Below are 56290 nucleotides of genomic sequence, written 5' to 3'. Positions count from 1 at the left end.
GGCCGCCCTGCGGCTCCCGCAGGGCCGGGTCCGGATGGGTGGTCATGACGTCTCCTTGTTGCGCTCGCCGCCCGTGCGGCGGGTGAGCCGACCGATGATCACGGCCACCATCACGCCGGCGCTCCCACCAGGTGCTTGAGCACCGAGGTGAAGAAGCCGAGGCCGTCCAGGGACGGGCCGGTGAGCGCCTCCACCGCGTGCTCGGGGTGCGGCATGATGCCGACCACGTTGCCGGCCTCGTTGGTGATCGCGGCGATGTCGCGCAGCGATCCGTTGGGGTTGCCGCCGACGTAGCGGGCGACGACGCGGCCCTCGCCCTCCAGCCGGTCGAGCGTCGCGGCGTCCGCGACGTAGCAGCCCTCGCCGTTCTTGACCGGGACGAGCACCTCCTGGCCCGGCTGGAACGCGTTGGTCCAGGCGGTGCCGGTGGCCTCGATCCGCAGGACCTGGTCCCGGTTGCGGAAGTGCAGGTGCTGGTTGCGGGTGAGCGCGCCGGGCAGCAGGTGCGCCTCGCAGAGGATCTGGAAGCCGTTGCAGATGCCGAGGACCGGCAGGCCACCTCGCGCGGCCTGGACGATCGTCTCCATCACCGGGGCGAACCGGGCGATGGCGCCGCAGCGCAGGTAGTCACCGTAGGAGAAGCCGCCGGGCAGGACGACGGCGTCCACCCCGTGCAGGTCCGGGTCGCCGTGCCAGAGCCGGACCGCCTCGGCGCCGGCGATCCGCACGGCGCGGGCCGCGTCCCCGTCGTCGAGCGAGCCGGGGAAGGTCACCACACCGACCCGGGCGGTCACGACTGCGCGCCCGCGGTCTCGTCGGTGTTTACCACGCGGACGGTGAAGTCCTCGATGACCGGGTTGGCCAGCAGCTTGTCGGCGATCTCGCGGGCCCGGTCCAGGTCCGGTTCGCCGGTGAACTCGATCTCGATCCGCCTGCCGATCCGAACCGAGGCGACGTCGCTGACGCCGAGCCGGGGCAGCGCGTTCGCGACGGCCTGGCCCTGCGGATCGAGGATCTCGGGCTTGAGCATGACGTCGACTACGACGCGAGGCACGGGGCACTCCTGACTGTGTACGCAGTTGGGTGCCGGCCCACTATCGGGCGAGCGCAGCCAGCCTACCTGGCAGATACCGCCCGGCCCGAACCGGCCGGGGGCAGTTCCGGCAGTGCCGGGCGGGACCGGCGACGCCGGCCGGGCACCGTTGCCCGTTCGTTGCTGCGTCGATGCGAATTCGTTGCGCTCGGTGCCTGTGGGTGACCCTCCGCACCCCCCTCTACCAGGCATTCTGCTGCGAAACGCCCCAGCTTGGACAGGTATCCGACAGCACGTCGACGCGACACGCGGCGGACGTCACGCCATCGGCGTTTTTCGATTCATCTCTTGTGACACCGCGAGGCACGCCCGTAGCATGCATCGTCAGATGTCGATGCACCCGATCGATGTCTCTCGCCGGCTCCCCCGTCCGGCGGGTGTCATTCTGCCCGGCAACCCCGGGCGTCGCGCAGAAGGAGCCCCGACATGCGCCTCCGTCCCCTGCTCGCCGTGCTGACCACCGCGCTGGCCGGTGTCCTGGCCACCGCCTCCGGCGCCGCCGCCGCGCCGGCCGGCCCGCAGCCGATCATCGGTGGCGGCACCGTCTCGTCCGCGCCCTGGGCCGCCGCCGTCTTCAGCAACGGCTCGTTCACCTGCTCCGGCAGCGTGATCGCGCCCCAGTGGGTGCTCACCGCCCGGCACTGCGTCAGCGGCACCATGTCCGTGCGGGTCGGCAGCGTCTACTACGCCTCGGGTGGCGTCACCCGCACCGTGAGCGCCTCCTACACCCGCTACGACCTGGCCCTGCTGCGCCTGTCCAGCACGGTCAGCACCTCCGCCGTCTCGCTCGCCAGCAGCAACCCGCCGGTCGGCTCCACGAACACCATCTACGGCTGGGGCATGACCTGCTACAGCGGTTGCGGCGCGTCGCCCCAGCTCAAGACCGCGAGCGTACGGGTGACCAGCACCAGCGTCACCGACGCGTACGGCGGCCAGGCGATCCGGAGCACCCGGGTCAACGGCAACGCCTGGCGGGGCGACTCGGGTGGCCCGCAGTTCTACAACGGCCAGCAGGTCGGCGTGGCCTCCACCGCCGACGGCCAGAGCATCCAGAACTACGGCAGTGTCGCGTACAACCGGTCCTGGATCGCCTCGACGGCCGGTGTCTGACGGTTGATGCCGATGCGGCGCGGATCGGCCGGGAGCAGCCCGGCCGTCCGCGCCGCGTCGTTTTTCAGCATGCGATCAGCTGAACACGGCTCCCGAACCACCCGGCCGAGGGCTGACAGCATCGGAAACGTGCTGGTCGTGACGACGGATCAACTGCCTGGCTACGAGATCCGCCAGATCCTCGGCGAAGTGGTCTCGTCGATGGCGAGGACCCGCAACCCGTACCGCGAGGGGGTCAAGAACCTGCGCGGTGGCGCATACGACCCGCTGGCGCCGGACAACCTGACCCGGTGGCGTACCGACTCGGTGGCCCGGCTCGGCGAGGAGGCCCGCCGCCTCGGCGCGAACGCGGTGATCGGCATGCGCTTCGACAGCCGCGACTGCGGCGAGATGTGGATGGAGATCTGCGCGTACGGCACGGCGGTGATCGTCGCGCCCAAGATGCCGGACGTCATGCCGCCGGACCAGCCGGCGATCGCGGCCGAGACCGCCCACGACCCGGAGATCGCCTCCGCCCCGGGCGGCATCGCCGAACCGGCCAGCGCCCCCAACCTGAGTTCCGCAGCCGAAACCCCCACCGGCCCCTGACCCCTCGCTTTGCGGCGTCGATCATGAAGTTGACGGCAGGAATGATCTCCCTGAGTGCCGCCAACTTCATGATCGCCGGGGAAAGGGCCTGGGTCAGAGGATGGGGGGTGGGGAGTAGGTCGCGGCCTGGGGGTGGGACTCGACCACACCGGTGATCCTCTCGGTCACGCGGTTGACCTGGTCGGCGGCGGCGCCAACGAAGGCGTTGCGGTCGGCCACCAGGGTGTCGATCTCGGCCCGGGTCAGGCCCAGTCGGCCGTCGGCGGCCAGGCGGTCGAACAGGTCGTTCTCCGCCGCGCCCTGCTCCCGCATGGCCAGCGCCACGGCGACCGCGTGCTCCTTGATCACCTCGTGCGCGACCTCCCGGCCGACACCCCGGCGTACGGCTGCCACCAGGATCTTCGTCGTGGCGAGGAACGGCAGGAAGCGCTCCAGCTCCCGGTTGATCACCGCCGGGTACGGGCCGAACTCGTCCAGCACGGTGAGGAACGTCTGGAACAGCCCGTCGGCGGCGAAGAAGGCGTCCGGCAACGCGACCCGGCGTACCACCGAGCAGGAGACGTCGCCCTCGTTCCACTGGTCACCGGCCAGCTCACCGACCATCGACAGGTAACCCCTGATGATCACCGCGAAGCCGTTCACCCGCTCCGACGAGCGCGTGTTCATCTTGTGCGGCATGGCGCTGGACCCGACCTGGCCCGGCTTGAAGCCCTCGGTGACCAGCTCCTGGCCCACCATCAGCCGGATCGTGGTGGCCAGCGACGACGGCGCGGCGGCCACCTGGGCCAGCGCGGAGAGCACGTCGAAGTCCAGCGAACGCGGGTAGACCTGGCCGACGCTGTCCAGCACCCGGCTGAAGCCCAGGTGCCCGGCGACCCGGCGCTCCAGCTCGGCCACCTTCCCGGCGTCGCCGTCGAACAGGTCGAGCTGGTCGGCGGCGGTACCCACCGGCCCCTTGATCCCGCGCAGCGGGTAGCGGCCGATCAGGTCCTCCAGCCGCTCGTACGCGATCAGCAGCTCCTCCGCGGCGGACGCGAAGCGCTTGCCGAGCGTGGTGGCCTGCGCGGCGACGTTGTGCGACCGGCCGGTCATCACCAGCGCCGAGTACTCGCCCGCGTGCCAGCCCAGCCGGGCCAGCGTGGCGACCACCCGGTCCCGGATCAGCTCCAGTGAGGCACGGATCTGGAGCTGCTCGACGTTCTCGGTGAGGTCCCGGGAGGTCATCCCCTTGTGCACGTGCTCGTGCCCGGCGAGCGCGCTGAACTCCTCGATCCGGGCCTTCACGTCGTGCCGGGTGACCCGCTCCCGCGCCGCGATCGAGGCCAGGTCGACGTCGTCGACCACCCGCTCGTACGCCTCGACCACGCCGTCCGGCACCGGCACGCCGAGATCACGCTGGGCCTTGAGCACCGCCAGCCAGAGCCGGCGCTCCATCCGGACCTTCTCCTCCGGCGACCAGAGGGCGACCAGTTCGGGCGAGGCGTACCGGTTGGCGAGCACGTTCGGGATCGTCGTCACGGCCCTCATTCTCGCGTACGGGCTCGCGCCGCCACCGGTCGGCCCGCTGGTGGCGGACGCCCTGGACCGGTCCGGCCCGGGGCGTCCGTCTTATCCGGTCAGGGCAACAGGTTGATCAGATCCGGGTGACCGGCAAGCGCCGTGACCTGCTCCAGAGTGAGCGGCGGGGTCGCGCCACCCTTGACGCCCTTCGGCCAGCGACGCCCGAAGTCTCCGTCCGTCGGCATGTCCGAGGCGCCTCCGGTGTTGGGCCGGTTGTCGATCACCACCTCGACCGTGCCGCGGTCGGGTCGCTGGACGAACACGCTGTAGACCACCGACCCGGCCGGACGGGAGACGATCGTGACGACCCGGTTCCCGTCCGGGCGGGTCGACTCGGTGCACTCGCCGTCATGCGCGTGCGCCCGGTGCGTCGCGGGCGGGAGCGCCCCGACCGTGGCGCAGCTCAGCACCAGGGCCGCGCGGCGCTCCACGATGATCTCCCCGTCGCCGGCCAGCCCGCCTCGCTGCACCATGAAGTTGTACGACAGCGAAGTTGGGCCGTTTAGCCCGAGGCCCCCTTGCTGGAAGGGCAGCAGGTAAATCATCCCGTCCGGTGAGATGGCGTCGAGCGCGGCCATGGGCGCATCCGACGTAGCGCCGTGATTCTCCCACCCGCGGGAATCGAAGGTCTGCGCAGTGGCGGTTCCCGCCGGTGGCCGGGGGGCCAGGACGAGCGACGGCTCCCGTGCAATCTCGATCGTCTGTTCCATCGAGAGCGCCGGCTTGTCCTGCGTGAGATGGAGGCGGACCAGCGTGCCGTCCGGGCGAAGCGACTCGATCAGGTAGCTGTTGCTTCCCGTCGGCCGTGCCGAGTCGGGGCGCGAGCCGAAACCGGTGAGCATCCGCCGGGCTCGCAGGCGCTCGCCACCAGGGAACTCGGTCACCGTGCAGTAGCGGGCGGCGAGCGCGGCGGTCGGGCAGGGCGGCGCGAGCGACCAGGCGAGCTCGCCGTCGCGCACCAACTGAAGGGTGACCTGCGCGGCCCGCTTTCCGACCCGAAACGTGGCGGCATACAGCACCGGTACGTCGACGTTCAGCCGGCCCTTGGGCTCGAATCCGACCGGGGTCGGGCTGCTCTCCCCGCCCCATCTGGTCAGCCACGTGAAGTCGGATGCCTGCCGGCGCAGGGCGCTGGTCAGAGCAGCGTCGAGACGCGCCGCGTCCGCGGCGGTGCCCGCGACAGTGGTCACGGTGGAAATGGCCGTCGGTGTGGGGGACGGCTCCGGCGCGAGAACGACGGCCCGGTCGACCACGACCGGGATCAGTTGCACGACGGCGACCGGGAGCTTGTCCTCGGCAGTGACGGTCCTGAGGCTCAGGTTCAGAAACGTGCCGTCCCGACGCAGTGCTGTCACACCAGCGCTCTCTGTCCGGCTCGACATCTGATCCCGGAGCTGCGGAGGTACCTCCTGCTCCCAGACCGACCGGTGGTACCTGATCTTCTCGCCGTCCGGACCCGTCTGCTCGCCGCACTCGACGGCGTTCTTGGAACATCCGCGAGCCGCCTCGGCCTGCCAGCTCTTCGCGCCGTCAGGAGTGATCTGCAGGCTCGCGACCAGGTCCACCCCGTCCGCCCGGAAGCTGCCGTTTCCCCGGTAACCGAGGGAGCCGGGGCCCATCACGTTGGAAGCCCACGCGGGGGTGTCGATCACCGGCCCGTCCTTGACCGCCCAGGCCAAGCGCGGCACCGCGCGGGTCAACGCCGCGATCACCGCGGCGTCGATCCGGTCCAGGTCCTGATCGCTGCCGGGAATCGTCGTGACGGCCGGTGCCGGCTTGGCCGGCTGGGCATGCGGCTTGCCGATGAGCGTCGTGGTGCCGACCAGCACTGCCGCCACCACCGCGGCAACAGCCGTCATGCCGCCCCCGATCCGCAGCCGCCGGGCCCGGCGCTGTCCGCTGATCACCCGGTCGACATCCACCGTGGAGACCGGCGGCTCGCCGATCAGGTCGTCGAACAACTGCCGGTACGTCATGACAGCTCCCCTCGGGTCGACGGGATGCCGCCCAGCAGCAGGCGCAACGCCTCCAGGCCGCGTGCGGACTGGCTCTTCACAGTGCCGGTACTGATACCCATGACGTCGGCGGTCTCCTCCACCGACAGGTCGCAGTAGTAGCGCAGCACCAGCACGGCGCGCCGCCGGGGCGGTAGCTGGCCGAGCAGGGCGAGCAGCATGTCGCGTTCGGCGAGCGTGGGCTCCGGCAGGATCATGTCGGCGGTCTCCGGCACCGTATCGGTGCTGTGCTCGCGCCGCCAGGGCCGCCGCCGCTCGTCCAGCCAGGCGTTTGTGAGCATTCCGCGCACGTACGCGTCGATGTTCTCCACGGCGCGGACCCGGCGCCAGTGCCGGTAGAGCTTGCCGATCGTGATGGAGACCAAGTCGTCGGCGGTGTGCCACTCGCGGCAGAGGAGGTACGCGGTGCGGCGCAACGACTCCAGCCGGGCGGTGACGAACTGCCGGTACTCGTCTTCCTCGGCCCGGTTCACGTCCCGGAGCCTCTCGTACGCCTCATGCCCAGGTGACGCGGCTGAGCCGCCCTCGGGTTGCTCCGGGCGCCGACGGGAACGTGGAGCAGGGCTGCGGCCGGGACCGCAGCCCTGCCGGAGGCTGTCAGCGCTCCAGGATGGCTGTCACGCCCTGCCCACCGGCCGCGCAGATGGAGATCAGGCCGCGCCCGCTCCCCTTCTGATCAAGCAGCTTGGCGAGCGTGGCGACGATCCGGCCGCCGGTGGCGGCGAACGGGTGGCCGGCCGCCAGCGAGGAGCCGTTGACGTTGAGCTTCTCCCGGTCGATCGAGCCGAGCGGCGCGTCCAGGCCGAGGCGCTCCTTGCAGAACTCCGGCGACTCCCAGGCGGCGAGGGTGGCCAGCACCTGGGAGGCGAACGCCTCGTGGATCTCGTAGAAGTCGAAGTCCTGGAGGCTGAGCCCGGCCCGGGCCAGCATCCGGGGCACCGCGTACGTGGGGGCCATCAGCAGCCCCTCGTCGCCGTGCACGAAGTCGACGGCGGCGGTCTCGGACCAGGAGAACCAGGCGAGCACCGGCAGGTTGTGCGCCTTGGCCCACTCCTCGGACGCGAGCAGGACGGTCGACGCGCCGTCGGTGAGCGGCGAGGAGTTGCCGGCGGTCATGGTGGCCCGCTCGGCGTCCGCGCCGGAGGCGCCGAAGACCGGCTTGAGCGAGCCGAGCTTCTCCAGGCGGGTGTCCGGGCGCAGGTTCTGGTCGCGGGTCAGCCCCAGGTAGGGGGTCATCAGGTCGTCGAAGAACCCCTTGTCGTACGCGGCGGCGAGCCGCTGGTGCGAGCGCAGCGCGAGTTCGTCCTGCGCGGTCCGGTCGACGTTCCAGCGCAGCGCCGTCCGGGCCGCGTGCTCACCCATGGACAGTCCGGTACGCGGCTCGGCGTTGCGCGGGATCTCCGGCTTGAACGGCTGGTGCGGGCGCAGCTTCGCCGCGATCTTGAGCCGTTCGCCGAGCGTACGGGCGGAGTTGAGCTGGAGCAGGGTGCGCCGCATGTCCTCGTTGACGGCGAGTGGCGCGTCCGAGGTGGTGTCGACGCCACCGGCGATGCCGACCTCGATCTGCCCGAGGGCGATCTTGTTGGCGACCAGGATGGCGGCTTCCAGTCCGGTGCCGCAGGCCTGCTGGATGTCGTACGCGGGGGTGTGCGGGTCGAGCCGGGAGCCGAGCACCACCTCACGGGTGAGGTTGAAGTCGCGGGAGTGCTTGAGCACCGCGCCGGCCACCACTTCGCCGACCCGCTCGCCGGCCAGCCCGAACCGGGCGACCAGCCCGTCGAGCGCCGCGCCGAGCATGTCGGCGTTCGACGCGTGCGCGTAGCGCGAGTTGGACCGGGCGAAGGGGATGCGGTTGCCCCCGATGACCGCGACCCGCCGGACACTCTGCACGATCGGCCTCCCTCGAAACTGTTGCCCGAACCCTACTCGCCAGTAGGCTACGCCTATGACCGACAGGTACGCGAGCTTCGTCCAGACGGGGGCCGGTCGCGCGCTGGTCAAGCGCCTCGGGCTGCCCGATCCGCCTCGACTGCGCCGGCACACGCCGGGCGACCCGCTCGTTCCCGGGCCGGTCCTGCTCGGCTCCTCGACCGGCGGCCGGATCGCCGAGCCGACCGGCAAGATCCTGACCGCCGCCGGGGTCGAGCTGGCCGATCCGGTCGCCGCCCACGACGCCGACCGCCGCTTCGCGGCCCTGGTGTACGACGCCAGCGGCATCACCGACTCCACCGGGCTGCGCCAGCTCTACGACTTCTTCCACCCGCAGGCCCGCTCGCTGGTGCCGAGCGGCCGGGTGATCGTGCTGGGCACTCCTCCGGCCGAGTGCGGCTCCCCTCGGGAGGCTACCGCCCAGCGCGCGCTGGAGGGCCTGACCCGCAGCATCGGCAAGGAGTTCGGCCGGGGCGTCACGGCCCAACTGGTCTACGTGACACGCGAGGGTGACGCCGGTACCCCGGTGAGCCTGGAGTCCACGCTCCGGTTCCTGCTCTCCGGCCGCTCCGCGTACGTCTCGGGCCAGGTGATCCGAGTCGGCGCCGGCACCGCCGTCGCGCCGGCCGACTGGGGCCGGCCGCTGGACGGGCAGGTGGTGCTGGTGACCGGCGCGGCCCGGGGCATCGGCGCGGCGCTGGCGAAGGTGCTGGCCCGCGACGGCGCGCAGGTGGTGGCGCTGGACATCCCGGCGGCCGGGGACGAGCTGGCCGCCGTCGCCAACGACATCGGCGGCAGCGCGGTGCAGCTCGACCTGACCGCGCCGGATGCGCCGACCCGGCTGGCGGAGCACCTGGCGTCCCGGCACGGGCGGGTCGACGTGGTGGTGCACAACGCGGGCATCACCCGGGACAAGACGCTGGGCCGGATGGACGCCGACCGGTGGGACTCGGTGATCGACGTGAACCTGTCCAGCCAGGAGCGGATCAACGACGTACTGCTGGAACGCGACCTGATCCCGGCCGGCGGCCGGATCGTGTCGGTCTCGTCGATCGCCGGGATCGCCGGCAACCGGGGGCAGACCAACTACGCGACCAGCAAGGCCGGTGTGATCGGCCTGGTCGACTCGCTCTCCCCGGTGCTGCGCGAGCGCGGGATCAGTCTGAACGCGGTGGCGCCGGGCTTCATCGAGACGCGGCTGACCGCGCGTATCCCGTTGACCATCCGCGAGGCGGGACGGCGGATGAACAGCATGGCGCAGGGCGGCCTGCCGGTGGACGTGGCCGAGACGATCGGCTGGCTCTCCTGGCCGGCGAGCGGCGCGGTCAGCGGCAACGTGGTCCGGGTCTGCGGCCAGAGCCTCCTGGGGGCGTGATGGCACCCCGTGACCACGAGGACGACGACCTGACCCTGCACGACCTGATCGAGGGCCCCACCCGCGACCTCACGGCCGCCCGAGCCGCCGCCCTGGCCCGCACCAACGCCGCCGCCCGCCCCACCTCCGACGATCATGAAGTTGACGGCACTTCTGGAGATCCACAAGGCAGCCAACCTCATGATCGACGGGGTGAAGGAGCGGTGGGGCGGCGGCGGATGGAGTTGGACGGGCTGCCTGCCAGTGGGGCGCTTTATCGGCGGGCGTTACTCGGGGTGGTGCCTGGGGTTGGGGGGCGGCGCGGGAGTGACGTGCCGGGGCTGGAACTCGCCGTTGGCGGGGTCTCGGTGGATCAGCGGCACCTGGCGGACTACGACCGGGTGTGCGGGTTCCGGCTGACCGACCGGCTGCCGGCGACGTACCTGCACGTGCTCGGGTTCCCGCTGTCGCTGCGGCTGATGACGAGCCCCGGCTTCCCGATCCCGCTCACCGGCGTGGTGCACGTGGCCAACCGGATCACCGTGCACCGGCCGGTCGAGGTCGGCGAGCGCGTCGACTTCCACACGTACGCGGAGAACCTGCGCCCGCACGACCGGGGCCGCCAGCTCGACGTGGTGCTGGTCGGCTCGATCGGCGGCGAGGAGGTGTGGCGCGGCGTGTCCACGTACCTCGGGAAGGAGCGCGCGTCCGGCGGCGGCCCGCGGCGCGACCGGGCTGACCGCCCGGAACCGCCGGCCTTCTCCGCGCAGTGGCGGGTGATGCCCCGCGTGGGTACTGACTACGCGCGCGTCTCCGGCGACCACAACCCGATCCACACCTCGAAGCTGGGCGCGCGGCTGTTCGGCTTCCCGCGCCCGATCGCGCACGGCATGTGGAGCAAGGCCCGCTGCCTGGCCGCGCTGGAACCCCGGCTACCAGAGGCGTACACGGTGGACGTGGCGTTCAAGCTGCCGGTGCCGCTGCCGTCGACGGTGGCGTTCAGCGCCTCGCCGAACGGCGCGGGCTGGGACTTCGCGCTGCACAGCGCCCGGGACGGGAGGCCGCACCTGACCGGTTCGGTGCGCTGAGGAAAAGAGGGGACTTGCCGTCCCCTCTTTTCGGCGCTAAGTTGTTCTCAGAGTGAGTTGTTCTCAACCTGAGAGAGTGAGTGACCGTGAACGAGCAGGACTTCCTCGCCGGGTACGACCCGCGGGACTACCCGGCGGTCGCGGTCACCGTCGACGTGGTCGCGCTGACCATCCGCGAGGGCGCGCTGCACCTGCTGCTGATCCGCCGCGGCGCGCCGCCCTACGCGGGGCACTGGGCGCTGCCCGGCGGCTTCGTCCAGCCGGACGAGGACCTGACCGCCGGCGCCCGGCGCGAGCTGGCCGAGGAGACCGGCCTCGGCGGTGAGCGGCTGCGCCGGGTGCACCTGGAACAGCTCGGCAGCTACGGCGCGCCCGACCGCGACCCGCGCATGCGGGTGGTCTCGGTCGCGCACCTGGCGTTCGCCCCCGACCTGCCCGACCCGGTCGCCGACACCGACGCCGACGAGGCGATCTGGCTGCCGGTCACCGCGCTGACCAGCCGGCAGCTCGCCTTCGACCACGGCCGGATCATCGACGACGGCTTGGAGCGCGCCCGTTCCAAGCTGGAGTACACGCCGCTGGCCACCCGCTTCCTCGCCCCCGAGTTCACGATCACCGAGCTGCGGGAGGTCTACGAGACGGTCTGGGGGCACCCGCTGCACGCCGGCAACTTCCACCGCAAGGTGCTCTCGGTGCCCGGCTTCGTGGAGAGCACCGGCGCCAGCACCGAGCGCGGCGGCGCGCGCGGCGGCCCCCGGGCCAAGCTCTACCGCGCCGGAGACGCCCGGCTGCTGCACCCGGCGCTGCTGCGCCCCGCCCGGGAGGAGACGGTGCGGTGAGGACCGAAGAGGCGATCCGGCTGGTCACTGCCGCGCGTACCGACGCCGACCTGTTCGGCGCCGACGAGCCGGCCCGCCGCTACCGCGAGCTGGTCGGCGCGCTGCACCCCGACCGGCTGGGCGCGGCCGACCCCGGCGTACGCGCCGCCGCCGCCGAAGCACTCGTCACCGTCACCACCCGGTGGCGCACCCCGGCCCCCGCGTACACCGGCGACGTCGCCACCCTGCACGAACGCAAGGAAGGGCCCCCTGTTAACGCCTCCGGTAGAGGAGGGGCCCCTTCTTATCACCTGGCCAAGGTGGCCCGGCACCCCGGCGACAACGACCTGATGGCCCGCGAGGCGCGCGCGTTGCGCCGCATCGCCGAGCGCGGCGACGCCAGACACCTCGCGTACGTGCCGAAGCTCGTCGACTCCTACCCGGCGCGTGACCCGTCGACCGGCGTGCAGCGGCAGGTCAACGAGCTGGTGACCGTACCCGGGCTGCGCAGCCTGGACGACGTGCGCCGCGCGTACCCGGACGGGCTGGACCCGCGCGACGCGGCCTGGATGTGGCGGCGGCTGCTCGTGGCGCTCGGCCTGGCCCACCGCGCGGGCGTGGTGCACGGCGCGGTGCTGCCCCGGCACGTGCTGATCGAGCCGGACGCGCACGGCCTGGTGCTCGTCGACTGGTGCTTCTCGGCCGAGCCGGGCGGGCTCGTGCCGGCGCTGGTGCCCGGCCACGAGGACTGGTATCCGCCGGAGGTCGCCGCGAAGCGGCAGTGCGGCCCCGGCACCGACATCGCGCTGGCCGCCCGCTGCATGACCTGGCTGATGGGCGACCGCGCGCCCCGCGAGCTGCGCGCCTTCGCCGACGGCTGCCAGGGCGCCGCGCTCGCCACCCGGCCCGACGACGCCTGGCGGCTGCTGCGCGAACTGGACGAGGTGCTGCACCGGCTGTACGGGCCGCGCACCTTCCGACCCTTCACCCTCAACCCGTAGGGAGGCTGCCATGGGCAGTGGAATCTGGTCCACCGACGTGTACGACGCCGCCGACCGCTACCGGCGCCGCACCGGCAAGAGCGCGTTCTCGTACAGCGACAGCGGCGCGCGCAAGGTGCACCCGGCGCTCGACCCGCGCGACGCGCTGCGGGAGAGCCGCGACTCGGCCGAGCACCCGCAGTCGACGCCGATCGCCGTGCTGTTCGACGTCACCGGCTCGATGGGGCACGTGCCCCGGGTGCTGCAGAGCAAGCTGCCGCAGCTGCTGGGCCTGCTGCTGCGCCAGGGGTACGCGAGCGACCCGCAGGTCATGTTCGGCGCGATCGGCGACGCCACCTGCGACCGGGTGCCGTTGCAGATCGGGCAGTTCGAGTCCGACAACCGGATGGACGACGACCTCGGCCGGATCGTGCTGGAGGGCGGCGGAGGCGGCCAGATGATGGAGTCGTACGAGCTGGCGCTGTACTTCATGGCCCGGCACACGGCCACCGACAGCTGGGACAAGCGCGGCCGGCGCGGCTACCTGTTCATCATCGGCGACGAGCTGGCGTACGCGGGGGTGAAGCGCGCGGAGGTGGCCCGGCTGATCGGCGACGACCTGAGCGAGGACGTGCCGGTCCGGCAGATCGTGGACGAGGTGACCGCGCGCTGGGACACCTACTACCTGCTGCCCGCCGGCAGCCACTACGCGGGCAACCGCAAGGTGCTGGACTTCTGGCGCGGCCTGCTCGGGCAGAACGCGGTCGAGCTGGACGACCTGGACGCGGTCTGCGAGACGATCGCGCTCACCGTCGGCCTCGGCGAGCAGGCCATCGACCTGGACGCCGGGCTGCGCGACCTGGACCGGGCCGGCTCCACCGCCACCCGGACCGTCTCGAAGGCGCTCGCCCGGCTCGGCTCGGGACGCCGCGCGGTGGCGACGCTGCCGTTCAGCCCGGCCGACGGCGGAAGCGGGGTCACCCGGCTGTGAACCACGTGATGGTGGTCGACCTCGGCTACGGCGACGCCGGCAAGGGCACAGTGGTGGACCTGCTCTGCGCCACCCGGCAGGTGCACACGGTGATCCGGTTCAACGGGGGCGCGCAGGCGGCGCACAACGTCGTCCTGCGCGACGGGCGGCACCACACGTTCGCGCAGTTCGGCGCCGGGACGTTCCGTCCGGGCGTACGGACGCACCTGGCGCGGCACGTGGTGGTGGACCCGCTGGCGCTCGCCGCCGAGGCCGACCACCTCGCGTCGGTCGGCGTTCCAGACGCGCTCGACCGTCTGACTGTGGACGGGGAGGCGCTGCTCGCCACCCCGTACCACCGGGCCGCCAACCGCGCCCGGGAGATCGCCCGGGGAGCCGACCGGCACGGCTCCTGCGGGCTCGGGGTGGGCGAGGCGGTCGCGTACGGCCTCGCCCACCCCGACGAGGCACCCCGGGTGGCGGACTGCCGCCGCCCGGCGGTGCTGCGCCGGCGGCTGACCGCGCTGCGGGACCGGCTCACCGCCGAGCTGGGCCCGCTGGACGCGCCGCCGGTCCAGGACTGCCTGCCCGCGTACGCGGCCTTCGCGCGCCGGGTGGCGATCGTCGACCGGACCTGGCTGGCATCCGCGCTGCGCGAGGGCACCTGCGTGTTCGAGGGCGCGCAGGGGGTGCTGCTGGACGAGTGGCACGGCTTCCACCCGTACACGACGTGGAGCACCACGACGTTCGCCAACGCCGAGACGCTGCTCGCCGAGGCGGGCCTGGCCGGGACCGCGCAGCGGCTCGGCGTGCTGCGCACGACCACCACGCGGCACGGTCCCGGGCCGCTGGTCACCGAGGACGCGGCGCTGCCGTTCCGCGACCGGCACAACGGGACGAACCCCTGGCAGGGCCGCTTCCGGTTCGGGCACTTCGACGCGGTCGCCCACCGGTACGCGCTGGAGGTCGCCGGCGGGGTGGACGGGCTGGCGCTGACCCACCTCGACCTGGCCGGGTCCGAGCTGCGGATCTGCCGCCGGTACGAGGGCCTGGACCGGCTCGTCCCCGGCCCGGCCGGTGACCTGGACCGGCAGGCGGCGCTCACCGGGCGGCTGATGCGGGCCCGGCCGGTGCTGGACTCGGCGCCCGCCGACTGGGCGGGGGCGGTCTCGGAGGCGCTGGGCGCGCCGGTGGTGCTCACGTCGCGCGGGCCCACGGCCGAGGAGAAGGAAGGGCCCCTTGTTAACGCCTTTTGTATGGGAAGGGCCCCTGCTTAACACCGCACCACCGAGCATGGGTGCATGGGGGACGCGCTCGACCTGCTGCACCACACGGTGACCTCACCGTGGGCGTACCTGGTGATCATCGCGGTCACCGCCGTCGACGCGTTCTTCCCGGCGGTGCCCGGCGAGACCGTGGTGATCACCGCCGGGGTCTTCGCGGCGGGCGGCGAGCCGGACCTGGCGCTGGTGATCGTGACCGCCGCGTTCGGCGCGCTCGTCGGCGATCACGTCTCCTACGCGATCGGGCGCGGCGGCGGCGCGCACCGGCTGGCCCGCTTCCCGGCGGACAGCAGGCGGCGGGCCGGCTCCGAGTGGGCCCGCCGGGCCGTCGACAGGCGCGGCGGGATGATCCTGACCACCGCCCGGTACGTTCCCGGCGGCCGCACCGCCGTCACGCTGACCATGGGCGCGGTCCGCTATCCGGTGCGGATGTTCCTGCTGTACGACGCGCTGGCCTGCGCGACCTGGGGGATCTACTGCACGCTGCTCGGCTACTTCGGCGGCCTGGCGTTCGAGCACAACCCCGTCTCCGGGCTCCTCGCCGGGGTCGCCATCTCGCTCGCGGTCACCGGGCTGTTCGAGGCCGCCCGCTGGGGCCGGCGGCGGGCACACCGGCGAGCCGCCGCGCGCCGCGACTGTTAAGTGAGTGTTTGAGATTTGGGGTGCGGCGGCGTGTCGGGTTGAGGTGAGGGAAGGCCCTCGGTAGGTCCGGTGGTGTCGAGCCAACCGTTTCCATACCGAGGGCCTTCTGATGACGTTGTACCCGATCACTGTCACGCCGTCCGCGTCGCCCCGCCGTTATCCGTCGCAGCGGGTGCGGCGGGAACGGGAACGGGCGGTGCGGCGGCGGTATCCCAGTGATCTGACCGATGCGCAGTGGGCGTTGATCGCGCCGCTGGTCACGCCGGTGTCGGTCGGTCGGCGGGGGCGGCCGCCGTCGCATCCGATGCGGGCAATCGTCACGGCGATCTTGTATGTGGCCTGCACCGGTTGTCCGTGGCGGGCCCTGCCGCGGGAGTTCCCGCCCCCGGGGACGGTGTACTGGTGGTTCGCTCGATGGCGCGATGACCACACGTTGATGCGTCTGCACGACCGGTTGCGGGAGCAGTGCCGTACCGCCGCCGGACGGCACGCGCATCCCAGCGCCGGAGCGATCGATTCTCAGTCGGTGCGCGCCGCGGACACCGTGCCCCGACACAGCCGCGGTTTCGACGTCGCGAAGAAGGTCAACGGCCGTAAACGCCACATCGTCGTGGACACCATGGGCCTACTCCTGGCCGTCATGATCACCGGCGCGCACGTCAACGACCGCACCATCGCCCGTGACCTGCTCTGGCGCACCCGGCTGTTCCACCCCCGCCTACGCCTGCTCTGGGCAGACGGCGGCTACATCGGCACCCTGAGCACCTGGGCCCGCCACGCCCTCGACCTCACCGTGCACCTGGTCCACAAACTCCCCGGACAACACACCTTCGTCGTGCTGCCCCGCCGCTGGGTCGTCGAACGCACCTTCGCCTGGATCAGCAAGAAACGCCGCTGCGTCCGCGACTACGAACACCTACCCACAAGCCACGCCGCCTTCGTCACCTGGGCCATGATCCACGTCATGGTCACCCGCCTGGCCCGACACACGAAACCGGCCCAGGCAACCCACACCTGAGCCGGAATCTCAAACACTCACTAAAAAGGGGCCCTTCCACTACCGGAGGCGTTAAGAGGGGGCCCTTCCTTACACAGCGCCGGGGTGCCAGGTGGCGCCGCGCAACAGCTGGTCGGCGCCGAGCCAGGCCACGTTCATCATCCGGGTCGCGGTCTTGCCGGCATCGGCCTCCGGGTGGTCGGCCAGCCAGTCGGCGAGCGACTCGGAGGCGCCGACGAGCGCGTACGAGACCACCTCCAGGTCGGTGGCGCCGACCTCCCGTCCGGCGGCGCGCAGCGCGTGGTCGAGCATCCCGGCCACCACCTCGACCAGCCGTCCCCGCATGGCGGCGAGTTCGGCGGCGAACGGCTGCGAGCCGCGGGCCTGCCGGTAGAGCACGGCCCAGCCGTCCCGGTGCGCGCCGACGAAGCCGAAGAACGCGCGCAGCCCGCGCCAGAGCCGCTCGTCGGCGGGCAGGTCGGGGGCGGCGGCGCCGGCGATGGCCTCCATCATCCGGGTGCTCTCGCGGTGCAGGCAGGCGATGAAGAGTTCTTCCTTGGTGCCGAGGTAGGCGTAGACCATCGGTTTGGAGATGCCGGCGTCGTCGGCGATCTCGTCCATGCTGGCGGCGTGGAAGCCGCGACGGGAGAACACCTTCACCGCCGCGTCGAGCATCTGCTGCTCGCGTACGGCTCGGGGGAGGCGCTTGAAGGTCGGCGTGCTGGACACTCTTGCGAGCATACCTACCCGTGCGTAGGGTTACGCCAGAGTAACCAAGCTGGCCCCGCCCGAGAGGTGCATTTCCTGATGACTGACTTCGACCCGGCCAACTTCGCGAACGTCGGCCCCAAGGAGTTCGCGCAGCTGGTCAAGTCCACGCCGGACGCCAAGATCGCCGAGATCATGTCCGGCGAGTCGCGCGGCAAGATCCTCAGCGAGGTCTTCAACCGGATGCCCACGCTGTTCCGCGCCGACCGCGCCGGTGCCACCAACGCGGTCATCCACTGGAACATCACCGGCCGCCCGGACGGTGGCACCGACACGTACGAGATCGTCATCGAGAACGGCGCCTGCACCGTCTCGGAGACCGCCACCCGCGACCCGAAGCTGAGCCTCACCATGGGCCCGGTCGAGTTCCTGAAGATCGTCTCCGGTGGCGCCAACCCGGTGATGATGTTCATGACCGGCAAGCTGAAGGCCAAGGGCGACCTGGGCCTGGCTGCCAACATCGCCAACCTGTTCGACATCCCCAAGGCCTGACATGGCCGAGTTCTCGCTCGACCTGAACGAGGAACAGCGGGATCTACGCGACTGGGTGCACGGCTTCGCAGCCGAGGTCGTGCGCCCGGCCGCGGCCGAGTGGGACGCCCGGGAGGAGACCCCGTGGCCGATCATCCAGGAGGCGGCGAAGGTCGGCCTGTACGGCTTCGAGTTCCTCGCCACCTGCTGGGCCGACCCCACCGGCCTCTCCCTGCCGATCGCCAGCGAGGAACTCTTCTGGGGTGACGCCGGCATCGGCCTGAGCATCTTCGGCACCTCGCTCGCGGTCGCCGCGATCTACGGCGCCGGCACCCCCGACCAGCTCGTCGAATGGGTGCCGCAGTGCTTCGGCGACGTCGACTCCCCGGCCGTCGCCGCGTTCTGCACGAGCGAGCCGGAAGCCGGCTCCGACGTCGGATCGATGCGTACCCGCGCCGTCTACGACGAGGCCACCGACGAGTGGGTGCTCAACGGGCAGAAGGCGTACGCCACGAACGGCGGCATCGCCGGCGTGCACGTGGTCACCGCCTCGATCGACCCCGAGCTGGGCTCGCGCGGGCAGGCCGCGTTCGTCGTACCCCCGGGCACCTCTGGTCTGACCGCCACCCGCAAGCTGCGCAAGCTCGGGCTGCGCGCCTCGCACACCGCGGACGTCTTCCTCGACGACGTCCGGGTGCCGGGCCGCTGCCTGCTCGGCGGCAAGGACGCGCTCGACGAGCGTCTGGCCCGCGCCCGGTCCGGGCAGCGCGCCTCCGGCCAGGCGGCGATGCGGACGTTCGAGCTGTCCCGTCCGACAGTCGGCGCGCAGGCGCTCGGCGTGGCCCGCGCCGCCTACGAGTACGCCCTGGACTACGCCAAGGAACGGGTCCAGTTCGGACGGCCGATCATCACCAACCAGGCGGTCGCGTTCGCGCTCGCCGACATGAAGATGGAGATCGACGCCGCCCGGCTCCTGGTCTGGCGCGCCTCCTGGATGGGCCGCAACAACCGGCCGTTCGCCGCCGGTGAGGGCTCGATGTCCAAGCTCAAGGCCGGTGAGGTGGCCGTCTCGGTGACCGACAAGGCGGTCCAGCTCCTCGGCGGCGCGGGTTTCCTGCGCGACCACCCGGTCGAGCGGTGGTACCGCGACGCCAAGATCTACACCATCTTCGAGGGCACCTCCGAAATCCAGCGGCTGGTCATCTCCCGGGCCATCTCCGGCATGCAGATCCGCTGACCGCCGGCGGCACGCCGCCCGGCCCGTGACGACAGGCAGCGCCGTCGCGGGCCGGGCGCCCCCGCCTGGCCGACCCGACCCGCGATCGGGCGCAAGATCACGCAAAACCGGACGGCCGATCCGTCCGGAGCCTGGTCGACGAACCACGAACGCGAAGGAGTTGCGCCTTGGACCTGCCGTTCATCGCCGCCACGCTGACCCGCCGTGGACTACTCACCCCGGGCCGTCCGATCCGGGTCGTCTCGCAGCTCAACGCGCTGCGCCGGTGGGGCTGGAGCCTCGCCGGGGAGCTGCGCCAGGCCGCCGCCCGCGACCCCGGCCGCGTCGCGGTGGTCGACGAGCGCGGCGCCACCATGACGTACCAGGAACTGCTGGAGCGCTCCGAACGGCTGGCCCGCTCCCTCCGGTCCCACCTCGGCGTCCAGGCCGGCGACCGGGTCGGCGTGCTCTGCCGCAACCACCACGGCCTGATCGAGGCGATAGTCGCCGCGATGCTGCTCGGCGCGGACGCCGTCCTGGTAAACACCGGCCTGTCCGCGGCTCAGCTGGGCACCGTGGCCGAGGAACAGGGCCTGCGCGTCCTGGTCCACGACGGCGAGTTCAACGACCGCGTCCTCGGCCTCCCCGCCGAGGTGCACCGGGTCGACGAGCGGCGGCACGAGGAGCTGATCGCCGCCGCGGTCCCCGGCGAACAGCTCCAGCCGCCCGAGCGGGACGGCCGCACCATAGTGCTGACCTCCGGCACCACCGGCGCGCCCAAGGGCGCCCGCCGCCCCACCCCGCACGGCTTCGGCCCGCTGGTGTCCATCATCGACCGCATCCCGCTGCACGCGCGGAACACCACCATGATCGCCGCGCCGATCTTCCACACCTGGGGGTACGCCGCCCTCCAGGTCTCGTTCGCGCTGCGCGCCACAGTCGTGCTGCACCGCCGATTCGACCCCGCCGCCACGCTGACCGCGCTCGTCGCCCAGCGGTGCGACGCGATGTTCGCCGTACCGGTGATGCTGCAACGACTCATGGAGGTCGAGCCGCCGCTGCCCCGGCCCCCGCTCAAGGTGGTCGCGGTCAGCGGATCCGCCCTGCCCGGCAACCTGGCCACCGCCTTCATGGACCGCTACGGCGACGTGCTGTACAACCTCTACGGCTCGACCGAGGTCTCCTGGGCCTCCATCGCCGGCCCACGCGAACTGCGCGCCGCGCCCACCACCGCGGGCCGGCCGCCGCACGGCACCCGGCTGGCGATCCTGGACGAGAACGGCCGCCCCGTCCGGGACGGCGAGGTCGGGCGGATCTTCGTGGGCAACGAGATGCTCTTCGAGGGCTACACCTCGGGCGTCGGGCGGGAGAGCCGCGACGGCCTGCTGGACACCGGCGACCTCGGCCGGCTCGACGCCGACGGCCTGCTCTTCGTGGACGGCCGGGCGGACGACATGATCGTCTCCGGCGGCGAGAACGTGTTCCCGTCCGAGGTGGAGGACCTGATCGCCCGGCTGCCGCAGGTCCGCGAGGTAGCGGTGATCGGCGTCCCGGACCCCGACTACGGCCAGCGGCTGGCCGCGTTCGTGGCGCTGCGGCCGGGCGAGACCCTCGACCCGGAGGCGGTTCGCGAGTACGTCCGGCGGTACCTGGCCCGCTTCTCCGTGCCCCGGGACGTGGTGTTCGTCAAGTACCTGCCGCGCAACGCCACCGGCAAGGTGCTGAGCCGGGAGTTGCGCCGCTACTTCGACTGACGGACGGCGCCCCGCGAGCCGGTCCCGCCGCGGGGCGCCGTCCGTCAGCCGGGAATCGTGATCCGGCCCTCCACCGCACCCGCCGCGATGTCGGTGCGGTGGTGGGAGCCGGCCAGCTCGACCTCACGTACCAACTCGTAGGCGGCGTCGCGCGCGGAGGCCAGGTCGGGGCCGGTGGCCGTACCGCAGAGGACCCGGCCGCCCGCGGAGCGCAACGTGCCGTCGGCGTCGCGGCGGGTCCCGGCGTGGATGATCCCGGCGCGGTCCGCGCCGGTGATCACGTCACCGGTACGCGGGCCCGCCGGGTAGCCCTCGGCCGCCACCACGACTGTCACCGCCGCGCCGTCGCGCCACCGCAGCGGCGGGTGCGCGCCGAGCGTGCCGGTGGCGGCGGCGTGCAGCAGCCCGCCCAGCGGCGTCTCCAGCAGGGCGAGCACCACCTGGGTCTCCGGGTCGCCGAAACGCGCGTTGAACTCGATCACACGCGGACCGGACGGGGTGATCGCCAGGCCCACGTAGAGCAGGCCGGCGAACGGGGTGCCCCGGCGGCGCAGCTCCGCCAGCGTCGGGTGCACCACGTCGCGCATCACGTCGTCCACCAGGTTCGGCGGCGCCCACGGCAGCGGCGCGTACGCGCCCATCCCGCCCGTGTTCGGGCCGGTGTCGCCGTCGCCGACGCGCTTGAAGTCCTGCGCGGGCAGCAGCGGCACCGCCGCCTCGCCGTCGGTGACCACGAACAGGGAGACCTCGGGGCCGGACAGGTATTCCTCGATCACCACCCGGCCGCACTCCGCGGCGTGCCGCTCGGCGGCGGCCCGGTCGTCGGTGACCACCACGCCCTTGCCGGCGGCCAGTCCGTCGTCCTTCACCACGTACGGCGCGCCGAACTCGTCCAGCGCCCGCGCCACGGCCGCCGCGTCCTCGCAGGTGTACGCGCGGGCGGTCGGCACACCGGCCGCGGTCATCACGTCCTTCGCGAACGTCTTCGAGCCCTCCAGCCGGGCCGCCTGCGCACTCGGGCCGAACACCGCGATGCCCTTGGCGCGTACCGCGTCGGCGACGCCCGCCACCAGCGGCGCCTCCGGGCCGATGACCACCAGGTCCGCCGCGACCTCGACGGCGAGGGCCGCCACGGCCGCCGGGTCGGTGGGTGTCACCTCCCGAAGCGAGGCGACCTCGCCGATCCCCGGATTCCCCGGCGCTGCGACGAGCGCCTCGACAGCCGGATCCCCGGCGAGTCCGAGCGCGAGAGCGTGCTCCCGCCCACCACCACCCACAAGAAGTACGCGCACGACCCCGCATCCTACTGACCACCCCACCCCACCCCGTTGATCATGAAGTTGGCGGCAGGATGTGAGATCGAAATCGCCGTCAACTTCATGATCGATCCCCGCTCCTCGCGGCCAGTGCCGCGCGGACGACCTGGGGGATGTAGTCGGGGCGGAGGGTGTCGGGCCAGGTGAATCTGAGGACGGTCCAGCCGGCGTTGGTCAGGCGGTTCTGCCGCTGCCGGTCGTCGAAGAGCGCACCGGGCGTGGAGTGCGGATCTCTCCCGTCCGCCTCGGCGATCACCCGGGCCGCCCGCCAGCCCATGTCACCGATGCCGAGCAGGTAACCATCGGCGTCGCGCACCTCGATCTGGAGCGCGTCGGGCGGGACGCCGCCGTCGACGCACCGCAACCGGGTACGCGTCTCCAGCGGAGACTGGGCGCCGCCGTTCGCCTCGGCCAGATGGCGCCGCGCGTTCACCACACCCCTCCGGCCCGCGATCAGTGCGGGGATGGCGCCGAACTCGCCCTCGTCGATCACTCCCTGGTTGAGCGCCGAGTCGAGCAGGGCTACCGCGTAGTAGCGGCGCACCCGGAGGACGAGTCCCGCGAGCGTGTGCGTGGGAGTTGTCACCGGAATGCCGTCGACAGTCGTCAGCGCCTGCTCGGGATGCTCGAACTGGTGCAACGTCACGGCAGGATCCCTGACGCGGGCCGGCCGGGCGGCCCGACCCGGCAGCGCGACGTGAATCGCACCCGTTCTCGGCAGCCCCGCGATCCCGTGCAGCTCGGCGGCCGTCCCGAGAACGGCGTGCGCCGCCGGGCCCAGCGACAGGACCGCCGCCCGGATCCGCCGACGCCGTTCCACGCAGTCGGGGCCGGAGCGCTCGACGGCGTAGGTCGCACGAGCCAGCCGCCGCCACCGGCGCGAGGTCAGGAGATTGTCGATCTCGTGCCTGCTGTAGCCGGCCCGGAGCGCCTGCACACGGGTGACAACGCCGCCCTGGTCACGCGCGATCTGCCGGATCACCCAAGCCCGTTCCACCCACCGAGCGTCCCCGCGCACCCCACCCACGCGAAGCCCCTGTGGACAACCCACCCCACCCTGTGGATAACCCACCCCCTCGCCCTCGCCCTCGCCCCGTTGATCATGAAGTTAGCGGCGATGTGGATCTACAAAACAGCCGCTAACTTCATGATCAACGGAGTGGTGCAAAGGGCGTTTAGGGGAGGAGGGGGTGGCGGAGGACGTTTTCCTCTCGGCCCGGGCCCACACCCACCACGCTCACCCGGGTGCCGGTCAGCTCCTCGATGCGGGCGATGTAGCGCCTCGCGTTCTCCGGGAGCTCGTCCTCGGTGCGCGCCTTGGTGATGTCCTCCCACCAGCCGTCGTGCTCTTCGTAGATCGGCGTGGCGTGGTGGAAGTCGGTCTGCGTCATCGGCATGTCGTCGAAGCGCTCGCCGTTGATCTCGTACCCGACGCAGATCGGCACCTTCGCCAGACCGGTCAGCACGTCCAGCTTCGTGACCACGAGGTCGGTGACGCCGTTGAGGCGGCACGCGTACCGGGCCACCACCGCGTCGAACCAGCCGCAGCGGCGCTCCCGGCCGGTGGTGGTGCCGTACTCGTGGCCGACCTTGCGCAGGTGCTGCCCGTTGTCGTCGAACAGCTCGGTCGGGAACGGGCCGGAGCCCACCCGCGTCGTGTACGCCTTGCTCACCGCGATGACCTTGGTGATCGCGGTCGGCGGGATGCCCGCGCCCACGCACGCCCCGCCGGCCGTCGGGTTCGACGAGGTGACGAACGGGTAGGTGCCGTGGTCCATGTCGAGCATGGTGGCCTGGGCGCCCTCCAGCAGCACGGTCTCGCCGCGGTCGAGCGCGTCCCAGAGCATCACCCGGGTCTCGGCGATGTACGGGCGCAGCCGCTCGGCGTACTGGAGGTACTCCTCGACCGTCTCCTCGACGTCGATCGCCTTGCGGTTGTAGACCTTGAACAGCAGCTGGTTCTTCTCGCGGAGCGCCAGCTCCAGCTTCTTGCGCAGGATGCCCGGGTCGAGCAGGTCCTGCAGGCGGATGCCCATCCGGGCGACCTTGTCGCCGTACGCGGGGCCGATGCCCCGGCCGGTGGTGCCGATGCGGGCGCTGCCGAGGTAGCGCTCGACCACCCGGTCCAGCGCCCGGTGATGCGGCATGATCAGGTGCGCGTCGCCGGAGATGCGCAGGCGGGACACGTCCACGCCGCGCTCGGCGAGCCCGTCGATCTCCTGCAGCAGCACCTTCGGGTCGACCACCACGCCGTTGCCGATCACGATCATCGCGCTCGGTGACAGCGCACCGGACGGCATCAGGTGCAGCGCGTACTTCTGGCCGTCCGGCGTGATCACCGTGTGGCCTGCGTTGTTGCCGCCGGAGTAGCGCACGACGTAGTCGACCCGCTCACCCAGCAGGTCGGTAACCTTGCCCTTGCCCTCGTCGCCCCACTGGGCGCCGAGCAGCACGATCGCTGGCATCTCTTCCGCCTCCAGAAGGCTCGGGTGCCAGGTGGCGACCGGTCTGCGAGCCCGGGGTGTCAGGCTAACAAGTAGTGACGGCGGGACCAGCAGGGGTTGGTCGAGAAGCAGGAGGCTCCTTCGTGTACGACGTGGTGCTGCTCACCCTCGGCTCGGAGCGGGACGCTCCCGGTGGTGGCTGCGGCAGCGGCGGCGCCTGCTGCGGCGGCGCGGACGACACCGCCGCCGAGAGCGGCGAGGAGCGCTGCGAGACGCCGCGCGTACCGGTGCTGGCCTGCGCGGACGAGCTGACCGCCCGGGGTGCCCGGGTGACCACGGTGACCGCCCGGTCGGACGCCGAGATCGACGAGGTGCTGGCCCGGCTCGACGGCCCACCGCGCCCCGACGGCCTCACCTGGCCGGACCCCGACGGCAAGACCCGGCTGATCGTCGCCACGGCCAGTGACGGTCAGTTGCGCGCCGTCCTGCGCCGGCTGGTGCGCCGGTACGCTCCGCCGCCGAGCCGCCGCCCCGCGGACCTGGCCGACAACCGGACGGTGCCCGACCTGCCCCCGGTCGGCGTACTCCCGCTCGATCCGGCCCGGTCCGGGACGGCGCGTGACCTGGCCGCGCAGCTCGGGCTGCCCCGGGATCCGGCCGGGGTGGCCGCGGCGGTGCTGGACGGCACGGCCCGGCGGCTGGACCTGCTGCGCAACGACGGCGGCTCGGTGACGCTCGACGGCGCGCTGCTCGGCGCCGCCGACGACGCCGGCCGGCCGCTGCACTGGCGGGCCCGGGTCGAGGTCGACGGCACGGTGCTCAGCGACGGCGCCGAGCCGATCACCGCGTGCGCGATCGGCAACGCGGGCGGGTACGCGCGCCTCGGCGAGGTGGACCTGCTGGGCGGGCCGGACCCGGCCGACGGACGGGTGACGGTCGGCGTCGCCGTACCAGTGGTGACCCGGTCGGCGTTGGGCCGGAAGAAGGTCCGCCTGGAGGTACGGCGGGCGCGGGGACGTGCGGTGGCGGTGGTGCCCCGCGACGAGAAGGTGCCCTTCCTCGACGACGGCGTCGAGGGCGAGCTGAGCCGCAAGCGCTCCTGGTGGACCGAGCCGGGCGCCTGGGCGGTCTGGACGGGCTGACCTCGGTCGATCCCCGTCCGGCTCGCGCCGCTGGCCGTACCGCCTATCCTCGGCGGAAGGAATGGGGAGGAACCGTGGTGCACGACAACGACGACCGGGCCCACGTGCCGGGTCGAGGGCAGGTGCCGGAGCGGGACGTCGAGCCGCTCTGGCCGCCGGAGGAGACCGACGGCGTGGTCACCGCCCCGCCCTGGGCGGCCGTGCCCTGGCCGCTTCCGCCGGCCGACGCCCCCACGCCGTCGACGTCGGACGTCCCGGTGCCACCGGCGCCCGCGGTCGACCTGGACCTGCCGTTCACGCTCGACCAGCCGCCTGCCGGCGCGACGCCGGCCCAGCCGGGCTCACCGGTCACGGCCGCCACGCCTCCCGCGTCGCAGGCAGCGCCCGGCCCGGATCCGGCCGCCGCATATCCCTCGTTGCAGGGCGCGCCCGCTCCCGACCCGGCCGCCACGCGGACACTGCCGGACCCAGCTGACACGCAGACGGCAGCCGACCCGGAGGACACGCGGACAACGGCACGCTCGGCCGACGCGCGGACGACGGCCGACGCGGACGGCGAGGGTGCCGGCAACGGCCGGGCCGTGTCTCCGTGGGCCCAGCCGCCGCAGCGAACCACTGCCGACTCCGCACCGGACCTCGTTCCCGCTGACGGCGACACGCCGGGGTCCGGCACCGACCCGGCGCGGGCCGTCCACGCCGACGGCGCCGTCTCCGGCCGGGCCTCGGTCGCCGGCACTGCGCTCCCGCCGCCCGACACCGCCCCGGTGACCGGCCGGGCGCAGGTCACCGGAGCGTCGTCGCCGGGCACGGGTGAGCCGGCGCCGGAGCCGCCGCGCCTCGGGCCGTTCCCACCGTCGCCGGGCGTGCCGGCGCCGCCGTCGCCCTACGGCAACGGCTACCCGCAGGCCGGCTATCCCCAGGCCGGCTACCCCCAGGCCGGCTACCAGCCGCAACCCGGCCAGCCCGGCTGGTACCCGCCGCCCGGCTGGACGCCACAGCCCGGCCCGCCCCAGACCGGCTCGACCCAGACCAGTCCGGCGCAAGCCAGTCCGGCGCAGGCCAGTCCGGCGCAGGCGGGCGCGACGCCCAACGGCCCGGCGCACAACGGCCCGGCGCAGACCGGGCCGGCGCAGACCGGCGCCCCGGTGCCACCGCACGTGCCCGCCCCGCCGGTGTCCGGCCCGGCCGCGCCCCAGCCACCACAGCAACCGGCGTACCCGGAGCAGGGCTGGACGCCGCAGCAGGCGGTACCCCCGACCGCCGAGGACTTCGCCCGCCGCCGCCAGGCCCGGCCGGTCGACCCGGTGGCCACCATGGGCGTACGCGCGGTGGTCAACAAGATCGGGCTGGTCCGGCTCGCGCCCGGGCGGCACGAGCAGGAGGTGAAGCGCGACATCGAGATGGTCCGCCGCAACTTCGGCGGGCTGCGCCAGGTGACTGTGGTCAACCCGAAGGGCGGCGCCGGCAAGACGGTGGCGATCCTGCTGCTCGCCATGACGTTCGGCCAGAAGCGCGGCGGATACGTGCTGGCCTGGGACAACAACGAGACCCAGGGCACCCTCGGCATGCGGGCGCAGCAGGACTTCCACGCCCGTACGGTGCGCGACATGCTGCGCGACCTGGCGCAGTTCCAGGGGCCGCACGGCCGGGTCGGCGACCTGTCGCAGTACGTCCGCTCGCAGGGCGAGGGCATGTTCGACGTGCTCGCCTCGGACGAGTCGGCGACCGGCGGCGAGATGCTCACCGCCGCCGCGTTCGCGGAGATCCGCGAGGTGGTCAGCCGCTTCTACAAGCTGATCTTCGTGGACACCGGGAACAACGTCCGGGCGCAGAACTGGCAGGCCGCGATGGACGCCACCGACCAGCTCGTGGTGACCATGTCGGCCCGGAACGACTCGGCCGAGACCGCCGCCCGGATGCTCGACCACCTGGAGCAGAGCGGCCGGCAGCGGCTGGTCCGGCAGGCGGTGACAGTGGTGTCGATGCCGCCGTCGCGCAAGGAGATCGACCTGCCCGCGATCCAGGCCCACTTCGCGGCGCGGACCCGGGCGGTGCTGCTGGCGCCGTACGAGCGGCTCATCGACACCGGCGAGCCGCTGCGGTACGGGCAGCTCTCCTCCGCCACCCGGGACGCCTGGCTGAAGATCGCCGCGTCGGTGGCGGAAGGGCTGTAGAACGGGCGCGACGGCCGGTACCCGGGTGGGGACCGGCCGTCGCGGCAGTGGTCAGTCGCCGGAGAGCGCGTCTCCGGCGGCCGGGTCGCAGTCACGGAGGAACTGGGCGCACCGGGCCGCCTCGTCCGCCTCGCCGATCTCGCCCGCCGCGCGGGACAGCACGTAGAGGCAGCGCAGGAAGCCCTGGTTGGGCGCGTGCGACCAGGGCACCGGGCCGTGGCCCTTCCAGCCGCTGCGGCGCAGCTGGTCGAGGCCCCGGTGGTAGCCGGTGCGGGCGTACGCGTACGCCGTGACGACCTGGCCCGCGGCGAGCGCGCGGCCGGCCAGCGCGGCCCAGGCCGCACTGTAGGTCGGGAAGCGGGCCGCGACCTCGGCGTACGCCTCGTCGGTGCCCTGCTCGGCCGCCGCCGCCAGCGCGGCGTCGGCCTCCTCGTGGGCCGGGAGCAGGGTGGCCGGTGGCTCAGGCAACAGGTTCTGCATCGCCCCATTCAACCCGCTTCGCCATCGGGTACGCGAGGGGCCTCGCCCGTACGGTTGGCTGAACGGCTGAGGGTTTCGTCACGCCTGCGGCGGGAGCACACGTACCCGCGGCCCATGCCGCCGACGTGGTTCTTGCACTACAAATACAGATCCGGAGCCTCCCCAGGACCCGGTTACGCAGGAGCCCGGCGGCGTGCCCGCCGGGCTCCTGTCGTTCCCGCCCCCGGTTTCGGCACTTGCCGTGCGGAGGCAGGATGACGGGGTGCCGACCCCACCACCCGCGGACGTCATCGAGCCGCACGCGCCCCACGTCAACGAGATCGAGACCCGCACCGCGTTCGAGCAGCGGCTGGCCGGGGGGACCCTGGCCGGGCTGACCGTGCAGGGCCTCCGCCTCGACCTCGACCCGGTCCCCGACCTGCGCCACGTCGACGTCACCGGCACGCTCTTCGTGGGCTGCCGGTTCGCCGGCCGCGAGGTGGGCGCGGACCTGGTCCGGCGGGGCGCCAACGTGGTCCCGCCGTTCTCCGGGCTGCCCTACCCGACCCAGCCGTCGCACCTCTACACCGCCGACGAGCTGGCCGCCGGGTTCGCCGAGAGCGGGTTCGCCGGGATGTACGACACCCGGGTGTACGCGCACTTCCGGGCGCACGGCGGCGCGCTGCCGGACGTACGCGAGGCGCTCGGGCAGCGACTGCACGACCACGGTGTGGACAACGCGCTGGCCGACGCCACCCGGTCGTGGCTGGCCGCGCACGGCCCGCAGTCCGTGGTGGGCGTGATGGGCGGGCACGCGGTGCCGCGCGGCAGCGTCGCGTACCGGATGGCGGCGGTGCTGGGCTGGGAGCTGGCGCGGGCCGACCGCCTGGTGGTGACCGGCGGCGGTCCGGGCGTGATGGAGGCGGCGAACCTCGGCGCGTTCCTCGCTGCGTGGCCGGCCGAGGAGCTGTCCGCCGCGATCGACACGCTCGCCGTCGCACCGGACTTCACCGACCACGAGCGGTACACGGCGGCGGCGCTGGCGGTGCGCAAGCGGTACGCGGACGGCCCGTCGCTGCCGTCGCCCCGTCCGTCGGCGCCCGGCACCGAGTGGGCCCGGTCCGGCGGGCTGGCCATCCCCACCTGGCTGTACGGCCACGAGCCGGCGAACCTGTTCGCGGGCCGGATCGCGAAGTACTTCTCCAACGCCATCCGGGAGGACACGATCCTGCGGCTGGCCCGGGGCGGGATCGTGTTCGCACCAGGCAAGGCCGGCACCGTGCAGGAGGTGTTCCAGGCGGCCACCAAGACGTTCTACGGCACCGACGGGGCGAGCGGGGCGTACGTGTTCCTGGACCGCGCGTACTGGACCACCAAGCTGCCGGTGGAGTCGCTGCTGCGGCCGCTGTTCGCCGCGTCCCCGTTCGGCGACCTGTCGCACACGATCCACCTGACCGACGACGTACGCGACGCCGTCCGCCTGCTGGTGCAGTGAAAGGAAGGGCCCCTTTTTAACGCCTCCGGTAGAGGAAGGGCCCCTTGTTAACGCACGGCGTTAACAAGGGGCCCTTCCTTACAAGCGGAGGGTCACTTCATGGTGGTGCCGGTGGAGCGCAGGTGCTCGCAGGCCTCGACCACGCGGGCGGCCATGCCGGCCTCGGCGGCCTTGCCCCAGACGCGCGGGTCGTACATCTTCTTGTTGCCGACCTCGCCGTCGACCTTCAGCACGCCGTCGTAGTTGCGGAACATGTGGTCCGCGACCGGGCGGGTGAAGGTGTACTGGGTGTCGGTGTCGATGTTCATCTTCACCACGCCGTAGTCCAGCGCCTCCCGGATCTCCGAGAGCAGCGAGCCGGAGCCGCCGTGGAAGACCAGGCTGAGCGGCTTGTCCTTGCCGTACTTGGCGCCGACCGCGTCCTGGATCTGCTTGAGCACCTCGGGGCGCAGCTTGACGTTGCCCGGCTTGTAGACGCCGTGCACGTTGCCGAAGGTCAGCGCCGCCATGTAGCGGCCCTTCTCGCCCAGGCCGAGCGCGTCGACCATGGCCAGGCCGTCCTCGACGGTGGTGTAGAGCTTGTCGTTGATGGCGTTCTCGACGCCGTCCTCCTCGCCGCCGACGACGCCGACCTCGATCTCCAGGACGATCTTGCCCTTGGCGGCCTCGGTGAGGAGCTGCTCGGCGATCTCCAGGTTCTCCGCCACCGGCACGGCCGAGCCGTCCCACATGTGCGACTGGAACAGCGGCTCCTGGCCGGCCTTGACGCGCTCCTGCGAGATGGCCATCAGCGGCCGGACGAACTTGTCCAGCTTGTCCTTCGGGCAGTGGTCGGTGTGCAGCGCGATGTTCACCGGGTACTTCTTGGCGACCTCGTGGGCGTACGCGGCGAACGCCACCGCGCCGGTCACCATGTCCTTCACGGACGGGCCGGACAGGTACTCCGCGCCGCCGGTGGAGACCTGGATGATGCCGTCGCTCTCCGCGTCGGCGAAGCCCTTGAGCGCCGCGTTCAGCGTCTGCGAGGAGGTCACGTTGATCGCGGGGTACGCGTACCGGCCGGCCTTGGCCCGGTCCAGCATCTCCGCGTAAGCCTCAGGGGAAGCGATGGGCATGTCGAACGCTCCTTACTTACCGCTCTCGGCCGTGCAGGCCGCTGTCTTCCATGGGCGCGACCGTTCCGGTCGCTCACGTCCACGGGTGCGCCGGACCGCGCTGTCCACCGCGGGCAGTATCCCGTAGGAGCGCGCACGGGGCACAACCGGCCCGGGCGCTGCTCACCGATTCTCCAGCCGGTCCGGCACGACGACGCTGATCAGCCAGCTCACCACCGCCACCACGATGGCGCCCCAGAAGGCGGCCCAGAACCCGTCCACGTGGAACGGGAGCTTCAGCAGACCGGCGATCCAGTCGGTCAGCATGAACAGCAGCGCGTTCACCACCAGCGCGAACAGGCCGAGCGTGAGCAGGTAGAACACACAGCCGAACACCTTGATGAGCGGCTTGAGCACCGCGTTCACGACACCGAAGACCAGCGCCACCACGATCAGGGTGAGCACGTTGTTGCCGGTGTTACGGCCGCTCACCTCCACCCCGGGCACGATCAGCGTCGCGATCCACAACGCGACCGCCGTGATCGCCAGTCGGATCAGAAAGCCCATGGCAACCATCCTGGCACCGGCCGCGCGCCGGGAGCGGGACAATCGCCGACTCCGCGTTCCGCCCGCCGCCGGGCGGCGGCCCGGACCAGCCCGTACGGTGGTGGGGACGATGCCCGCACGGAGACAGGGAGGGACGATGGGTCAGCCCGACGAGGACTTCGCGCCCAGTGACCACCTCGCCCCGGAGGAGCGGGACCTGGAGGCCGAGCCGGCCGACGCGGTCGAGCAGGCCACCACGGTGACCGACGACAGCGACGGCGAGCCGCACCGCGGCCTGGAGGTCGACGACTGGGACGCCATGGAGCAGGCCCGCGTGGTCACCGCCGACGAGGACGACTACCGCTGATCCGGCGCCCGGGTCACCGCAGGGCGGTGACCCGGGCCGGATGGGCGGCGGCCCATTCCCCCAGCCGGTCGGCCCGCAGCGCGTCCAGGAACCCCGGGGCGAGTTCGGGGTCCGCCTCGTACCCGCGACCGTCCCACTCGGCGAGCACCGGGAAGGCGACCGCGACCGGCTCGGCGGCGCCGGCCCGGGCGGTCGCGCCCACCAGCGCCGGCAACGACAGGTCACCGGCGTCGACAGTGACGGCCGGGCCGATCCGGATGAGCAGCCGGTTGAGTTGCGCCGGATCGGTCGCCGTTCCCCGCTCACGCATCTGGCGGAGCAGGCCGGCGGCGTAGCGGGCCGCGTTGCGGTCGCGGTCCAGTCCGCCGTCGCGCAGGCCGTACCGCTGCCGCAGCAGGTCCACCGCCGCCGCGCCGTCGAGCCGCTGGCATCCGGCGGGAAAGCGCCGCTCGGTGTGCACCGAGCGGACCGGCTCTGGCAGGCAGACCGGCACGCCGCCGACCGCGTCGGTCAGGTCACGTGCCCCGGGGTACGTGAGCACCGCGCCGGCGTCGACGCGTACCCCGGTCAGCCGGGCGACCGCCTGACGGGTCGCCCGGTAGCCGGCCGCCAGGTCGGTGCCCGAACCGGTGGCGCGGGAGAAGGTCGCGTTGAGTTTCTCCGTTCCGCCCGGCGCCGGCACCAGCAGGTCACGCGGGAGCGACACCAGGTAGAGCCGGCTCCGGTCGGCCGGCACGTGCACCAGCAGCACCGAGTCGGCACGGCGGCTGCCGGCCGACTGGTCGACGCCGAGCAGCAGCAGGTTCAGCGCGCCGCCGGGCTCCGGCTCCGGCGTGGCGAGCAGGGGCGCCGCCGTGGGCGCCGGTGGCCGGGGCGCCATGGCGGTGAAGCCGACCAACGCGACGGCGGCGACCGCCAGCGCCGTGCCGGCCAGGCGTACGCGCCGACGGCGCCGACGGCGGGTGATCACCGCCCGGTCGACTGCGGCCCGGACCGGGCCGACGGGCGGGGTCGACTCCTCGAGGCGGGCGAACGCGGCCCGCAGCTCGTCCTCGATCATCAGGAGACCTCCACGAGTTCGGCTCGGAGGGTGGCCAGCGCGCGCGAGATGCTGGACCGGACGGTGCCCACGGCGCAGCCGAGGATCTCGGCTATCTCCCCGTCCGGCAGGTCCTCGTAGTAGCGCAGCACCAGCGCGGCGCGCTGCCGCCGGGGCAGTCGGGACAGCCAGGAGCGGACCTGGTCCCGGTCGACTGCGGACTGGGCGTGGTCGGCGGACGCGGGCACCGAGTCGTCGACGTCGCCGCGCAGCAGCACGCGCCGGGCCCACGAGCCGCGCCGCCAGTCGATGAACTGGTTGGTGAGCATGCGTCGCACGTATCGCTCCGGGGCGTCGCTGCGAGCCACCCGCCGCCAGTGCAGCTGCACCCGGACCATGGTGTCCTGCACCAGGTCCTGGGCCTGGTGCGGGTCTCCGGTCAGCATGACCGCGTACCGCAGCAGGGCGCCCAACCGCGCGTCGGCGAACTCCTCGTACGTCACTGCACCTCCCGGTGTCCGTTTGAAGGACGGTCCCGGGCGGCTGGAACATTGCGGCGGCGACGATCATCCGTTCGGTCAATATTCATCATCTGGGACAACGCGATCCCTTAAGGAATCTTTAAGCTCCGTGGGCTCCACCTGATCACCCCCACGGGAGGACCCTCCACATGCTCAGCAACTCCAGCCGGCGTCTGCTCGCCGGGTTGGGCGTCGCAGGCGCGTTCGTCGCCGCCTCCGCCACACCCGGCTTCGCGGCTGACCCCAAGGTCAAGCTCGGCGTCTACTTCAGCGACACGACGATCGCCGCCGACTCGGACGGCAAGATCGACTACAGCATCATCCGCAGTTCGACCTCGGTCGTGCTGCACGACCTCACCGTCCGCTACGACCTCACCGGCCTCGCCGGCAAGGTGACCGTCGGCGAGGAGGAGAACACCGGTACGGACTGCACCTCGCCGTCGGCGAACGTGCTCGTGTGCACGACGCCCTGGGAGGTGGAGCTCGACGAGTGGGGTCTGTCCGGCGTCTTCCCGGTGCAGATCAAGCCCACCGGCAAGGCCCAGGACGGCGACACCGGCACGCTCAAGGTGACGCTGTCGGCGAACGGCGTCGACAGCGTCTCGCACGAGGCCAAGGTGCGCGTCGGTGAGGGCGTCGACCTGGCCGCCGGCCCGGAGACCACGGTGTCGGCCGCTCCGGGCAAGGGCTTCACCGCGCCGCTGAAGGTGACGAACGTCGGCGAGACCACCGCCAAGGGCGCCGCCGTCGTCTTCTACAACGACTACGGCATGAACGCCGCCAAGCACTACAGCAACTGCACGTACGTCGGTGACGAGCTGCGCACCTGCCGGTTCGACGAGGAGCTCCCCGGCGGCAGCACGTTCGGCGCGACGCTGCCGTACGCGCTCGGCGCGGACACCATGGCGCCCGGCAACCGGTACGGCGAGATCATCTGGATGACGCCGGACGAGTTCGAGGACTTCGAGAACTACCTCGGCAACTACGACGTGACCATCGGCAAGCCGGGCACCGACGGCAAGCTGACGCTGGCCGAGGCCGCCGGCCGCGCCGCCGCGCGGGGTTTCCAGGCCGACCCGCGGCCGGAGAACAACGCCTCGTACCTGCAGGTGAAGGTCACCGGCAACAACAGCACCGACCTGGAGGCGCTCGGCGCGTCGGTCACCGGCAAGGCGGGCGCGACCGTCAAGGCGACGGTGGGGCTGCGCAACAACGGCCCGGCCACGCTCGACTACAGCCGCTCCGGCAGCTCGGTCACGTACCTGACCTTCGACGTGCCGAAGGGCACCACCACGACCGCCGTGCCGGAGAACTGCTTCCCGGTGAAGGGCGACGAGTGGGGTGAGCCGGGCAAGCCGGGCGCGCGTCACTACCGCTGCTACTTCGACTCGTTCCTGAAGGCCGGGGACACCGTGAAGCTGGACTTCGGCCTGAAGATCGACAAGGTGATCGCCAACGACACCGGCCTCGTGAAGATCAACGTGCCGTGCGAGTGCGACGGCGGCTTCTACCGTGACCTGAAGCCGGCCAACGACACCGCCAAGGTCGTCGTCAACGCGGCGCCGGGTGGCGGCGACGGTGGCCAGGGCGGCGGTGACGGCGGCACGCTGCCGATCACCGGTTCCTCCACCGGCCTGATCGCCGGCCTCGGTGCGCTGCTGCTCGCCGCCGGCGCGGTCGGCTACGTGCTGACCCGCCGCCGCAAGACCCGCTTCGTAGCCTGACCCGAAGCGCCCCAGGTGCCCCGTCGACCCACCGGTCGGCGGGGCACCACCACATAGAAGCCGAACACCAAGCCCCAAGCGGTACACCCGTCGACGAAGCCGGACCACGTCAGGTTTCCGGGGAGCCCGGCCCGCGCAGGGATCAAGCCTGACCGCCCGGAGCGGGTCGGGCTCCCCGGAAACCCCCACGACCCGGAGCCCCGGAAACCCCCACGACAAAAACCAGAAAACAACGAGATCATCGACAAGTGCTGCTGACCCTGACCACGACCCACCGCCCCGCGACCGACCTCGGCCACCTCCTGGTGAAGCATCCGGACCGCGTGCAGACCTTCGATCTGCCCGCCGGCGCCGCGCATGTGTTCTACCCGGAGGCGGACGAGGCGCGCTGCACGGCGGCGCTGCTGGTCGAGGTCGATCCACTCAGGCTGGGCGGGGGCCGGAAGAACCGCGCGCCGGAGGGCTTCGCGCTCGGGCAGTACGTCAACGACCGCCCGTACGCCGCCTCCAGCCTGCTCTCGTCGGCGCTGTCGAAGGTGTTCCGCTCCGCGCTGCGGGGCGAGTCGCGTGACCGTCCCGAACTGGCCGCGACCGCGATCCCGCTGACCGTACGGGTGCCGGTGCTGCGCTGCCGGGGCGGCGCGGAGCTGGCGGTACGGATCTTCGCCCCGCTGGGCTGGACCGTTACTGCCACCCCGATCCCGCTCGACGAGACGTACCCGGAGTGGGGTGACAGCCGCTACGTCGACCTGACGCTGACCGGCACGCTGCGGCTCGCGGACGCCCTCAACCACCTGTACGTGCTGCTGCCGGTGCTCGACGACGCGAAGCACTACTGGGTGGCGCCGGACGAGGTGGACAAGCTGCTGCGCGCGGGCGCCGGCTGGCTGGCCGGTCATCCGGAGCGGGCCCTGATCACGCGGCGCTACCTGGCGCACCGGCGGGCGCTCGCGGGCGTGGCGATGGCCCGCCTGACCGAGCTGCGCCTGGCCGACGAGCCGCCCGCCGACGACAGCATCGACCCCGCGCCCGGGGAGGCGCCGGTGGTGGAGGACGTCCGCCGCGCCTCGCTGGCGGTACGGCGACGCGAGGCGGTGCTCGCCGCGCTGCGGGACAGCGGTGCGAGCCGGGTGCTGGATCTGGGCTGCGGTGGCGGCGCGCTGCTGACCGCGCTCGTCGCCGACCGGCGCTTCACCGAGGTGGTGGGCGTCGACGTGTCCGACCGGTCGCTGGCCATGGCGGCCCGGCGGCTGCGCCTGGACCGGCTGCCGGAGCGGCAGCGGGACCGGATCCGGCTGTGGCAGTCGGCGCTGACCTACCGCGACGACCGGCTCCGGGGATACGACGCGGCGGTGCTGATGGAGGTCGTGGAGCACCTCGATCCGCCGCGCCTGCCCGCGCTGGAGGACGCGGTGTTCGGTCACGCCCGGCCGGGCACGGTGGTGGTGACCACCCCGAACATCGAGTACAACGTCCGCTACGAGGGGCTCGGGCCGGGCCGGTTCCGGCACGCGGACCACCGGTTCGAGTGGACCCGGGCCGAGTTCGCGGCCTGGGTGGATCAGGTGGCGGCGGCGCACGGCTACACGGCTGTCGTCGGCGGTGTCGGCGACGACGACCCGGAGGTGGGCGCGCCGACCCAGATGGCGGTGCTCACCCGCGCCGACCGCAACGAGAACACCAGCGACGACCGGAAGGAGGCGACGAACCGATGACCGTCCTGGACATCCCCGAGCTGGCACTGGTGGCACTCGTCGGCGTCTCCGGCTCCGGCAAGTCCACGTTCGCACGGCGGCACTTCGCGCCCAGCCAGGTGCTCTCCTCGGACACGTTCCGCGGCCTGGTGGCCGACGACGAGAACGACCAGTCCGCGTCCGCCGACGCGTTCGACGCGCTGCACCACGTCGCCGCCATCCGGCTGCGCCGCGGCCTGCTGACAGTGGTCGACGCGACGAACCTCCAGCCGCACGCCCGCGCCGGGCTGATCCGGGTCGCCCGGGAGCACGACGTGCTGCCGGTGGCGATCGTGCTGGACGTGCCGGAGGCGGTGGCCTGGGAGCGTACCGAGGCGCGCGCCGACCGCACGCACGGCCGGCAGGTGCTCAACCGGATGCGCCGCGACCTGCGGCAGTCGTACGGGCGGCTGGCCCGCGAGGGCTTCCGCAAGGTGCACGTGCTGCGCGGCGTGGAGGAGATCGACGCCGCGGAGATCCGCTACGAGAAGCTGTTCAACGACCGGCGCGAGCTGACCGGCCCGTTCGACGTGATCGGGGACGTGCACGGCTGCCGTACCGAGCTGGAGGCGCTGCTGTCCCGGCTCGGCTACGTGCTGCGACGCGACGACGCGGGCCGCCCGGTGGACGCGGAGCACCCGTCGGGGCGTACCGCGGTGTTCGTCGGTGACCTGGTGGACCGCGGCCCGGACTCCCCCGGCGTGCTCCGCCTGGTGATGGGCATGGTGGCGGCCGGCCACGCGATCTGCGTGCCGGGCAACCACGAGCAGAAGCTGCAGCGCAAGCTGCGCGGCCGGGACGTCCGGCTGACCCACGGTCTGGCCGAGACGATGGAGCAGCTCGCCGCGGAGCCGCCGGAGTTCGTCGCCGAGGTGGAGACGTTCATCGACGGCCTGGTCAGCCACTTCGTGCTCGACGGCGGCCGGCTGGTGGTGGCGCACGCCGGGCTGAAGGAGGCGTACCACGGGCGGGCGTCCGGCCGGGTGCGGTCGTTCGCGCTCTACGGCGAGACCACCGGCGAGACCGACGAGTACGGCCTGCCGGTGCGCTACCCGTGGGCGCGCGACTACCGGGGCTCGGCGATGGTCGTGTACGGGCACACGCCGACGCCCGAGCCGGAGTGGGTGAACAACACCATCTGCCTGGACACCGGTTGCGTGTTCGGCGGAAAGCTGACCGCGCTGCGCTACCCGGAGAAGGAGCTGGTCGCCGTACCGGCGGTGAAGGAGTGGTACGCCCCGGCCCGGCCGCTGGTCCCGGTCGCGCCCGCGCGGCCGGACACCGTGCTGGACCTGGCCGACGTGACCGGGCGACGCCACGTCACCCACGCGTACGGGTCGCTCACCGTGCCGGCCGAGAACGCCGCCGCCGCGCTGGAGGTGATGAGCCGCTTCGCTGTCGACCCGGGCCGGCTGGTGTGGCTGCCGCCGACCATGGCGCCCTGCTCCACGTCGACTGTCGAGGGGTTCCTGGAGCACCCGGCCGAGGCGTTCGCCGACTACCGGGCGGCCGGTGTCGACCGGGTGGTCTGCGAGGAGAAGCACATGGGCTCGCGGGCGGTGGTGCTCGTGGAGCGGGAGCCGGGCCGGTTCGGCGGTGGGGTGGTGCACACCCGTACCGGTAGGCCGTTCTTCGGCCCGCCGCTCGACGGCGAGCTGCTGGCCCGGGTGCGCGCCGCGGTCACCACCGCCGGTCTCTGGGCCGAGCTGGGCGCCGACTGGCTGCTGCTCGACGCCGAGCTGCTGCCCTGGTCGGCGAAGGCGAGCGGGCTGATCCGCGAGCAGTACGCCGGGGTGGGCGCGGCCGGGCGGGCGGCGCTGCCGCCGGTGCTCGCCGCGCTGGACTCGGCCGCCGCGCGCGGGCTGCCGGTGGACGGGCTGCGTGACCGGATGGCCGAGCGGGCCGCCGAGGTGACCGCCTACTCGGCGGCCTACCGGGCGTACGTCCGGCCGACCGACGGGTTGCGCGGGGTGACGCTGGCACCGTTCGCGGTGCTGGCCGGGGCCGGGGTGAGCTACGCCGACCGCGACCACGGCTGGCACCTGGCGCTGGCCGACCGGCTCTGCGCCGCCGACCCGGAGTTCTTCACACCCACCCGGCGGCGGGTGGTGGACCTGTCCGACGAGTCGGCGGTGGCGGACGCGACGCAGTGGTGGCTGGCGCTCACCGCGGCCGGCGGCGAGGGCATGGTGGTCAAGCCGTACGCGGGCCTGGCCGCCCGTGGTCCGAAGGGCCCGCTGCTGCAGCCGGGGATCAAGTGCCGGGGCCGCGAGTACCTGCGGATCATCTACGGTCCCGGTTACACGGACGCACGTCAGCTCGCCGCGTTGCGCCGGCGCTCGCTGGGTCGCAAGCGCGGGCTCGCGCTGCGCGAGCACGGCCTCGGCCTGGCCGCGCTGGACGCGCTGTCCGAGGACGCGCCGCTCTGGCGCCGCCACGAGCTGGTGTTCGCGATCCTCGCCTGCGAGTCCGAGCCCGTCGATCCCCGCCTCTGACGAGGACGCCCGGTCCGGCCGAAATGCCGGACCGGGCCGGGGTACCCTGTGTGGCCGTGGACACAGCAGAGAAGACACGGATGTTCTCCGAGAGCGTGGCGCTGAACCCGCTCGATCCGAAGGACCTCATCCACACCTTCGGCATGATCGGCGTCTGGGTCATTCTCTTCGCCGAGACCGGGCTGCTGGTCGGCTTCTTCTTCCCGGGCGACTCGCTGTTGTTCCTGGCCGGGGTGGCCGCTTCCCCGGTGGCCGACGCCATCTTCGGCGACGGCACCCGCCTGTCCCTGGCCGGGCTGCTGATCGGCGGGCCGCTCTGCGCCATCGTCGGGGCGCAGCTCGGACACTGGCTCGGCGCCCGGTACGGCCGCCGCATGTTCGACAAGCCCAACTCCCGTCTGTTCAAGCGGGAGTACGTGGAGAAGGCCGAGTACTACTTCCAGAAGTTCGGGCCGGCGAAGGCGGTGGTGCTGGCCCGGTTCATCCCGATCGTGCGGACGTTCCTCAACCCGGTGGCCGGGGTGCTCGGCATGTCGGCCCGCCAGTTCTTCGTGTGGAACGTGGTGGGCGCGGTCCTCTGGGTCGACGGCATCCTGCTGATCGGCTACCTGCTGGCCCGGCAGATCTACGACGCCATCGGCGACAAGATCGACAGGTACATCCTGCCGGTGGTCGCGCTGATCATCGTGATCTCGGTGCTGCCGATCTTCTTCGAGTTCCTGCGGGACCGGCGTGCGCGCAAGCGCGGCGAGGCGGTCGCGGTGATCACCGCGGCGACCGTGGCCGGCACCGTGGAGGCGGCTCGCGAGGGCATCGAGGAGCACCGGCCGGGCCACGGAGACGGCGGGCAGCACCGCCGCTGAGCACGGTTCAGACACCGACGGCCGGCCCTCGGGCGAGGACCGGCCTTCGGCATGACTGATCGAACCGGGTCACACGAACGGCCGCAGCCGTCATCGTGCGCTGATGGCGCCACCCCTCGCACGCCACCGGGCACCCGGCCGGGACGACCCTCTACGGGCCGGCCCGAAAGGTTTCAGCGAGCCTTCTTGGTGGCCCGCTTCCGCGGCGGGGTGAGCAGATCCGCGATCGTGGCGATCGCGGACGGCACCAGCCGGTAGTACGCCCAGACCCCGCGCTTCTCCCGCTCCAGCAAGCCGGCCTCGGTGAGGATTCGCAGGTGGTGGCTGACCGTCGGCTGCGAGAGGCCGAGCGGCGCGGTGAGGTCACACACGCACGCCTCCCCCTCGGGAGCCGACTGGATCAGGCTGAGCAGCCGCAGCCGTGCGGGGTCCGCGAGGGCCTTGAGGACCCCCGCAAGCCGCTCGGCGTCGGCGCGTTCGATCGGCTCGCCGGCAAGCGGCGAGATCTGAGGCATGGTCATTTCAGCCAACGCAGTTCCCACGTATTCCATCCTTCCACCAGCAGCATCGATCCGCCTGCATATCAGCAGATCCGAATCGGCAGACTTTTACGCCACAAGGCCGAGGTCAGCCAACGTATAGGCCGCCCGATAGGGCAATCCGGCGGCTCGCACCGCGTCGCCGGCGCCTCGATCAACAATAACCGCCACACCCACCACTTCGGCCCCCGCCTCGCGTAATGCCTCGACCGCCGTCAAAACACTTCCGCCAGTGGTGGAGGTGTCCTCAACCGCCAGGACCCGGCGACCGGCCACGTCCGGACCTTCGATCCGGCGCTGGAGGCCGTGCGCCTTGCCCTCCTTACGGACCACGAACGCGTCCACCGCGCCGTCGGTGCCGGCCGAGGCGTGCAACATGGCGGCGGCCACCGGATCGGCGCCCAGGGTCAGCCCACCAACCGCGTCGTACGCCCAGTCGGCGGTCAGATCGAGCATGACCCGACCGATCAACGGAGCCGCTTCGTGATGGAGCGTGACCCGGCGCAGATCCACGTACCAGTCCGCCTCGCGGCCCGACGAGAGCACCACCCGGCCGTGGACCACAGCCAGGTCACTGATGAATTTGCGCAGGTCGTCGCGGTCGCCCATGGCCCAAGAGAGTACTTCGCAAGTCTGAGAGCCGTGCTCGGGGTCCGCCCTGGTCAACCCAGTGGGCGACCGATGGGTGGCGATGAGCGGCTACGCTGCGCGACCGTCCATCGAGGTCGGCCGCCGACCGGCCCCGCCGCCGCTCAGCCGCGTCGCCGGTCGACCGCGCCCCGGGTGTCCCGGCGGAAGCCCCGCAGCAGGCGCTTCGGGGCGTACCGCAGCCCGGCGACCGCCACCTTGTACTTCCAGTCCGGGACACTCACGAACTTGCCTTTATGCAGGTCACGGAGCCCTTCGGCGACCACATCGTCGGCACGCAGCCAGGCCCAGGCGGGCAGGCGCGACATGTCGATGCCGACCCGCTCGTGGATGCCGGTGCGGGTGTAGCCGGGGCAGAGCGCCATCACCCGTACGCCGAGCGGCGCGACGGACTGGCCGATCGACTCGCTGAAATTCGTCACCCACGCCTTGCTGGCCGAGTACGTGGATCCCGGCATGGGGACACCGAAGCCCGCAACGGAAGAGACATTTATCACTGCCCCTTGCCCTCGTTCGATCATCGGGCCGAGCGCGGCGTGGGTCAGACGCAGCACCGCGAGCACGTTGAGCCGTACCAGCCGCGCCTCGTCGGCCACCGGCGACCGGACGAACGAGGTGTTCAAGCTGATCCCCGCGTTGTTCACCAGCAGGTCGACCGGTGGGCCGTCGGCAAGCCGGCGCTCGACCGTCGCACAACCGTCCTCGGTGGACAGATCGGCCGCGATCGTCTCCGCGTCGCCGCCGTGCCGGCCGGTCAGCTCGGTCGCGAGCGCGTCGAGCCGGGTGGCGTCCCGGGCCACCAGGACGAGGTCCCAGCCGTCGGCGGCGAGCCGCCGGGCGAACGCCTCGCCGATGCCGAGGCTGGCGCCGGTGACCAGGGCACGGCGCCGGGAGGGGTGGGTGTCACCGGTCATGGGCGGTCCTCGGGAGGCGGCGGTGCGGCCCACGGCGACGCGGGCGGGGCGGACGCGGGCGGGGCGGGCGGCGGTCCCCAGGGCGTCGGCCCGGAGACGGGCGCGCCGGACACGGTGGCGCCGTACCCGGACGGCCGCGCCGGTCCGGTGCCGCTGCGCAGGAACGCGCCGGCCGACGGCAACGTGAGCAGCGCGGCGACCACCAGATAGCCGAGGATCTGCGCCACCGACACCACCGCGTTCACCGGGATCCACCACCCCGGGTAGGCGTCCCCGACCAGCCAGAGCAGGTCGGCGGTGATCCGGTCCTCGGGGCCGAGTTGCAACGGGGCGGCCCGCTGGCCGACCAGCAACGCCAGCCCGCAACAGCCGCAGAGCAGGCCGGTGCCGGCGACGACCCAGGTTCCCACGCGGGCCCCGGACCGGCCGGCGAGCAGGCCGAGCGCCAGCCCGACCAGCAGCAGCGCGGCCAGCACGCCGAGCACGGCGGCGAGGTAGGTCGAGGCGCGCAGCAGCCCGGCCACCTGGTCGATGTCGCCGCCGCTCGCGCCGGTCTCGTCCGCCGCGGCGGCCCGGAACCGGTCCACCGTGCCGCCGGTGACGGCGAGGTTCGCCACCGCGTACGCCACGGCGCCGACCGCCATCGCCAGCAGCACCGCCACCGCGGCGAGGACGGCGCCCGGCCGGCGGGGGGCGGCCCGATCGGGGTACGACACGACTGATCCCTCCGGTAGGCGTCGGATGCAACCTACTCGGAGGGATCGTCGGCGTCGCCTCAATCCGGACGTCAACTTCCGGGTGGCGGCTCCGGGTCGCGGCGCTCGCCCGGCTGACCGGCCGGCCCGGCCGGCGGCTGACCGGCCGACGGCGGCGGACCGCCCGGCGTGGACGGCGGCGGGGTGCCGGGAGCCGGCGGGTACGCCGGGTCGCCGGTCGGGCCCGGGTACGACGGGTACGACGGGTACGACGGGTCACCCGCGTGCCCCGGGGCCGCCGGGTACGCGCCGCCCGGTACCGGCGGCTCCCAGCCGGCCTTGGGCTTGCGGAAGAACTCGTTCGCCTTCGGCAGCGCCAGCAGGATCAGCGCGGCCAGCAGGGCGAGCAGCGCCACCAGGCCCAGCAGCAGGTTGACCGGGGTGTACCAGGACGGCAGAGCGTCGTCGAGCCGGCGCTGGATCTCGTCCGGGCTGGGCATGTCACCCGTGGCGGTGCCGCCGGTCATGCCACCGGTGAGGCCGGTGAGCAGCCCGCCGCCGGTGCAGCAGAGCAGGATGCCGCCCAGCACCCAGGTGGTGATCCGGGAGGCGTTCTTGCCCCTGTTGTTCAGCAGCGCGAGCACGACGAGCCCGGCCGCGATCAGCAGCGACACGATCGCCGTGACGATGCTGAACACGTACGCGATGTCGGCGGCCCCCTCGGCCGAGGAGCCCGCGTACGCGTCGGTAAGGACGTCGCGGACGGTGCCCGCGACGGTCAGCGCCACGATCAGGTTCACCACCTGGATCGCGGCGACGAGAATGAGCAGCCAGCTGGAAAGCGTCACCACACTGGGACGCGCGCGGGGCGCGGTGCCCGGAGCATCGGCCATGATTCTCCCTTTCCTGGATCAGGTGACCACCGTAGCGATCTCGCACCAGGTCAGCATGTCGGAACGGCTCACCGGTCCGCGGCGCGGCGCAGCCGGCGGTGCTCGGCGGTGACCACACCGAGCAGCGCCAGGTCGAGCGCGACCGCGGAGACCGCGCCGAACTGGTTGACGGTGAAGTTGAAGACCTGCCCGAACAGCAGGTCGACCAGGAGCGCCAGCTTGAACAGCCGGAACGCCTCGGCCCGGTCGCGGCGCAGCAGCCAGGCGGCCCACAGGCCGAGCACGGCCGTGATCAGCGCGCTGGCGCTGACACCGAGGATCGCACCCCACTCCCGTTCCTCGCCCAGGTGCCCGGTCACGCCGTCGAGGAACACGGCCAGCACGGTGAGCACCGGCTCCACCACCAGATAGACCACCACCGGCCAGATGAGCCAGCGGCGTCCGGCCGCCCAGACGGCGAGACGCCGGGCCCGGTCCGCCGCTCGCTGCCAGAACCGCACCGGCGGCGGCTCCCGGCGGGGTACGGCGTCCAGCAGTTGCGCCACCGCCGTCTCGGTGGCCGGTCCGGTGCCCTGCACGAGACGCAGCACGGCGATCCGCCGCCTGTCGGTCAATCCGCCGGGCAGGCCGCTGAGCACCACGTCCAGCGCGTTGGCGGTGCGTTCGGCGGGGGTGAGCCGGGAGCGGCCGGTGCGCCCGCGTACCGCCTGGGTGAGCAGGACCAGCAGCGCGAACGCGACGTAGATGATGGCGGCGGCGGGGGCGTAGAAGTAGTCGGTGCCGGTGGTGACGAACTTGCCCACCTCGTCGATGAACAGCCCGAACCCGATGCCGCCGATCACCGCTCCGCCGCTGCGGGCGCCACCGCCGAGGAAGACCAGCGGGATGCCCAGACCCACGGCGAGCAGCAGGCCGCCCCAGAGCACGTGCGCGATGTGCAGCCCGCCGCCGCCGAGCTGTGGATAGTCGGCGGCCTTCAGGTACGCGCGTACGGCCAGCACGGTGACCACGCCGGAGAGCACGAACGCCTGGAGGTAGGACGCAGCCTGGATCGCCCGGGTCGGCAGCCGGCGGACCAGCCAGCCGATCCCCGGCCGGTAGCGCGGCGATTCGGGTGGCATGCCCCGAAACCTAGTAGCCGCGCCACTCCTCGCGGGCGTAGTCCAGCACCCTCGGTCGCAACAACGTGTTGGCCGGCATGTCCAGCCGGGCCCGGTCGGCGGGGAACGTGGAGGCTGCGGCCACCACCTCCGGGGTGAGGAAACGCAGCGGCGGCCTGTCGTCCGGCAGCGCCAGTTCCGGCGCCACGTCACCCGGCGCGGCGAGCACGAATCCCCAGTCGCCGAAGCTCGGCACGTCGACGTGGTACGGCACGGTGGCGAAGCCGGCCTCGCGGATCGACCGCTCGATCGACCAGTACGACCGGGGGGCGAAGTAGGGCGACCCGGACTGCACGACGAGCCGCCCGCCGGGGGCCAGCACCGGCCGGATCAGCGTGTAGAACTCGATCGTGTAGAGCTTCGCGGTGGCCGTCTCGTCCGGGTCGGGCAGGTCGGCGATCACCACGTCGAAGCGGTCCGTGGCGGTACGCAGCCACGCGAACGCGTCCAGGTTGAGCACCCGTACCCGGGGGTCGGTGAGCGAGCCACCGTTCAGCTCGCGCAGTTGCGGCTCGCGGCGGGCCAGCTCGACCACTGCCGGGTCGAGGTCGACGAGCGTCACCGAACGCACGTCCGGGTACTTGAGGATCTCCCGCGCGGCCAGCCCGTCCCCGGCGCCGAGCACCAGCACGTCGCCGTGCGCCCCGCGCATCGCCGGGTGCACGAGCGCCTCGTGGTAGCGGTACTCGTCGATCGAGCTGAACTGCAGGTCGCCGTTGAGGAACAGCCGCAGGTCGGTGTCGGAGCGGCCGGGCTCGGGCACCGAGCGGGTCAGCACGATCTCCTGGTAGCGGCTGCGCTCGGCGTGCACCACCGGGTCGCGGTAGAGCTGCTGGCGGGTGGTCACCTCGAAGTCGTGGGCGGTCACCCAGGCGTACCCGAGGAGCAGGCCGACCACGGCGGTGGCCACGCCCAGCGCGGCCCGCGCCCGGCGGCTGAGGTCGGCGCGGAACACGGTGAAGACGAGCGCGACCCCGGCGACCGCGTTCACCGCGCCCACCACGAGCGCGCCCTTGAGCTGGCCGAAGACCGGGATCAGCAGGAACGGGAAGGCCAGCCCGCCGAGCAGCGCGCCCACGTAGTCGGCGGCGAACAGGTCGGCCACCGCGCTGCCCGCGGACTGCTCCCGGATGCGTTGCAGCATCACCATGAGCAGCGGAATCTCCGCGCCGATCAGCAGGCCGAGCACGAACGCGGTGCCGACGAGCGCCGGGCCGTACAGGTCGAGCCAGGCGAACGCGGCGTAGAGGCCGAGCACGGAGAGGCCGCCGAGCAGCGCCAGCGTCAGCTCGATCACCGCGAACGAGACCACCGCCCGGGACTGCAACGGCTTCGCCACCAGCGCGCCGACGCCCATCGCGAAGACCATCACGCCGAGCACGATCGACGCCTGACCGACCGTGTCGCCGATCAGGTAGCTGCCGAGCGCGACCAGCGCCAGCTCGTACACCAGGCCGCAGGCCGCGCAGACGAAGACCGCGAGCAGGACCGCCGCGCGGGCCAGGCGCCACCGCGGCCGTGCGGCCACGTCGGCGGTCACCGTCTGCTCCGGGTACGTCCGGCGGCTCCCGCCCCGGCACGCTGCGCGGGCACCCGTCCCCGGTGGCTGCGGCGCTGCCGCACGCCCACGGCGAGGAACAGCGCGGCGAGCAGGAACAGTCCGACCGAGCTGAGGACGTAGATCCAGCGGTCCCGCCAGAAGTCGTTGCCGGCGTCCGGCAGCGGCGCGGCAGCGGTGGACGGCGCGGCGGTGGGCGTCGCGGCCGGTCCGGCCAGCCCGCGTTCGGCGGCGAGCAGCGGCAGGATCGTGGCGGCCCGGGTGACGGCCCAGCCCGGGTCGTCGAGGAACGCGTCCTCGTCCAGCCCGAAGCGACCCAGCCGGGTCTCGATCGCGGCGAGGTCGGCGAACTCGATGTCGTCCGACCCCTTGATCCGGATCGTGGCGGAGTCCTCCGACTCGCTGCTGGACGAGGTGTACCTGACGTTCGCGGAGACCGCGATCCAGCGCGCGCAGCCGGGCGCGTCGACGACTGTGGTGCCGTCGCCGAGGTTGGAGCCGACGCTCACCTCGTCGTACACGTCGAGCAGTTCCCAGCCGTAGCAGATGCCCTGGCTGTCGGCGGCGGCCCGGAGGATCGGCACGGTGCCGGAGCGTTCGTCGGCGGCCGGGGCGGGGACGGAGGTGTCCGAGTCACCGCTGAACGCGCCGACGGCGCAGACGACGACCACGACCCCCACGACCACGGACCAGATCACCGTCTGGGTGCGTTTGTCCTTCCCCGCCGAATGCTGTGCGGGCTTTCCGCTCATCAGATGATTGCGGCTGCGATGATCGCGCCGGTGGCGAGGTGCACGGTGGCCGAGACCCACACCGCCGGGTGCGGCTCCGGGTCGACCAGCAGCTCACCGAGCTTGCCCGGAGTGGCGGCGTCGAGCAGCATGAACGCCACCGCCATGATCACCAGGCCGAGGATGCCGTACGCGCCCGCGCCGATCAGCCCCAGCCTGAAGTCGTTGTCGCTGGCCACGATCGCGGCCACCACGATGGTGCCCACCCCGACCAGGTTCGACGAGAGCAACAGCGCCGCGTTGCGGTTGCGCTCGACCCAGATCAGCTCGTGAAGCTTGCCCGGGGTGGCCACGTCGACCAGGACGTAACCGATGGCCATCAGTACGACGCCGACCACGCCGTACGCGAGGGTGACCAGCAGATCGGTGACGAGATGCTGCACAGAAGACTCCAGGGTGAGGGGGCGAAGGGGGCTACTTACCGGAACCGGGGCCGCCGCCCCGGACCGTGCTGCCTCGGCCCCAGCCCCAGCTGTTGCCGACGACGGTGTGGTAGCGGGGGTAGGCGGTGGTCATCTTCTCCAGCAGGATCACCGAGCCGACGGCGAGCGGGAGGATCACCACCGAGTCGTCGTCGTAGCGCAGGTAGACCCCGCTGCCGTCGACGTACTGGTCGGCCGGCTTCCAGGCGTCGGTGATCTGCTTGGACACCTCGCTCGGCGTTTTCCGGGAGGTGTACGCGATCGCGTTCGAGCCGATGTCCCGCCCGGAGGCGCGGGAGAAGTTGTCCTCCACGTAGCCCCGGGGCGAGAAGTTGCCGTAGAAGATCGTGAAGGTGGCGATGAGCGCGCCGATGACGGCGACCGCCACGCCCACCACGAACCACCGTCGGTACGTCACAGCTCCTCCACCACGGTCTCGGTCAGGACCAGCTCGTTCGTCTGGGGGTAGACGTGCCAGGTACGCCAGGCGAGCACGCCGTCCGGCGGCCGGGGCCGGACGGAGAGCGCGGTGACCGCGTCCTCGTCGCCGGGGAAGACCCCGATCAGCGCGTACGGGTCCTCGGCCAGCTCGGCGCGCAGCGCCGCGACCCGGGTACGCAGGCCGTCGCCGTCCGGCCGGAGCACAGCGGCCATGAACCGGTAGCCGGTCGTCTCGTCGTGCAGCGCGTCCGGCAGGTGCGGCGGGCGGCCGGGCAGGCAGGCGACCGTCTCCGTGAGCCCGCCGAGCACCACCTGGTGGGAGGCACCGAGCAGGCGCAGCCGCAGCCGGGGCAGCCCGGGCAGGTCGATGTCGCGTACGGCGAGCGCCGGCAGCTCCGGGCCGCCCAGGGCCAGGCTCAGATCGGCGGCGCTGGTGTCGACGTAGGGCGCGTCCAGGCAGACGAGCACGTCAGCGCACCGTCTCCGGGCCACCCTGCGGGTAGATCATCACCTCGGCGCGGCGCAGCTCCTCACCGAGGTTGACCTCCCAGCCGGCCTCCCCGTACGCCTCGAACGACAGCCGCGCGCCGCCCGGCGCCTGGTAGTCGTAGTAGCGCATGGTGCCGTGCGGATCGAGGCCGGTGCCCTCGGTCGCGGTGTACCGGGCCTGGCCCGACTCGTCCCAGTTGTAGCGGCGGCCGGCGATCTCCAGCGTCGGGGCGCCCGGCGTGACAGTGGCTGACGGCTCGCTGGTCCAGAGCACCAGCTCCAGATCCGGGTCGGACTCGACGGAGAGCCAGCGCTTCACCCCGCCCGCGTCGTCGAGCAGGTGCTCCGCCCAGCTCCAGCCACCCTCGACCAAATGCACCGAGCCGCGCACGGTGTACGGCACCGTACGGATCTCGACGATGTCACCGGGCTTGAGCGCGCGCGGGTCGCCCCGCAGCGCGTCGGCGTCCCGGTCCCGGAACGGGTCACCCGGCGCCGCCTTCGTCTTCGGGCCGGACTCCGACCGGGACTTCCGTACCGCGATCACGGCGATCACCACACCGGCCACCCCGACGAGGCACCCCAGCGTGGTCACCACGTACGCCAACGAACCGTTCACGACCGCCTCCCCCAACCTGCTAGGCGGGAACGGTAACAACCGCATGCACGCCTTCTGAAGTCCTGTTCGCTGAGTGTGCGGTCAGCTACTGCTCGCCGCCGGCGAGCCGGTCGGCGGCGTATTCGCCCAGCGTGGCGCGGCCCATCAGGCAGCCGGAGAACGTGGTGAACTCGCCGTCGTCGTCGCGCAGCCGCGCCCAGGCGTCCCGCCCGACTGCCGGGTCGACCGCCTCCAGCAGCGTCGCCGCGTACGCCCGGCCGGCCGGGGAACCCTTGCGGAGCAGCTTGTCGACCCGCTTGCGGGCCGCCTCCGGGTGCTCCCGCAACCCCTGTTCCAGCCGTCGGTACGCCTCGGTCGCGGGCAGCACCTGCCCCGCCAGTCCCACCCCGCCGAAGGCGAGGGTGTCCGCGCCGTCGAGTTCCCGCGCCGCCTCGTCCAGTTCCCGCTCCCACGCACTCATGCCCCACTATGTGCCCACCCCGCCACCCCCTCCAACCGCAAGGAAGGGCCCCCTTTTAACGCCTCCGGTAGAGGAAGGGCCCCTTGTTAACAACCTCCACGAGCAGGGCGCGGCCGGGAACGGCGAAGGCCCGGCCAAGACGGCCGGGCCTTCGCAGGAGCGGGTCAGGCGGCGGTGACCGCCAGGGACTCCTTGGTGTCGGACAGGTCTACGCGGACCGTGTCGCCGTCGCGGATGTCGCCGGCCAGCAGCGCCTTCGCGAGCTGGTCGCCGATCGCCGACTGCACCAGCCGGCGCAGCGGGCGGGCGCCGTAGATCGGGTCGTACCCGTGCTCGGCCAGCCACGTGCGGGCGGCTTCAGTGATCTCCAGGCCCAGCCGACGGTCGGCCAGTCGGCGGCGCATCCGGTCGAGCTGAATGTCCACGATCGAACGCAGGTCCTCGCCCTGGAGCGCGGCGAACACCACGATGTCGTCGAGCCGGTTGAGGAACTCCGGCTTGAAGTGCGACCGGACCACCGCGAGCACACCTTCCCGGCGCTCGTTCTCGGTGAGCGTCAGGTCGCTGATCACCGACGAGCCCAGATTCGAGGTGAGGATCAGGATCGCGTTGCGGAAGTCCACGGTACGGCCCTGACCGTCGGTGAGCCGGCCGTCGTCGAGCACCTGCAGCAGTACGTCGAAGACGTCCGGGTGGGCCTTCTCCACCTCGTCCAGCAGGATCACCGAGTACGGCCTGCGGCGTACCGCCTCGGTGAGCTGGCCGCCCTCCTCGTACCCGACGTATCCGGGCGGGGCGCCGACCAGGCGGGCCACCGAGTGCTTCTCGCCGTACTCGCTCATGTCGATGCGGACCATGGCCCGCTCGTCGTCGAAGAGGAACTCGGCGAGCGCCTTTGCCAGCTCGGTCTTGCCGACACCGGTCGGGCCGAGGAACAGGAAGCTGCCGGTCGGGCGGTCCGGGTCGGCGACGCCGGCCCGGGCGCGGCGTACCGCGTCGGAGACCGCGCCCACCGCCTCGGCCTGGCCGACGACGCGGGCCCGCAGCGACTCCTCCATCCGGAGCAGCTTGGCGGTCTCGCCTTCGAGCAGCCGGCCGGCGGGGATGCCGGTCCAGGAGGCGACCACCGCGGCGATGTCGTCCGCGCCGACCTCCTCCTTGAGCATCGCGCCGTCGGCCTGGAGCCGGGCCAGTTCCTCCTCGGCCTGCTTCAGCTCGGTCCGCAGCGCCGGGATCCGGCCGTACCGCAGCTCGGCGGCGCGTTCCAGCTCGCCGTCGCGCTCGGCCCGCTCGGCCTCGCCGCCGAGGCGCTCCAGCTCCTCCTTGGCGGTGGAGAGCTTGGTGATGTGGCTCTTCTCGGTCTGCCAGCGCTCGGACAGCGCGGTGAGCTGCTCGCGCTTGTCGGCCAGCTCCTTGCGCAGTCGCTCCAGGCGCTCGGCGGACGCGGCGTCCGGCTCCTTGGCCAGCGCCATCTCCTCGATCTCCAGGCGGCGGACCGCCCGCTCGATCTCGTCCACCTCGACCGGGCGCGAGTCGATCTCCATGCGCAGCCGGGACGCCGATTCGTCCACCAGGTCGATCGCCTTGTCTGGCAGGAACCGGTCGGTGATGTAGCGGTCGGAGAGCGCGGCGGCGGCGACCAGGGCGGCGTCGGTGATGCGTACGCCGTGGTGCACCTCGTAGCGCTCCTTGAGCCCGCGCAGGATGCCGATGGTGTCCTCGATGGTGGGCTCGCCGACCAGCACCGGCTGGAAGCGGCGCTCCAGCGCGGGGTCCTTCTCGATGTGCTCGCGGTACTCGTCGAGCGTGGTAGCGCCGACCATCCGCAGCTCACCGCGCGCCAGCATCGGCTTGAGCATGTTGCCGGCGTCCATCGAGCCCTCGCCCTTGCCGGCGCCGACCACCGTGTGCAGCTCGTCGAGGAACGTGATGACCTGGCCATCGGAGTTCTTGATCTCCTCCAGCACGGACTTCAGCCGCTCCTCGAACTGGCCGCGGTACGACGCGCCGGCGACCATCGCGCCGAGGTCGAGCGAGACCAGCTTCTTGTCCCGCAGCGACTCCGGCACGTCGCCGGCCACGATCCGCTGGGCCAGGCCCTCCACGATCGCGGTCTTGCCGACGCCCGGCTCGCCGATCAGCACCGGGTTGTTCTTGGTACGCCGGGACAGCACCTGGATCACCCGGCGGATCTCCGAGTCCCGGCCGATCACCGGGTCGATCTTGCCGTCGCGGGCGCTGGCGGTGAGGTCCACGCCGTACTTGGCCAGGGCCTGGTAGGTCTGCTCCGGGTCGGCGGTGGTCACCCGGCGGTCCCCGCCCCGGACGGTCGGGAACGCGGCGACCAGGTTCTCCTCGGTGGCGCCCGAGTTCTTCAGCGCGACCGAGACCGCGCCGCCGACCCGGGCCAGCCCGGCCAGCAGGTGCTCGGTGGAGGTGTACTCGTCGCCCAGCGGCCGCGCGATCTGCTCGGCGGCGCCGATGGCGTTGACGAACTCGCGGGCCAGCGTCGGCTCGGCGATGCTCGACCCGCGGGCGGCGGGCAGCGCGTCGACCGACCGCTGGGCGACGCGGCGCAGCTCGGCGGGGTCGGCCCCGACGGCGCGCAGCAGGCCCGCGGCGGTCGAGCCCTCGGTGTCCAGCAGTGACAGCAGCAGGTGCCAGGGCTCCACGGTGGCGTGACCGCGCTGGTTCGCCAGCGCGACGGCACCGGTGATGGCCTCGCGGCTCTTGGTGGTGAGACGTTCCGTGTTCATGGGCTCCCCCGGATCGGCGTGTCCACTGGACATGACACAACCAGAGTTGAGTCTATTCCGCTCAACTCCACCCCTGTGACCTGAGTCACCCTCCGCCGATTCGGCCGGAGAGATCTTGGTACGAAAAGGCCCTCGGAGGGGCCCTTTCGTACCAAGATCTCAGCGACGCGGGAGGCGCGTGAGGCAAGGGGTCTCGTGGTCGGCGCGCAGCACGCAACGCCGGCCGCCGTCCAGCTTGCGGTCGCAGAAAACCCAATGGCGTACGGCCTGGTCGTCCTCCGTCGACACGGTGATCCCGCCCAACTCCACCACCGCGAGGAACGTCAACGACCGGCCGGCCGTGCGACCGAGCATCTTCGCCCGGGCCAGATCGGCCGCGCGCACCGGCAGATGGATCACGTACCGCCCGGTCACGGCCGCCCGGCCAGGTCGCGCATTGAGGGAGCCTGACGGGACTGCCACTCGCGCAACGCGCCCTTGATCCGCGCCGTCTCCTCACGGCTCCGGGCGACTTCGGCGTACGCGGCGGCGAGGTCACCGGCCACGCGGTCGAGGAACGCGGCGACCTCGGCGGGGTCTAGCCCTCGCCGGCGCGTCGTGAAGCTGCGACCTCGCACCTGCCAGGGCCGCAGCGGAAGGTACGACGCGGAGCGGTAGGCGCCGCCCGGCGCGGAGTCGGGCGGGCGCGCGTTCCGCCGCTTCGGACGTATTCGCAGGAGATTGCGCACGACACTGTCCCTTCTCGCAGAGGACGGGGGTCGGGACGAGCCACGGGGGATGCCCGCCCCGACCCGGGAATGCTCCAGGTGCCATCCGGGAGCGTTCGTCAGCAACCTACAATCGGTACCAGTCGTAGGTCAACGATCGACCCACAATTGCTTGAGGTTGGAGGTGGGTGCATGGTCGAATGGGCGTGCCATCCGGGGAGTGTGTATGCCCAAGCAGCAGTACCAGGTGCTCGCAGACGAGCTGAAGAGCAAGATCGATTCGGGAGAGTGGCCACCCGGCACCAAGCTGCCGAGCCGTGCCCAACTCTGCAAGGAATACGGCGTCTCCGACACCGTCGTCGGCAAGGCGATGATGATCCTGCGGGCGACCGGCCTCACCGAGACCCTTGAAGGTGTCGGCGTGTTCGTGGCCGAACGTGCCTAGACGAGTCGCATCGACCAGCCTGTAGTTCGACCCCGGACGCAGCAGGTGCGCGCCCGGAGTAGCCTCACCCGCGTGCGAGTACGTGTCGAACAGACCGCCCTGCCGGGTATCGGCGTACGTCATGACCTGATGACGGAGTCCGGCCGCCGGCTCGGTGTGGTCTCCCACCGCAATGGCCGTCGCGACCTGGTCCTCTACGACCCGGAAGATCCCGACTCCTGTCAGCACGACATCCCCCTGACGGACGACGAGGCGGAGGCGCTCGCCGACATCCTCGGCGCGTCGCTGATGCTGGGTCAGCTCTCCGGGCTGCGCGAGCAGGCCGCCGGGCTGCTGACCGAGCAGATCGCCATTCCGGCCGGCTCGAAGTACGTCGGCAAGCGGCTGGGTGACACCAAGGCCCGGACCCGGACCAGCGCGTCGATCGTCGCCGTGCTGCGTCAGGGCACGGTGAACGTCTCGCCGGACCCCACTTTCCGGTTCGAAGCCGGCGACGTGGTCGTCGTGGTCGGTACCCGCCAGGGGCTCGACGGCGTGACCGCGATCCTCGCCGAGACCGACCCGGACGTCTGACGCGTATGCACGAAACCACAATCCTGCTCATCGAGGTCGGTGCGCTGCTGCTCCTGCTCGGCCTGCTCGGCCGGCTGAGCCGTCGCGTCGGTGTCTCGCCCATCCCGCTCTACCTGCTCGCCGGCCTGGCGTTCGGGCACGGTGGCCTGCTGCCGCTCAACGCCAGCGAGGAGTTCTTCGCCGTCGGCGCCGAGATCGGCGTGATCCTGCTGCTGGTCATGCTCGGCCTGGAGTACAGCGCCAACGAACTGGTGGGCAACCTCCGCTCGGCCGCGCCGGCCGGTCTGATCGACGCGGTGCTCAACGCGCTGCCCGGCTTCGGGTTCGCGCTGCTGCTCGGGTGGGGCTGGGTCGCCGCAGTGGTGCTCGGAGGCGTCACCTGGGTGTCGTCCTCGGGCGTGATCGCCAAGGTGCTCGGCGACCTGGGCCGGGTCGGTAACCGGGAGACGCCGGTGATCCTCTCCGTCCTCGTGATCGAGGACCTGGCGATGGCCCTCTACCTGCCGCTGGTCACCGCGCTGCTCGCCGGGGTCGGCCTGATGAAGGGCGGCATCGCGCTCGCCATCGCGGTGTTCACCGTCGTCGTGGTGCTGGCCGTGGCGATCCGGTACGGCCACCTGATCTCCGCCGCGCTCTCCGCCAAGGACCCGGAGGCGCTCCTGCTCGGGGTGCTCGGCCTGACCCTGCTGGTCGCCGGTATCGCGGCCAAACTCCAGGTCTCCGCCGCTGTCGGCGCGTTCCTGGTCGGCATCGCGTTGTCCGGGCCGGTGGCGCACCACGCCACCGAACTGCTCTCCCCGCTGCGGGATCTCTTCGCCGCTGTCTTCTTCGTGTTCTTCGGGCTGGTCACCAACCCGCTGGACATGCCGCCGGTGCTGCTGCCGGCGCTGGTGCTGGCAGTGGTCACCATGGCGACGAAGGTGGCCACCGGCTACCTGGCCGCCCGCCGGGCGGGGATCGCCGAGCCAGGTCGCTGGCGGGCCGGCCTGGCGCTGACCCCGCGCGGCGAGTTCTCCATCGTCATCGCCGGACTGGCCGTCGCGGCCGCCTACCCGGTGAACCCGAAGCTGGCGGCGCTCGCCACCGCGTACGTGTTGATCACGGTGGTGACCGGGCCGCTGCTCGCCCGGCTGCCCGACACCCAGTGGTTCAAGCAGTGGCTGCGCTCCCGCGCCGCCGCCGCCCGTGCGGCAGCGGCGTTGCCCGCGCCGACCGGGGACTGACCCGCGCCGGGCCGGACCTGCCACAGGCAGATCCGGCCCGGCGTTGTCAAATTGATCCCCGGAAGGTCTACCACTGCTCCGCTCAGCCGCGTTAACGTTTCGGCCCAGCAGCCAGGGTCCGCGGGTGGCCGGTGCCCCCGCCAGCGCAAGCGGAAGGTCGGCCGGTGAGCGTGCAGGAAGATACGTTCCACGGCTTCGCCAATCCGGTCGATCCCTCGCCCGCCGAACTCCGGGCGTGGGCCTATCAACCGGATTCGGTGCCGCTGACCTCGATGCCGCCCGACTGGGACCTGCTGGTCGCCGGTGACCATCTGGTGCAGACGCTGTTCGACCTGGCGATGGACGAGCGCTGCCCGGCCCGGCGGTTCGCGCTGCACTGCCTCTACATCTACGCCGCCGACGGCATCCGGACGAACTTCCGCGCCCATCCCAAGCGCCGGTTCCGCAAGCTTGTCGAGCAGGCCGAACGCGCCGGTGACGATCTGATGCGCAACTGGGCGCACAACAGCCGCGTGCTGCTCGCCCGGCCCGACCTGTTCGTCTACCGGGACTGGTGCGAGGGCGGCCTGGTCCGCGAGAACCGCCGCCTCTGACGCGTCGCCGGATTGAACGGCGAACGGGCCGGGATCCCCCGTGGATCCCGGCCCGCACGTCGGCGGATCGTCAGGTCGACCCGCCCTGCTTCTTGCGCCTCTCGTCGTCCCGGGCCCGGTCCACGCCGTGGTCCGTCTGGTCGGCGAAGCGCCCTTCCTTGACCTTGTCGCTGAAGCGTCCCTCGGTGACCCGGTCGAACCGCTCGCGGACGTTCTCGGCCACCTTCTCCAGCCGTTCCTCAGCGCGTTCCGCCACCTTCTTAGCCGGTTCCGCCATGGCTCCCCCTGCCAACTCGGCGTCCGATTTAGGGGTTTT

Annotated in this window: 58 protein-coding genes (1 of these 58 cut by a window edge); 25 read left to right on the top strand and 33 right to left on the bottom strand. The window is 72.3% G+C overall.

Translation table 11 applies throughout. From position 1 onward, the window contains the following. From purL to purS, 3 genes are all read right to left on the bottom strand, one after another. Positions 1–46, bottom strand: the 5' portion of a protein-coding gene (gene purL / locus J3R08_RS00290) for a phosphoribosylformylglycinamidine synthase subunit PurL (RefSeq protein ID WP_209959589.1). Its footprint begins 2627 nt before the window's first position; the window shows 46 of its 2673 coding nt (coding positions 1–46); its start codon is at positions 44–46; its stop codon lies beyond the left edge, outside the window. Positions 47–110: 64 nt separating this feature from the next. After that, positions 111–794, bottom strand: a complete 684-nt coding sequence (purQ, locus tag J3R08_RS00285; RefSeq protein ID WP_043327540.1) for a phosphoribosylformylglycinamidine synthase subunit PurQ — start codon at positions 792–794, stop codon at positions 111–113. Next, entirely contained in the window at positions 791–1054 is a 264-nt protein-coding gene (purS, locus tag J3R08_RS00280; RefSeq protein ID WP_043327541.1) for a phosphoribosylformylglycinamidine synthase subunit PurS, read from the bottom strand. The genes purQ and purS overlap by 4 nt, the downstream gene beginning before the upstream one ends. Positions 1055–1519: 465 nt before the next feature. Between purS and J3R08_RS00275 the strand changes: the two genes are divergently transcribed. Both J3R08_RS00275 and J3R08_RS00270 read left to right on the top strand, forming a co-directional pair. Further along, positions 1520–2203 (top strand): trypsin-like serine protease, encoded by a 684-nt coding sequence (locus J3R08_RS00275; protein WP_043327542.1) that lies wholly within the window; start codon positions 1520–1522, stop codon positions 2201–2203. Between the two features lie 12 nt (positions 2204–2215). Then, positions 2216–2791, top strand: a complete 576-nt coding sequence (locus tag J3R08_RS00270) for a YbjQ family protein (RefSeq protein ID WP_181373706.1) — start codon at positions 2216–2218, stop codon at positions 2789–2791. A gap of 93 nt (positions 2792–2884) precedes the next feature. Here the strand turns inward: J3R08_RS00270 and purB are convergent, their stop codons facing one another. The 4 genes from purB to J3R08_RS00250 all read right to left on the bottom strand — a co-directional run bounded on the left by purB (position 2885) and on the right by J3R08_RS00250 (position 8256). Next, entirely contained in the window at positions 2885–4318 is a 1434-nt protein-coding gene (gene purB / locus J3R08_RS00265) for an adenylosuccinate lyase (protein WP_245254641.1), read from the bottom strand. Between the two features lie 89 nt (positions 4319–4407). Then, complete coding sequence (locus J3R08_RS00260; protein ID WP_209959584.1) at positions 4408–6327, bottom strand: hypothetical protein; 1920 nt, start codon at positions 6325–6327, stop codon at positions 4408–4410. Further along, positions 6324–6839 (bottom strand): SigE family RNA polymerase sigma factor, encoded by a 516-nt coding sequence (locus J3R08_RS00255; protein ID WP_209959582.1) that lies wholly within the window; start codon positions 6837–6839, stop codon positions 6324–6326. Before J3R08_RS00255 ends, J3R08_RS00260 begins: the two co-directional genes overlap by 4 nt. A 124-nt stretch (positions 6840–6963) precedes the next feature. Then, on the bottom strand, positions 6964–8256 hold the full coding sequence (locus tag J3R08_RS00250; protein WP_209959580.1) for an acetyl-CoA C-acetyltransferase: 1293 nt from the start codon (positions 8254–8256) through the stop codon (positions 6964–6966). Positions 8257–8311: 55 nt separating this feature from the next. On the opposite strand from J3R08_RS00250, the gene J3R08_RS00245 reads away from it, so the two are divergent. From J3R08_RS00245 to J3R08_RS00210, 8 genes are all read left to right on the top strand, one after another. Further along, on the top strand, positions 8312–9670 hold the full coding sequence (locus J3R08_RS00245) for a 3-oxoacyl-ACP reductase (RefSeq protein ID WP_209959578.1): 1359 nt from the start codon (positions 8312–8314) through the stop codon (positions 9668–9670). A 218-nt stretch (positions 9671–9888) separates the two neighbouring features. After that, positions 9889–10737, top strand: a complete 849-nt coding sequence (locus tag J3R08_RS00240; RefSeq protein WP_209963935.1) for a MaoC/PaaZ C-terminal domain-containing protein — start codon at positions 9889–9891, stop codon at positions 10735–10737. Between the two features lie 80 nt (positions 10738–10817). Further along, entirely contained in the window at positions 10818–11576 is a 759-nt protein-coding gene (locus tag J3R08_RS00235; RefSeq protein ID WP_197494967.1) for an NUDIX domain-containing protein, read from the top strand. Further along, positions 11573–12556: a serine/threonine protein kinase gene (locus tag J3R08_RS00230; RefSeq protein WP_069088128.1), complete on the top strand. Its 984-nt coding sequence runs from the start codon at positions 11573–11575 to the stop codon at positions 12554–12556. The genes J3R08_RS00235 and J3R08_RS00230 overlap by 4 nt, the downstream gene beginning before the upstream one ends. 10 nt (positions 12557–12566) lie before the next feature. Beyond that, entirely contained in the window at positions 12567–13526 is a 960-nt protein-coding gene (locus J3R08_RS00225) for a hypothetical protein (protein WP_113972262.1), read from the top strand. Next, positions 13523–14782 (top strand): adenylosuccinate synthetase, encoded by a 1260-nt coding sequence (locus J3R08_RS00220; protein ID WP_209959576.1) that lies wholly within the window; start codon positions 13523–13525, stop codon positions 14780–14782. The genes J3R08_RS00225 and J3R08_RS00220 overlap by 4 nt, the downstream gene beginning before the upstream one ends. 24 nt (positions 14783–14806) lie before the next feature. Next, positions 14807–15430 (top strand): DedA family protein, encoded by a 624-nt coding sequence (locus J3R08_RS00215; RefSeq protein WP_113972264.1) that lies wholly within the window; start codon positions 14807–14809, stop codon positions 15428–15430. 109 nt (positions 15431–15539) lie between these two features. Next, complete coding sequence (locus J3R08_RS00210; protein WP_198033294.1) at positions 15540–16448, top strand: IS5 family transposase; 909 nt, start codon at positions 15540–15542, stop codon at positions 16446–16448. A 69-nt stretch (positions 16449–16517) separates the two neighbouring features. Here J3R08_RS00210 and J3R08_RS00205 read toward each other — a convergent pair whose 3' ends face one another. After that, positions 16518–17156, bottom strand: coding sequence for a TetR/AcrR family transcriptional regulator (locus tag J3R08_RS00205; RefSeq protein WP_030500578.1), 639 nt, complete (start codon positions 17154–17156; stop codon positions 16518–16520). Positions 17157–17234: 78 nt separating this feature from the next. Between J3R08_RS00205 and J3R08_RS00200 the strand changes: the two genes are divergently transcribed. The 3 genes from J3R08_RS00200 (at position 17235) to J3R08_RS00190 (ending at position 20636) form a co-directional block, all read left to right on the top strand. Next, complete coding sequence (locus J3R08_RS00200) at positions 17235–17687, top strand: SCP2 sterol-binding domain-containing protein (protein WP_043327552.1); 453 nt, start codon at positions 17235–17237, stop codon at positions 17685–17687. 1 nt (position 17688) lies between these two features. Further along, the gene (locus tag J3R08_RS00195; protein ID WP_064447943.1) at positions 17689–18903 is read left to right on the top strand and encodes an acyl-CoA dehydrogenase family protein; all 1215 of its coding nucleotides are present in this window, start codon (positions 17689–17691) and stop codon (positions 18901–18903) included. 167 nt (positions 18904–19070) lie between these two features. After that, positions 19071–20636 (top strand): AMP-binding protein, encoded by a 1566-nt coding sequence (locus tag J3R08_RS00190; protein ID WP_209959574.1) that lies wholly within the window; start codon positions 19071–19073, stop codon positions 20634–20636. Between the two features lie 44 nt (positions 20637–20680). On the opposite strand, the gene purD is transcribed toward J3R08_RS00190, so the two are convergent. The 3 genes from purD to J3R08_RS00175 all read right to left on the bottom strand — a co-directional run bounded on the left by purD (position 20681) and on the right by J3R08_RS00175 (position 24417). Beyond that, a complete protein-coding gene (gene purD, locus J3R08_RS00185) occupies positions 20681–21928 on the bottom strand; it encodes a phosphoribosylamine--glycine ligase (RefSeq protein WP_209959572.1) in 1248 nt (415 codons plus the stop codon). Positions 21929–22013: 85 nt separating this feature from the next. Continuing rightward, on the bottom strand, positions 22014–22949 hold the full coding sequence (locus tag J3R08_RS00180) for a type IV toxin-antitoxin system AbiEi family antitoxin domain-containing protein (protein ID WP_209959570.1): 936 nt from the start codon (positions 22947–22949) through the stop codon (positions 22014–22016). 178 nt (positions 22950–23127) lie between these two features. Beyond that, positions 23128–24417 (bottom strand): adenylosuccinate synthase, encoded by a 1290-nt coding sequence (locus tag J3R08_RS00175; RefSeq protein ID WP_043327554.1) that lies wholly within the window; start codon positions 24415–24417, stop codon positions 23128–23130. Between the two features lie 122 nt (positions 24418–24539). Here J3R08_RS00175 and J3R08_RS00170 point away from each other — a divergent pair, with 122 nt between their 5' ends. Beyond that, complete coding sequence (locus tag J3R08_RS00170) at positions 24540–25538, top strand: diacylglycerol kinase family protein (RefSeq protein ID WP_043327555.1); 999 nt, start codon at positions 24540–24542, stop codon at positions 25536–25538. Positions 25539–25612: 74 nt separating this feature from the next. Then, a complete protein-coding gene (locus J3R08_RS00165) occupies positions 25613–27712 on the top strand; it encodes a chromosome partitioning protein (RefSeq protein WP_209959569.1) in 2100 nt (699 codons plus the stop codon). Positions 27713–27763: 51 nt separating this feature from the next. Here the strand turns inward: J3R08_RS00165 and J3R08_RS00160 are convergent, their stop codons facing one another. Then, positions 27764–28192, bottom strand: coding sequence for a DUF3151 domain-containing protein (locus tag J3R08_RS00160; protein WP_043327556.1), 429 nt, complete (start codon positions 28190–28192; stop codon positions 27764–27766). Between the two features lie 262 nt (positions 28193–28454). Between J3R08_RS00160 and J3R08_RS00155 the strand changes: the two genes are divergently transcribed. After that, positions 28455–29666, top strand: a complete 1212-nt coding sequence (locus tag J3R08_RS00155) for an LOG family protein (RefSeq protein WP_280841799.1) — start codon at positions 28455–28457, stop codon at positions 29664–29666. 92 nt (positions 29667–29758) lie between these two features. Here J3R08_RS00155 and fbaA read toward each other — a convergent pair whose 3' ends face one another. Continuing rightward, a complete protein-coding gene (gene fbaA / locus J3R08_RS00150) occupies positions 29759–30781 on the bottom strand; it encodes a class II fructose-bisphosphate aldolase (protein ID WP_043327558.1) in 1023 nt (340 codons plus the stop codon). A 162-nt stretch (positions 30782–30943) separates the two neighbouring features. Continuing rightward, a complete protein-coding gene (locus J3R08_RS00145) occupies positions 30944–31327 on the bottom strand; it encodes a phage holin family protein (RefSeq protein WP_043327559.1) in 384 nt (127 codons plus the stop codon). 136 nt (positions 31328–31463) lie between these two features. Here J3R08_RS00145 and J3R08_RS00140 point away from each other — a divergent pair, with 136 nt between their 5' ends. Continuing rightward, a complete protein-coding gene (locus J3R08_RS00140) occupies positions 31464–31673 on the top strand; it encodes a hypothetical protein (RefSeq protein WP_030500565.1) in 210 nt (69 codons plus the stop codon). Between the two features lie 13 nt (positions 31674–31686). Here the strand turns inward: J3R08_RS00140 and J3R08_RS00135 are convergent, their stop codons facing one another. Together J3R08_RS00135 and J3R08_RS00130 are read right to left on the bottom strand one after the other, a co-directional pair. Next, positions 31687–32733 (bottom strand): LCP family protein, encoded by a 1047-nt coding sequence (locus tag J3R08_RS00135; RefSeq protein ID WP_209959565.1) that lies wholly within the window; start codon positions 32731–32733, stop codon positions 31687–31689. Beyond that, positions 32733–33215, bottom strand: a complete 483-nt coding sequence (locus J3R08_RS00130; protein WP_043327561.1) for a SigE family RNA polymerase sigma factor — start codon at positions 33213–33215, stop codon at positions 32733–32735. The genes J3R08_RS00135 and J3R08_RS00130 overlap by 1 nt, the downstream gene beginning before the upstream one ends. Before the next feature lie 167 nt (positions 33216–33382). Here J3R08_RS00130 and J3R08_RS00125 point away from each other — a divergent pair, with 167 nt between their 5' ends. The 4 genes from J3R08_RS00125 (at position 33383) to J3R08_RS00110 (ending at position 40048) form a co-directional block, all read left to right on the top strand. Beyond that, the gene (locus J3R08_RS00125) at positions 33383–34957 is read left to right on the top strand and encodes an LPXTG cell wall anchor domain-containing protein (protein WP_043327562.1); all 1575 of its coding nucleotides are present in this window, start codon (positions 33383–33385) and stop codon (positions 34955–34957) included. Positions 34958–35205: 248 nt separating this feature from the next. Further along, positions 35206–36672 (top strand): 3' terminal RNA ribose 2'-O-methyltransferase Hen1, encoded by a 1467-nt coding sequence (locus tag J3R08_RS00120; RefSeq protein ID WP_043327563.1) that lies wholly within the window; start codon positions 35206–35208, stop codon positions 36670–36672. Beyond that, the gene (locus tag J3R08_RS00115; RefSeq protein WP_043327564.1) at positions 36669–39185 is read left to right on the top strand and encodes a polynucleotide kinase-phosphatase; all 2517 of its coding nucleotides are present in this window, start codon (positions 36669–36671) and stop codon (positions 39183–39185) included. The genes J3R08_RS00120 and J3R08_RS00115 overlap by 4 nt, the downstream gene beginning before the upstream one ends. Positions 39186–39208: 23 nt before the next feature. Beyond that, complete coding sequence (locus J3R08_RS00110) at positions 39209–40048, top strand: DedA family protein (RefSeq protein ID WP_043327565.1); 840 nt, start codon at positions 39209–39211, stop codon at positions 40046–40048. A gap of 173 nt (positions 40049–40221) precedes the next feature. Here J3R08_RS00110 and J3R08_RS00105 read toward each other — a convergent pair whose 3' ends face one another. The 16 genes from J3R08_RS00105 to J3R08_RS00030 form a co-directional block, all read right to left on the bottom strand. Next, the gene (locus J3R08_RS00105) at positions 40222–40599 is read right to left on the bottom strand and encodes a helix-turn-helix transcriptional regulator (protein WP_007454255.1); all 378 of its coding nucleotides are present in this window, start codon (positions 40597–40599) and stop codon (positions 40222–40224) included. Between the two features lie 57 nt (positions 40600–40656). Continuing rightward, a complete protein-coding gene (gene pyrE, locus J3R08_RS00100; protein WP_043327566.1) occupies positions 40657–41196 on the bottom strand; it encodes an orotate phosphoribosyltransferase in 540 nt (179 codons plus the stop codon). 143 nt (positions 41197–41339) lie between these two features. Then, positions 41340–42149, bottom strand: coding sequence for an SDR family oxidoreductase (locus tag J3R08_RS00095; RefSeq protein ID WP_043327567.1), 810 nt, complete (start codon positions 42147–42149; stop codon positions 41340–41342). Continuing rightward, entirely contained in the window at positions 42146–42865 is a 720-nt protein-coding gene (locus J3R08_RS00090) for a hypothetical protein (protein ID WP_209959563.1), read from the bottom strand. Before J3R08_RS00090 ends, J3R08_RS00095 begins: the two co-directional genes overlap by 4 nt. A 71-nt stretch (positions 42866–42936) precedes the next feature. Then, the gene (locus J3R08_RS00085; protein WP_209959561.1) at positions 42937–43737 is read right to left on the bottom strand and encodes a hypothetical protein; all 801 of its coding nucleotides are present in this window, start codon (positions 43735–43737) and stop codon (positions 42937–42939) included. Positions 43738–43805: 68 nt separating this feature from the next. Beyond that, complete coding sequence (locus tag J3R08_RS00080) at positions 43806–44804, bottom strand: hypothetical protein (protein ID WP_043330768.1); 999 nt, start codon at positions 44802–44804, stop codon at positions 43806–43808. A 64-nt stretch (positions 44805–44868) separates the two neighbouring features. Next, on the bottom strand, positions 44869–46437 hold the full coding sequence (locus J3R08_RS00075; RefSeq protein ID WP_209959559.1) for a polyamine aminopropyltransferase: 1569 nt from the start codon (positions 46435–46437) through the stop codon (positions 44869–44871). Next, positions 46434–47207, bottom strand: a complete 774-nt coding sequence (locus tag J3R08_RS00070; RefSeq protein WP_209959557.1) for a hypothetical protein — start codon at positions 47205–47207, stop codon at positions 46434–46436. Before J3R08_RS00070 ends, J3R08_RS00075 begins: the two co-directional genes overlap by 4 nt. After that, positions 47207–47629 carry a DUF350 domain-containing protein gene (locus tag J3R08_RS00065; protein WP_043327571.1) on the bottom strand — a complete coding sequence of 141 codons (423 nt, stop codon included), beginning with the start codon at positions 47627–47629 and terminating at the stop codon, positions 47207–47209. The genes J3R08_RS00070 and J3R08_RS00065 overlap by 1 nt, the downstream gene beginning before the upstream one ends. A 31-nt stretch (positions 47630–47660) precedes the next feature. After that, entirely contained in the window at positions 47661–48086 is a 426-nt protein-coding gene (locus J3R08_RS00060; protein ID WP_043327572.1) for a DUF4247 domain-containing protein, read from the bottom strand. After that, entirely contained in the window at positions 48083–48577 is a 495-nt protein-coding gene (locus tag J3R08_RS00055) for a DUF2617 family protein (RefSeq protein ID WP_166457376.1), read from the bottom strand. Before J3R08_RS00055 ends, J3R08_RS00060 begins: the two co-directional genes overlap by 4 nt. Before the next feature lies 1 nt (position 48578). Then, a complete protein-coding gene (locus J3R08_RS00050) occupies positions 48579–49217 on the bottom strand; it encodes a DUF4178 domain-containing protein (RefSeq protein ID WP_209959552.1) in 639 nt (212 codons plus the stop codon). A gap of 85 nt (positions 49218–49302) precedes the next feature. Further along, positions 49303–49677: a hypothetical protein gene (locus J3R08_RS00045; RefSeq protein WP_209959551.1), complete on the bottom strand. Its 375-nt coding sequence runs from the start codon at positions 49675–49677 to the stop codon at positions 49303–49305. Between the two features lie 164 nt (positions 49678–49841). Next, positions 49842–52433, bottom strand: a complete 2592-nt coding sequence (gene clpB / locus J3R08_RS00040; RefSeq protein WP_043327575.1) for an ATP-dependent chaperone ClpB — start codon at positions 52431–52433, stop codon at positions 49842–49844. A gap of 159 nt (positions 52434–52592) precedes the next feature. Further along, positions 52593–52847, bottom strand: coding sequence for a hypothetical protein (locus J3R08_RS00035; protein ID WP_166457378.1), 255 nt, complete (start codon positions 52845–52847; stop codon positions 52593–52595). Beyond that, on the bottom strand, positions 52844–53161 hold the full coding sequence (locus tag J3R08_RS00030; protein WP_374102373.1) for a DivIVA domain-containing protein: 318 nt from the start codon (positions 53159–53161) through the stop codon (positions 52844–52846). Before J3R08_RS00030 ends, J3R08_RS00035 begins: the two co-directional genes overlap by 4 nt. A gap of 205 nt (positions 53162–53366) precedes the next feature. Between J3R08_RS00030 and J3R08_RS00025 the strand changes: the two genes are divergently transcribed. The 4 genes from J3R08_RS00025 (at position 53367) to J3R08_RS00010 (ending at position 55974) form a co-directional block, all read left to right on the top strand. Beyond that, on the top strand, positions 53367–53585 hold the full coding sequence (locus J3R08_RS00025) for a winged helix-turn-helix domain-containing protein (RefSeq protein ID WP_030500544.1): 219 nt from the start codon (positions 53367–53369) through the stop codon (positions 53583–53585). Positions 53586–53657: 72 nt separating this feature from the next. Next, a complete protein-coding gene (locus J3R08_RS00020; protein WP_064447962.1) occupies positions 53658–54158 on the top strand; it encodes a cation:proton antiporter regulatory subunit in 501 nt (166 codons plus the stop codon). A gap of 5 nt (positions 54159–54163) precedes the next feature. Beyond that, the gene (locus J3R08_RS00015; RefSeq protein WP_043327579.1) at positions 54164–55381 is read left to right on the top strand and encodes a cation:proton antiporter; all 1218 of its coding nucleotides are present in this window, start codon (positions 54164–54166) and stop codon (positions 55379–55381) included. 164 nt (positions 55382–55545) lie between these two features. Beyond that, on the top strand, positions 55546–55974 hold the full coding sequence (locus J3R08_RS00010) for a hypothetical protein (protein ID WP_030500541.1): 429 nt from the start codon (positions 55546–55548) through the stop codon (positions 55972–55974). Between the two features lie 70 nt (positions 55975–56044). On the opposite strand, the gene J3R08_RS00005 is transcribed toward J3R08_RS00010, so the two are convergent. Next, a complete protein-coding gene (locus tag J3R08_RS00005; protein WP_043327580.1) occupies positions 56045–56251 on the bottom strand; it encodes a hypothetical protein in 207 nt (68 codons plus the stop codon). Positions 56252–56290: the final 39 nt, after the last annotated feature.

The organism is Micromonospora sp. HB375, from assembly GCF_017872985.1.
GTDB lineage: Bacteria > Actinomycetota > Actinomycetes > Mycobacteriales > Micromonosporaceae > Micromonospora > Micromonospora chalcea.
This window is presented reverse-complemented; position numbering and strand designations above follow the sequence as displayed.

Excerpts from the sequence above, each read along its gene's own strand:
- J3R08_RS00275 (WP_043327542.1), top strand. The coding sequence starts at position 1,520 with ATGCGCCTCCGTCCCCTGCTCGCCGTGCTGACCACCGCGCTGGCCGGT.
- J3R08_RS00270 (WP_181373706.1), top strand. The coding sequence starts at position 2,216 with ATGCGGCGCGGATCGGCCGGGAGCAGCCCGGCCGTCCGCGCCGCGTCG.
- purB (WP_245254641.1), bottom strand. The coding sequence starts at position 4,318 with ATGAGGGCCGTGACGACGATCCCGAACGTGCTCGCCAACCGGTACGCC.
- J3R08_RS00260 (WP_209959584.1), bottom strand. The coding sequence starts at position 6,327 with ATGACGTACCGGCAGTTGTTCGACGACCTGATCGGCGAGCCGCCGGTC.
- J3R08_RS00245 (WP_209959578.1), top strand. The coding sequence starts at position 8,312 with ATGACCGACAGGTACGCGAGCTTCGTCCAGACGGGGGCCGGTCGCGCG.
- J3R08_RS00240 (WP_209963935.1), top strand. The coding sequence starts at position 9,889 with ATGGAGTTGGACGGGCTGCCTGCCAGTGGGGCGCTTTATCGGCGGGCG.
- J3R08_RS00225 (WP_113972262.1), top strand. The coding sequence starts at position 12,567 with ATGGGCAGTGGAATCTGGTCCACCGACGTGTACGACGCCGCCGACCGC.
- J3R08_RS00215 (WP_113972264.1), top strand. The coding sequence starts at position 14,807 with ATGGGGGACGCGCTCGACCTGCTGCACCACACGGTGACCTCACCGTGG.
- J3R08_RS00210 (WP_198033294.1), top strand. The coding sequence starts at position 15,540 with ATGACGTTGTACCCGATCACTGTCACGCCGTCCGCGTCGCCCCGCCGT.
- J3R08_RS00200 (WP_043327552.1), top strand. The coding sequence starts at position 17,235 with ATGACTGACTTCGACCCGGCCAACTTCGCGAACGTCGGCCCCAAGGAG.
- J3R08_RS00195 (WP_064447943.1), top strand. The coding sequence starts at position 17,689 with ATGGCCGAGTTCTCGCTCGACCTGAACGAGGAACAGCGGGATCTACGC.
- J3R08_RS00175 (WP_043327554.1), bottom strand. The coding sequence starts at position 24,417 with ATGCCAGCGATCGTGCTGCTCGGCGCCCAGTGGGGCGACGAGGGCAAG.
- J3R08_RS00160 (WP_043327556.1), bottom strand. The coding sequence starts at position 28,192 with ATGCAGAACCTGTTGCCTGAGCCACCGGCCACCCTGCTCCCGGCCCAC.
- fbaA (WP_043327558.1), bottom strand. The coding sequence starts at position 30,781 with ATGCCCATCGCTTCCCCTGAGGCTTACGCGGAGATGCTGGACCGGGCC.
- J3R08_RS00145 (WP_043327559.1), bottom strand. The coding sequence starts at position 31,327 with ATGGGCTTTCTGATCCGACTGGCGATCACGGCGGTCGCGTTGTGGATC.
- J3R08_RS00140 (WP_030500565.1), top strand. The coding sequence starts at position 31,464 with ATGGGTCAGCCCGACGAGGACTTCGCGCCCAGTGACCACCTCGCCCCG.
- J3R08_RS00135 (WP_209959565.1), bottom strand. The coding sequence starts at position 32,733 with ATGATCGAGGACGAGCTGCGGGCCGCGTTCGCCCGCCTCGAGGAGTCG.
- J3R08_RS00125 (WP_043327562.1), top strand. The coding sequence starts at position 33,383 with ATGCTCAGCAACTCCAGCCGGCGTCTGCTCGCCGGGTTGGGCGTCGCA.
- J3R08_RS00115 (WP_043327564.1), top strand. The coding sequence starts at position 36,669 with ATGACCGTCCTGGACATCCCCGAGCTGGCACTGGTGGCACTCGTCGGC.
- J3R08_RS00110 (WP_043327565.1), top strand. The coding sequence starts at position 39,209 with ATGCCGGACCGGGCCGGGGTACCCTGTGTGGCCGTGGACACAGCAGAG.
- J3R08_RS00105 (WP_007454255.1), bottom strand. The coding sequence starts at position 40,599 with ATGGAATACGTGGGAACTGCGTTGGCTGAAATGACCATGCCTCAGATC.
- pyrE (WP_043327566.1), bottom strand. The coding sequence starts at position 41,196 with ATGGGCGACCGCGACGACCTGCGCAAATTCATCAGTGACCTGGCTGTG.
- J3R08_RS00095 (WP_043327567.1), bottom strand. The coding sequence starts at position 42,149 with ATGACCGGTGACACCCACCCCTCCCGGCGCCGTGCCCTGGTCACCGGC.
- J3R08_RS00085 (WP_209959561.1), bottom strand. The coding sequence starts at position 43,737 with ATGGCCGATGCTCCGGGCACCGCGCCCCGCGCGCGTCCCAGTGTGGTG.
- J3R08_RS00070 (WP_209959557.1), bottom strand. The coding sequence starts at position 47,207 with ATGAGCGGAAAGCCCGCACAGCATTCGGCGGGGAAGGACAAACGCACC.
- J3R08_RS00045 (WP_209959551.1), bottom strand. The coding sequence starts at position 49,677 with ATGAGTGCGTGGGAGCGGGAACTGGACGAGGCGGCGCGGGAACTCGAC.
- clpB (WP_043327575.1), bottom strand. The coding sequence starts at position 52,433 with ATGAACACGGAACGTCTCACCACCAAGAGCCGCGAGGCCATCACCGGT.
- J3R08_RS00025 (WP_030500544.1), top strand. The coding sequence starts at position 53,367 with ATGCCCAAGCAGCAGTACCAGGTGCTCGCAGACGAGCTGAAGAGCAAG.
- J3R08_RS00015 (WP_043327579.1), top strand. The coding sequence starts at position 54,164 with ATGCACGAAACCACAATCCTGCTCATCGAGGTCGGTGCGCTGCTGCTC.
- J3R08_RS00005 (WP_043327580.1), bottom strand. The coding sequence starts at position 56,251 with ATGGCGGAACCGGCTAAGAAGGTGGCGGAACGCGCTGAGGAACGGCTG.